48 protein-coding genes (2 of these 48 cut by a window edge) are annotated in these 57671 nt (G+C 61.6%); 17 read left to right on the top strand and 31 right to left on the bottom strand.

Going from position 1 to position 57671, the window contains the following annotated elements:
* Positions 1-368, bottom strand: the 5' end (the start) of a protein-coding gene (locus SFY93_RS14095; RefSeq protein ID WP_320447546.1) for an SDR family NAD(P)-dependent oxidoreductase. Its footprint begins 481 nt before the window's first position; 368 of the gene's 849 nt are visible here — the first part of the coding sequence; the start codon lies at positions 366-368; its stop codon lies off the left edge, out of view.
* Between the two features lie 446 nt (positions 369-814).
* Here SFY93_RS14095 and SFY93_RS14090 point away from each other — a divergent pair, with 446 nt between their 5' ends.
* Both SFY93_RS14090 and SFY93_RS14085 read left to right on the top strand, forming a co-directional pair.
* Entirely contained in the window at positions 815-1363 is a 549-nt protein-coding gene (locus tag SFY93_RS14090; protein WP_320447545.1) for a hypothetical protein, read from the top strand.
* A 53-nt stretch (positions 1364-1416) separates the two neighbouring features.
* A complete protein-coding gene (locus SFY93_RS14085; protein WP_320447544.1) occupies positions 1417-2415 on the top strand; it encodes a hypothetical protein in 999 nt (332 codons plus the stop codon).
* Positions 2416-2485: 70 nt separating this feature from the next.
* Here SFY93_RS14085 and ilvC read toward each other — a convergent pair whose 3' ends face one another.
* The 6 genes from ilvC to miaA all read right to left on the bottom strand — a co-directional run bounded on the left by ilvC (position 2486) and on the right by miaA (position 9336).
* A complete protein-coding gene (ilvC, locus tag SFY93_RS14080) occupies positions 2486-3505 on the bottom strand; it encodes a ketol-acid reductoisomerase (protein ID WP_089267877.1) in 1020 nt (339 codons plus the stop codon).
* A 154-nt stretch (positions 3506-3659) separates the two neighbouring features.
* Positions 3660-4262, bottom strand: coding sequence for a LysE family translocator (locus tag SFY93_RS14075; RefSeq protein ID WP_068738457.1), 603 nt, complete (start codon positions 4260-4262; stop codon positions 3660-3662).
* A 4-nt stretch (positions 4263-4266) separates the two neighbouring features.
* Positions 4267-5139, bottom strand: a complete 873-nt coding sequence (locus tag SFY93_RS14070) for an EamA family transporter (RefSeq protein WP_320447543.1) — start codon at positions 5137-5139, stop codon at positions 4267-4269.
* A gap of 18 nt (positions 5140-5157) precedes the next feature.
* Positions 5158-5700: an acetolactate synthase small subunit gene (ilvN, locus tag SFY93_RS14065; RefSeq protein WP_068738461.1), complete on the bottom strand. Its 543-nt coding sequence runs from the start codon at positions 5698-5700 to the stop codon at positions 5158-5160.
* 163 nt (positions 5701-5863) lie between these two features.
* Positions 5864-7642, bottom strand: a complete 1779-nt coding sequence (locus tag SFY93_RS14060) for an acetolactate synthase 3 large subunit (RefSeq protein WP_320447542.1) — start codon at positions 7640-7642, stop codon at positions 5864-5866.
* 767 nt (positions 7643-8409) lie between these two features.
* Positions 8410-9336, bottom strand: coding sequence for a tRNA (adenosine(37)-N6)-dimethylallyltransferase MiaA (gene miaA / locus SFY93_RS14055; protein ID WP_320447541.1), 927 nt, complete (start codon positions 9334-9336; stop codon positions 8410-8412).
* 3 nt (positions 9337-9339) lie between these two features.
* Here miaA and serB point away from each other — a divergent pair, with 3 nt between their 5' ends.
* On the top strand, positions 9340-10230 hold the full coding sequence (gene serB / locus SFY93_RS14050; protein ID WP_320447540.1) for a phosphoserine phosphatase SerB: 891 nt from the start codon (positions 9340-9342) through the stop codon (positions 10228-10230).
* A 963-nt stretch (positions 10231-11193) separates the two neighbouring features.
* Here serB and SFY93_RS14045 read toward each other — a convergent pair.
* From SFY93_RS14045 to SFY93_RS13995, 11 genes are all read right to left on the bottom strand, one after another.
* On the bottom strand, positions 11194-12729 hold the full coding sequence (locus SFY93_RS14045; protein WP_320447539.1) for a Do family serine endopeptidase: 1536 nt from the start codon (positions 12727-12729) through the stop codon (positions 11194-11196).
* Between the two features lie 199 nt (positions 12730-12928).
* Positions 12929-13129: a DUF2065 domain-containing protein gene (locus SFY93_RS14040; protein ID WP_068734021.1), complete on the bottom strand. Its 201-nt coding sequence runs from the start codon at positions 13127-13129 to the stop codon at positions 12929-12931.
* A gap of 168 nt (positions 13130-13297) precedes the next feature.
* Complete coding sequence (gene hflC, locus SFY93_RS14035; protein ID WP_089268264.1) at positions 13298-14191, bottom strand: protease modulator HflC; 894 nt, start codon at positions 14189-14191, stop codon at positions 13298-13300.
* Positions 14188-15342, bottom strand: coding sequence for an FtsH protease activity modulator HflK (gene hflK, locus SFY93_RS14030; RefSeq protein WP_089268263.1), 1155 nt, complete (start codon positions 15340-15342; stop codon positions 14188-14190). Before hflK ends, hflC begins: the two co-directional genes overlap by 4 nt.
* Before the next feature lie 153 nt (positions 15343-15495).
* Complete coding sequence (locus SFY93_RS14025) at positions 15496-16032, bottom strand: dihydrofolate reductase (RefSeq protein ID WP_320447538.1); 537 nt, start codon at positions 16030-16032, stop codon at positions 15496-15498.
* Complete coding sequence (locus SFY93_RS14020) at positions 16029-16823, bottom strand: thymidylate synthase (RefSeq protein ID WP_231077555.1); 795 nt, start codon at positions 16821-16823, stop codon at positions 16029-16031. The genes SFY93_RS14025 and SFY93_RS14020 overlap by 4 nt, the downstream gene beginning before the upstream one ends.
* 168 nt (positions 16824-16991) lie before the next feature.
* A complete protein-coding gene (locus tag SFY93_RS14015; protein WP_089268260.1) occupies positions 16992-17975 on the bottom strand; it encodes a tripartite tricarboxylate transporter substrate-binding protein in 984 nt (327 codons plus the stop codon).
* A 127-nt stretch (positions 17976-18102) separates the two neighbouring features.
* A complete protein-coding gene (locus tag SFY93_RS14010) occupies positions 18103-19668 on the bottom strand; it encodes a tripartite tricarboxylate transporter permease (RefSeq protein WP_320447537.1) in 1566 nt (521 codons plus the stop codon).
* A 13-nt stretch (positions 19669-19681) separates the two neighbouring features.
* Positions 19682-20182, bottom strand: coding sequence for a tripartite tricarboxylate transporter TctB family protein (locus tag SFY93_RS14005; RefSeq protein WP_320447536.1), 501 nt, complete (start codon positions 20180-20182; stop codon positions 19682-19684).
* A gap of 92 nt (positions 20183-20274) precedes the next feature.
* Complete coding sequence (locus SFY93_RS14000; protein ID WP_320447768.1) at positions 20275-20811, bottom strand: chromate transporter; 537 nt, start codon at positions 20809-20811, stop codon at positions 20275-20277.
* Positions 20808-21410, bottom strand: coding sequence for a chromate transporter (locus tag SFY93_RS13995; RefSeq protein WP_089268257.1), 603 nt, complete (start codon positions 21408-21410; stop codon positions 20808-20810). Before SFY93_RS13995 ends, SFY93_RS14000 begins: the two co-directional genes overlap by 4 nt.
* A gap of 257 nt (positions 21411-21667) precedes the next feature.
* Between SFY93_RS13995 and SFY93_RS13990 the strand changes: the two genes are divergently transcribed.
* The 4 genes from SFY93_RS13990 to SFY93_RS13975 all read left to right on the top strand — a co-directional run bounded on the left by SFY93_RS13990 (position 21668) and on the right by SFY93_RS13975 (position 24440).
* Positions 21668-22183: an SspB family protein gene (locus SFY93_RS13990; protein ID WP_089268256.1), complete on the top strand. Its 516-nt coding sequence runs from the start codon at positions 21668-21670 to the stop codon at positions 22181-22183.
* 108 nt (positions 22184-22291) lie between these two features.
* Positions 22292-23704 carry a class II fumarate hydratase gene (gene fumC / locus SFY93_RS13985; RefSeq protein ID WP_320447535.1) on the top strand — a complete coding sequence of 471 codons (1413 nt, stop codon included), beginning with the start codon at positions 22292-22294 and terminating at the stop codon, positions 23702-23704.
* 293 nt (positions 23705-23997) lie between these two features.
* On the top strand, positions 23998-24186 hold the full coding sequence (locus SFY93_RS13980; RefSeq protein ID WP_116660764.1) for a DUF4169 family protein: 189 nt from the start codon (positions 23998-24000) through the stop codon (positions 24184-24186).
* Positions 24183-24440 (top strand): ribbon-helix-helix domain-containing protein, encoded by a 258-nt coding sequence (locus SFY93_RS13975; protein WP_068734045.1) that lies wholly within the window; start codon positions 24183-24185, stop codon positions 24438-24440. Before SFY93_RS13980 ends, SFY93_RS13975 begins: the two co-directional genes overlap by 4 nt.
* Before the next feature lie 56 nt (positions 24441-24496).
* Here the strand turns inward: SFY93_RS13975 and SFY93_RS13970 are convergent, their stop codons facing one another.
* From SFY93_RS13970 to SFY93_RS13960, 3 genes are all read right to left on the bottom strand, one after another.
* Complete coding sequence (locus tag SFY93_RS13970) at positions 24497-28168, bottom strand: AsmA family protein (protein ID WP_320447534.1); 3672 nt, start codon at positions 28166-28168, stop codon at positions 24497-24499.
* Positions 28169-28393: 225 nt separating this feature from the next.
* Positions 28394-29710 (bottom strand): MFS transporter, encoded by a 1317-nt coding sequence (locus tag SFY93_RS13965; RefSeq protein WP_320447533.1) that lies wholly within the window; start codon positions 29708-29710, stop codon positions 28394-28396.
* Between the two features lie 194 nt (positions 29711-29904).
* Positions 29905-31320, bottom strand: a complete 1416-nt coding sequence (locus SFY93_RS13960; protein WP_320447532.1) for an FAD-binding oxidoreductase — start codon at positions 31318-31320, stop codon at positions 29905-29907.
* A gap of 81 nt (positions 31321-31401) precedes the next feature.
* Here SFY93_RS13960 and SFY93_RS13955 point away from each other — a divergent pair, with 81 nt between their 5' ends.
* Positions 31402-31908: a thioesterase family protein gene (locus tag SFY93_RS13955; RefSeq protein WP_320447531.1), complete on the top strand. Its 507-nt coding sequence runs from the start codon at positions 31402-31404 to the stop codon at positions 31906-31908.
* A gap of 3 nt (positions 31909-31911) precedes the next feature.
* On the opposite strand, the gene SFY93_RS13950 is transcribed toward SFY93_RS13955, so the two are convergent.
* On the bottom strand, positions 31912-32085 hold the full coding sequence (locus tag SFY93_RS13950; RefSeq protein ID WP_309946607.1) for a DUF1328 domain-containing protein: 174 nt from the start codon (positions 32083-32085) through the stop codon (positions 31912-31914).
* A gap of 271 nt (positions 32086-32356) precedes the next feature.
* On the opposite strand from SFY93_RS13950, the gene SFY93_RS13945 reads away from it, so the two are divergent.
* The 4 genes from SFY93_RS13945 to SFY93_RS13930 all read left to right on the top strand — a co-directional run bounded on the left by SFY93_RS13945 (position 32357) and on the right by SFY93_RS13930 (position 36944).
* Positions 32357-34822 (top strand): ATP-dependent helicase, encoded by a 2466-nt coding sequence (locus tag SFY93_RS13945; RefSeq protein WP_320447530.1) that lies wholly within the window; start codon positions 32357-32359, stop codon positions 34820-34822.
* 2 nt (positions 34823-34824) lie between these two features.
* Positions 34825-35106, top strand: coding sequence for a type II toxin-antitoxin system HicB family antitoxin (locus SFY93_RS13940; RefSeq protein WP_089268248.1), 282 nt, complete (start codon positions 34825-34827; stop codon positions 35104-35106).
* Positions 35107-35260: 154 nt separating this feature from the next.
* The gene (locus SFY93_RS13935) at positions 35261-36181 is read left to right on the top strand and encodes an ABC transporter ATP-binding protein (protein ID WP_089268247.1); all 921 of its coding nucleotides are present in this window, start codon (positions 35261-35263) and stop codon (positions 36179-36181) included.
* 1 nt (position 36182) lies between these two features.
* Positions 36183-36944: an ABC transporter permease gene (locus SFY93_RS13930; protein ID WP_093760486.1), complete on the top strand. Its 762-nt coding sequence runs from the start codon at positions 36183-36185 to the stop codon at positions 36942-36944.
* A 64-nt stretch (positions 36945-37008) separates the two neighbouring features.
* On the opposite strand, the gene SFY93_RS13925 is transcribed toward SFY93_RS13930, so the two are convergent.
* Positions 37009-37335 (bottom strand): hypothetical protein, encoded by a 327-nt coding sequence (locus SFY93_RS13925; RefSeq protein ID WP_089268246.1) that lies wholly within the window; start codon positions 37333-37335, stop codon positions 37009-37011.
* 278 nt (positions 37336-37613) lie between these two features.
* On the opposite strand from SFY93_RS13925, the gene SFY93_RS13920 reads away from it, so the two are divergent.
* Positions 37614-38402: a L,D-transpeptidase gene (locus SFY93_RS13920; protein ID WP_320447529.1), complete on the top strand. Its 789-nt coding sequence runs from the start codon at positions 37614-37616 to the stop codon at positions 38400-38402.
* Positions 38403-38406: 4 nt separating this feature from the next.
* Here the strand turns inward: SFY93_RS13920 and SFY93_RS13915 are convergent, their stop codons facing one another.
* Complete coding sequence (locus SFY93_RS13915; protein ID WP_320447528.1) at positions 38407-40683, bottom strand: spermidine synthase; 2277 nt, start codon at positions 40681-40683, stop codon at positions 38407-38409.
* A 249-nt stretch (positions 40684-40932) separates the two neighbouring features.
* Here SFY93_RS13915 and SFY93_RS13910 point away from each other — a divergent pair, with 249 nt between their 5' ends.
* Together SFY93_RS13910 and SFY93_RS13905 are read left to right on the top strand one after the other, a co-directional pair.
* Positions 40933-42534 (top strand): phytoene desaturase family protein, encoded by a 1602-nt coding sequence (locus tag SFY93_RS13910; protein WP_320447527.1) that lies wholly within the window; start codon positions 40933-40935, stop codon positions 42532-42534.
* Positions 42535-42750: 216 nt separating this feature from the next.
* A complete protein-coding gene (locus tag SFY93_RS13905) occupies positions 42751-43641 on the top strand; it encodes a 50S ribosomal protein L11 methyltransferase (RefSeq protein ID WP_320447526.1) in 891 nt (296 codons plus the stop codon).
* 71 nt (positions 43642-43712) lie between these two features.
* On the opposite strand, the gene SFY93_RS13900 is transcribed toward SFY93_RS13905, so the two are convergent.
* On the bottom strand, positions 43713-43931 hold the full coding sequence (locus SFY93_RS13900) for a hypothetical protein (protein ID WP_320447525.1): 219 nt from the start codon (positions 43929-43931) through the stop codon (positions 43713-43715).
* Positions 43932-44120: 189 nt separating this feature from the next.
* On the opposite strand from SFY93_RS13900, the gene SFY93_RS13895 reads away from it, so the two are divergent.
* Complete coding sequence (locus SFY93_RS13895; RefSeq protein ID WP_320447524.1) at positions 44121-45959, top strand: aminopeptidase P family protein; 1839 nt, start codon at positions 44121-44123, stop codon at positions 45957-45959.
* Positions 45960-46037: 78 nt separating this feature from the next.
* Complete coding sequence (locus SFY93_RS13890) at positions 46038-47261, top strand: multidrug effflux MFS transporter (protein WP_320447767.1); 1224 nt, start codon at positions 46038-46040, stop codon at positions 47259-47261.
* A 1065-nt stretch (positions 47262-48326) separates the two neighbouring features.
* On the opposite strand, the gene ligA is transcribed toward SFY93_RS13890, so the two are convergent.
* From ligA to ftsA, 6 genes are all read right to left on the bottom strand, one after another.
* Entirely contained in the window at positions 48327-50477 is a 2151-nt protein-coding gene (gene ligA, locus SFY93_RS13885) for an NAD-dependent DNA ligase LigA (protein ID WP_320447523.1), read from the bottom strand.
* A gap of 203 nt (positions 50478-50680) precedes the next feature.
* Entirely contained in the window at positions 50681-52354 is a 1674-nt protein-coding gene (recN, locus tag SFY93_RS13880) for a DNA repair protein RecN (RefSeq protein WP_320447522.1), read from the bottom strand.
* A 13-nt stretch (positions 52355-52367) separates the two neighbouring features.
* Positions 52368-53264, bottom strand: a complete 897-nt coding sequence (locus tag SFY93_RS13875) for an outer membrane protein assembly factor BamD (RefSeq protein WP_320447766.1) — start codon at positions 53262-53264, stop codon at positions 52368-52370.
* Between the two features lie 288 nt (positions 53265-53552).
* The gene (lpxC, locus tag SFY93_RS13870; protein ID WP_320447521.1) at positions 53553-54533 is read right to left on the bottom strand and encodes a UDP-3-O-acyl-N-acetylglucosamine deacetylase; all 981 of its coding nucleotides are present in this window, start codon (positions 54531-54533) and stop codon (positions 53553-53555) included.
* Between the two features lie 346 nt (positions 54534-54879).
* On the bottom strand, positions 54880-56649 hold the full coding sequence (ftsZ, locus tag SFY93_RS13865; protein WP_068734083.1) for a cell division protein FtsZ: 1770 nt from the start codon (positions 56647-56649) through the stop codon (positions 54880-54882).
* Positions 56650-56747: 98 nt separating this feature from the next.
* On the bottom strand, positions 56748-57671 hold the 3' portion of the coding sequence (gene ftsA, locus SFY93_RS13860; protein ID WP_068734085.1) for a cell division protein FtsA. 402 nt of this gene lie beyond the right edge of the window; the window shows 924 of its 1326 coding nt (coding positions 403-1326); its start codon lies off the right edge, out of view; its stop codon occupies positions 56748-56750.

Below are 57671 nucleotides of genomic sequence, written 5' to 3'. Positions count from 1 at the left end.
AGCAGCGGCGCGAAGGCCTTGGTGACGATCACCGGCCCCATCACATTGATCTCGATCTGCTGGCGAAACTCGTCCACCGCCAGATCGAGCAGCGCGCCGGGAACCGCAACGCCTGCATTGTTGACGAGACCCGCGAGCGTCTCGCCATTCAGCGCGGCGCGGACCTGGGCAGCGGCGGCCAACACAGCGGCCACATCGGTCACATCGAATAGCAGCGGGATGAAGTTCGCGCCGAACTCGGCTTGCAACCGCTCTGTATCAACCTGCCTACGGACACTGCCGAATACGCGAAAACCGCGCGCGAGTAGAAGCTTCGCCGTGGCGTGGCCGATGCCCGTGGAGACGCCGGTGATGACGATGGATCGCATGAAAGGTCTCCAATAAAAGCTTTTGCTTTTTACTACCTCGTTGGCCATCACGGCGATGAACTCCTTGCGCGGGCGTCAACAGATCCACGCTTACCCAACACAAAAAAGGACCGCGTTTGCCGCATTCACTTTCTTCAAACCTCGACCACTAAAAAGAGAAAGGAGCCCATAAACACCTGTGGATATATATGACAGATTAATACAATCTAATTGCGAACAGCGCTCCGCTTGCCTTCATTGATGGGAATTACAAAGGGGGCGGCATGTTTCGAGCAGGAGCAGCGTTAGTAAGCCTGGTCGTCCTGGGTGGATGTAAGAGCGCAACAGAGAGTAATTGGGTCTCAGCACCCACTCCTCAGGAAATCACCAGATACGCTGGCGAAACCGGGACAACTACGATTGCCGATGCCCGAGGTGTTCGGCAGATGTATTCTTCGGAGTACCTATTGGCCAGCATCAACTACACAAACGAAAAGTGCGATGACTTCTTCGACAAACTCGCCCGCTTTCAGCAAGATCTGTCATTTATTGACAAGGTCCTTGCAGCCTCCATTACAGCTGCAACCCCGCTCATGGCCGCATATGGAGCGGGCACGACAGCAATCGCGACGACAGCAGCGACCGTCGCATATGGACAGAACCTCAATAAGTTCGCATCTGAGATTTATGCGTTTGCTCCATATTCGACGCAGCTGAAGCGCCATGTGAAAGAGCAAATGGAAGCCTACCTGAACGGAATAAGCTCAGACTGGAGAAAGGGAAGGCTTCAAGAGGCAGCATGCACCGCGACTGGCGGCTGCTATAATGAACTGGAGCGATTAGTCGTTGTCCGCGGCAGGGCACAGCAATACGCAAACATATGCTCATTGGCGAACCTAAGGGCCATTATCGACTCTTCCCTCGCAAACACCATATCCAAGTGCTCCACTCCGAACGGAAAGCAGCTCAACGTCACCGGAGCCGAAGTAACAAATTGCAAGTCCGAAGGGACATAGACCTCCGCATTTTCACATTCATTAATTTAGCAAGCCACTGGGAGCGGAATTCGATGAGAGCCATTACTCTTTCCATCTTCGCTTTGTTTGCACTGATTGATTTTCAACACACCGCTCATGCCGCTGGATGCAAGAAGGTCGCTTCGTCCAGCGAAATCTTGGTCAGCATTAGCTCTCTGGACAACCTGAAAACGATCGGCATTACGCGCGAGCTGATTTTCGAAGCTCTGAAAGACGTATCCATTCCGGAAACTAGCGGCTGCTGGTCAGGCTACACGGGGAATTTCGACGGCCAGATCATATCGCTCGGGGTTCTTCAGTGGAACTACGGCCAATCCTCTTTACAGAGCCTTATGACTGCGTATCAAAACCAATTCGCTACAGACAAAGCCTACGACGAGGAGATCGAACGGATCATGCCGAAGCATGGCGATCTACTATTTTCAAAGGGCTGCCTCAAAGTTCCAATTACTAACGATTGCCGGAATGAGCTTCTTGCGCTTCAGCAAAACCAGACCTCGGCTGCATCGCTCAAGCAGGAACTGAACGCGCTGTTTGAATCCTCACCCATGATTCAGGTCCAGACAGACCGCTTCGTCAGGTTACTGGAGAGTGTCCGCGACGACCTGCGTCGCATGTTCGCAAACAGCGCCTCCTCCGTAAGAAGAATCAAATGGGCAATCGACACTAAAGTCCAGCAAGGAAAATTTCCTGAGAATGCGGATATCGAACGTATCCGAAATGGCTGGAAAACGCTTGATCAGGCGACACAACAGAAGAAGCTACACTCTCTGATTGCTTGGTATCAGGCTCTCGCTGGCTCGCCCGATCAAGATGGGACCTCGCGAATCTCAGACAATGCGGACGCATGGAACAAGCGGATTTCTGCGAACGCACTAACAGATGAACAGATCGATTTACTTCACTTGACCTTCCTGAAGAGCCGCACAGCTCAGGGGCAAGCGGGAAGATGGCAAGCCCTCACGTTCCAGAGACGAGCCAAGATTATATTCGGCATTGGATGTGTTGCGGGAGAATGCGCTGGCATCTAGCCAGCTAGCGGCAAGGCGAGATCATTGCCGGAGCAAATTTTGATCTTTTGCTCCGGCGATGATGTTGATTTTAGTTCTTGGTCTTGTCGACCAGCGCCTTTTCCTTGATCCACGGCATCATGTCGCGGAGCTTGGCGCCCACTTCCTCGATCGGATGCGCATTGTTGCGCTGACGGGTCGCCTTGAACGAGGCCTGGTTGACCTTGTTTTCCAGCATCCAGTCGCGCGCGAACTTGCCGGACTGAATGTCGGTCAGCACGCGCTTCATCTCGGCCTTGGTTTCCGAGGTGACGATGCGCGGGCCGGTGACGTATTCGCCGTATTCCGCGGTGTTGGAGATCGAGTAGTTCATGTTGGCGATGCCGCCTTCATAGATCAGGTCGACGATCAGCTTCAGCTCGTGCAGGCACTCGAAGTAAGCCATTTCCGGTGCGTAGCCGGCTTCCACCAGCGTCTCGAAGCCGGCGCGGATCAATTCGACCGTGCCGCCGCAAAGAACGGCCTGCTCGCCGAACAGATCGGTTTCGCACTCTTCCTTGAACGAGGTCTCGATGATTCCGGCGCGGCCGCCGCCCACTGCCGAAGCGTAGCTCAGGCCGAGGTCATGGGCGTTGCCCGAAACGTCCTTGTGAACCGCGATCAGGCAGGGCACGCCGCCGCCGCGCTGATATTCCGAACGCACGGTGTGGCCTGGACCCTTCGGTGCGATCATCAGCACGTCGAGATCTTCACGCGGATCAAGCAGGTTGAAGTGCACGTTGAGGCCGTGTGCGAAGACGAGCGCTGCGCCCTTCTTCATGTTGTCGTGCATGTGGTCGCGATAGATGTCGCCCTGCAATTCGTCGGGGGTGAGCATCATCATCAGGTCGGCCCACTTGGCGGCCTCGGCGACTTCCATCACCTTGAAGCCGGCGGCTTCCGCCTTCTTCGCGGTGGCCGAGCCCTTGCGGAGCGCGATCACGACGTCCTTGACGCCGCTGTCCTTGAGGTTCAGCGCATGGGCATGGCCCTGGCTGCCGTAGCCGACGATGCAGACCTTCTTGCCCTTGATCAGGTTCAGGTCGGCGTCGCGATCGTAATAAACTCGCATGGGTATTTCCTCTCTTCAGCAACTATATTTCAAAGCTGCCCGTTCGAACCGGTCTCAAGCCGAATGGCCGAAGACCATGAATTGCCGCCGGTTTCTAGGGCGACGGGTGCCGCGAGACAAGCCCGCGACGGTGATTTTACGCTGCGCGTCGGGCTCATAGCTCGACCAGCACCGGATACAGGGAGGCCAGCAGCAGCAGCCCCATGACGATATTGAACGCCCGGACCGCGCCAGGCGATTTTACCAGCGATTGCAGCGAGGTGCCGCACAGCACCCAGGTGACGCAGGACACGAACCCGAGCAGCAGCGACAGGGCGACCTGCAGCAGGATGTTCCAGGGATAGTTCGCAATCGCCGCATAGGCGGTGATGGTGCCGATCACCATCACCCAGCCCTTGACGTTGACCCATTGAAACAGCGCTGCGCCGAAAAACGTCATCGGCCGGCGCCGTTCGGCGTCACCCGGGTTGGGCGGACCGGACATCCCGATCGCAAAGGCGAGATAGACGAGATAAGCGGCGCCGGCATATTTCAGGATGGTGTGCAGCACCGGATAGGAGGTGAAGACCGCCCCCAATCCGAGGCCCGTAACGGCGACCATGAAAGCAAAGCCGACGGTGACGCCGAAGACATGCGGCAGCGTACGACGAAAGCCAAAATTAAGCCCCGACGCGAGCAGCATGATGTTGTTCGGGCCGGGCGTGAAGAACATCACGATGGCGAACACGATAAAGGCGAACAAGAGTTGTTGCGACATGACCTCAGACCACCTCGACAAGCGTGGGTGGGCGCTTCGACAGCAGCATCACGGCAATGCCGCAGACAACGACGATCATGCCCGCGAGCCGCAGTGATCCAAACTGTTCGCCGAACGTGACGCTCGACGCAGCCGCCCCGATAAAGGGCACCAGCAGCGCGAACGGCACGACCTGCGCCGCGGAATAGTCACGCAGCAGCCGGCCCCAGATCCAGTAACCCAGCGTGGTGCCGACCAGCGCGAGGAACAACACACAGGCGAAGGCCTTCAGCGAGGCATGCGTCAGCGATTGCCAGGTCGTGCTTGCGCCATCGACACTGAACAGCACCACCAGCAACGGCAGCAGGGCCACGAGGCTGATCCAGGCGAACAGATCGAGCATCGGCACACCTTGCGCGCGCCGCAGCAGCAGATTGGAGAATGCAAAGCTTATCGGCGCGGTCATCAGCACCATGAAGGGGAACACGCTGAAGTCATAGCCGACCGTGAAGCAGATCATCAGCAGCCCGCCCATGGCGATGGCGATACCCGCGACCTGCTGCCGGGTCGGCAATTCGCGCAGGAACAGCGCTGCGGCGCCCACCGTGAACAGCGCCTGGCTCTGCACGATCACCGAGGTCAACCCCGCCGGCACGCCATGCGCCATGCCATAGGTCTGCGCCAGGAATTGCGCTACCAGGAGCCAGCTTGTGGCGACGATCAGCAGCCATGACAGCTTCGGCTTCGGCAGGAACAGGCACGGCAGCGCCGTGATGCCGAAGCGCAGCGTGGTGAGCAGCGTCGACGACATCTCGTCGACCGCCATCCGGGTCAGCACGAAGCCGACGCCCCAGATCACGGCCACTGCGACGGCCAACGCGATGTCGAGAGGTTTCATGACTGCGATGCGCGGAGGCTACATCCCCTCCGGTCCGCGGCTGATGGCGGCGACGCCGGTGCGCGAGATCTCGACAAGGCCAAGCGGCCGCATCAGATCGATGAACTGGTTGATCTTGCCGGTATTGCCGGTGATCTCGAATACGAAGCTCTCGATGGTGGCGTCGATCACGCGGGCGCGGAATGCTTCGGCGAGGCGCAGCGCCTCGACGCGATGCTCGCCGGTGCCGCGCAGCTTGACCATGGCAAGCTCACGCTCGATGGAGCGGCCGGTCAGCGTCATGTCGACGACGCGATGCACCGGAATCATGCGATCGAGCTGATGCTTGATCTGCGTGATCACCATCGGCGTGCCGGTGGTGACAATGGTGATGCGCGAGACATGCTTGTGGCTCTCGGTCTCCGACACCGTGAGACTTTCGATGTTGTAACCGCGGCCCGAAAAAAGCCCGATGACGCGCGCGAGCACGCCGGGCTCATTGGCGACGAGCACCGTCAGCGTATGCGTCTCGTTGGGATCGTGACGCTCTTCCATGAAATAGGCGGAGGCAGGCTGTTCCATTGTCGTTCCCTGTCGAAGTCTCGTTTGGCTTTCGCCACGATGTTACATCCCTCATGGTGAGGAGCGCGGCTTCGCGCGTCTCGAACCATGAGCTTGGACACTCATCCTTCGAGACGCCGCACAAGAGTGCGGCTCCTCAGGATGAGGGCCTGTGTTATCTGCATCACACCAGCGCCTTGCCGCCGGCGAAGGCTGCCGCGGTGGCTTCATCATTCGCTTCCAGCGGCAGCAGCATTTCGTTATGCGCCTTGCCGGACGGGATCATCGGGAAGCAATTTTCCAGCGCCGCAACGCGGCAGTCGAACAGCACCGGCTTCTTCACCTTGATCATTTCCTGCAACGCGCCGTCGAGATCGCCGGGCTTGCTGCACTGGAATCCGACGCCGCCATAGGCCTCAGCAAGCTTGACGAAATCAGGCAGTGCTTCCGAGTACGAATGCGACAGCCGGTTGCCATGCAGCAGCTGCTGCCACTGGCGCACCATGCCCATATACTGGTTGTTCAGGATGAAGATCTTGATCGGCAATTCGTGCTGAACCGCCGCCGACATTTCCTGCATCGTCATCTGCACCGAGGCATCGCCGCCGATATCGATGACCAGCGAGTCCGGATGCGCAACCTGCACGCCCAGCGCCGCCGGCAGGCCGTAGCCCATGGTGCCCAGGCCGCCGGATGTCATCCAGCGATGCGGTTCCTCGAAGCCGAAGAACTGCGCCGCCCACATCTGATGCTGGCCGACTTCGGTCGTGATGTAGGTGTCGTGACCGCGCGTCGCCTCGAACAACCGCTGGATCGCGAATTGCGGCAGGATCACATCGTCGTTCTTCTTGTAGGCCAGCGAATTGCGCGCGCGCCAGGTGGCGATGGTCTTCCACCAGTCCTTGGTGTCGGGCTTCTTCGCCTCGGATTTGAACACCTGCAGGATGTCGCCGAGCACGTTTCCGCAATCGCCGATGATCGGGATATCGACGCGGATGTTCTTGTTGATCGACGACGGGTCGATGTCGATATGGATCTTCTTCGAGTTCGGCGAGAACGCATCGGTGCGGCCGGTGATGCGGTCGTCGAAGCGCGCGCCGACGCACAGCATGACGTCGCAGTCATGCATTGCCATGTTGGCTTCGTAGGTGCCGTGCATGCCCAGCATGCCCAGCCAATTCGGGCCGGACGCCGGATAGGCGCCGAGGCCCATCAGCGTCGAGGTGATCGGGAAACCGGTGACTTCGACCAGCTCGCGCAGCAGCTTCGACGCCGCGAGGCCCGAATTGATGACGCCGCCGCCGGAATAGATGATCGGCTTCTTGGCTCCCGCCAGCAACGACACCGCCTTGCGGATCGCATTGGCATCGCCCTTCACGCGCGGCGCGTAGGAGATGTGGACGTCCGACTTGCGCGGCGGATGATAGGTGCCGGTGGCGAACTGCACGTCCTTCGGCACGTCGACGACGACCGGGCCCGGACGGCCCGTTGTCGCAACATAGAAGGCTTCATGCAGCACCTTGGCGAGATCGTTGACGTCGCGGACCAGCCAGTTGTGCTTGGTGCAGGGCCGCGTGATGCCGACGGTGTCGCATTCCTGGAACGCGTCGTTACCAATGAGATGCGTCGGGACCTGGCCGGTGATGCAGACCAGCGGGATCGAATCCATCAGCGCATCGGCCAGCGGCGTCACCATATTGGTGGCGCCCGGACCCGAGGTCACCAGCACGACGCCCGGCAGGCCGGTCGAGCGCGCATAGCCCTCCGCAGCATGGCCGGCGCCCTGCTCGTGGCGGACCAGAATGTGCTCGACCTCGGACTGCTGGTAGATCTCGTCATAGATCGGCAGCACCGCACCGCCGGGATAGCCGAAGATGTGCTTGACGCCATGATCCGCAAGCGCGCGCACGATCATCGCTGCGCCGGTCATCTGATTGGGATCGTGAGGCTTGCTGTCGCTCATGGTTCGCTCCGGATGCGCTCTGCGGCGCGGCTTGGTCTGGATGGTCGCTGGGTTCGGAAAGCTTGAAGTTCAGACAATAAAAAAGGGCCCGTTCAGGACCCTGTGCACACCGCTCGGTTCGTGGGTAGCCGTCAGCTACCCCCGGCGGTGCGCCAGGGTACCACGATAATAAGGAGATTTGTAACTTTGTTGCGCACAAGATCGGTCCGACTTTTCATAACTTGCGCGGAACATAGCCAGCAAACCGGGGATGTCAAGGGAAGTTGCTGTGATCGCGCTGATTTTGGAGCCTAGCCGGGTCTTTGGCGTTCGGCGAGCGGAAAAATCGGGCGGGCTGATATGCGGTAGGAGGAAATGCACGCCTAAGTTCACCAATCCGAAAGCCCACTCTGAAATTGTAGAAAAATGCTGGTTTGGCTCATCCCTCCCCTGTTCTTTTTTCTTGTCGGAGCGACGGTTGCATTGCTTGCGACGAAACAGGCTGAGCCCCTGGTCAGATGGACTATTATCGGCATCTCGTCAGCGATACTTTTGACGTTCTTTGTCTTGGTCAAGACGAACTATGGACCGTATCGCGCGGTCAGCGATGGTTTGTACGTCTGGGCCGGCCCTCACCACGTGGGTTTGGCTTTTGCATTCGCCATTTTCTATCGGCTGATGACTGACGGGTGCGCAGCGTTACTCGTTGGATGTATCGTTGGGACGTTGAATAGCACTGTCCGCCAACGCCAATCGCTGGATCATCGCGACACCCGCAGTGGGGTGGACTAGCGAAGCGCGGTATCCTCCAAGGTGCGCATTGCCTCCTCCACCGTCATCCATTCAAACTCCGGCAGTTGATGCCGAAACCAGGTGAACTGCCGCTTTGCATAGTGCCGTGTATCCGCGCGGCCGATCTCGGCGGCTTCCTCGCGCGAGATCTCGCCGCGGACATGCCGGATCAGCGCCGGCACGCCATGGGCCTTCATCGCCGGCAGCAGCGGATCGAGGTTACGTTCTGCCAGCGCCGCGACCTCGTCCAGCGCGCCCTCCTCCAGCATCTTGCCGAAACGCGCATCGATGCGCGCATAGAGCTCGTCGCGCTCCGGCGCGAGAAACAGCGCGGTCACGCCCTCCGGCGGCAGCAGCGGTGGCAGGCCCTCGCTGTGCCAGTCCGTGAGCGATCGCCCGGTCGCCTCCACCACTTCCAGCGCGCGGGCGATGCGCGCGCGATCACGCAGATTGAGCCGTGCGGCAGAGACCGGATCGACGCGCGCGAGCTGTGCATGCAATGCCTCTGGCCCATCCGCTTCCAGCCGCGCGCGAACATCGTCGCGTATTTCGGCGGCAACCGGCGGCACCGCGGACAAACCGCGCGTCAATGCCTTGAAGTACAGCCCGGAGCCGCCGATGAAGATCGGCAGCCTGCCCTGCGCGCGGACCTCGGCAAGCACGCGTGCAGCCTCTTCCACCCACGCCCCGGCCGAAAAATTCACCGCCGCGTCAACCGTGCCGTAGAGCCGATGCGGCGCCAGCGCCTCCTCGTCGCGCGTCGGCCGCGCTGTGAGCACGCGCAGGTCACGGTAGACCTGCATGCTGTCGGTATTGATGACCACGCCGTTTTGCGCGCGCGCCACGGCCAGCGCCAGCGCCGACTTGCCGCTGGCGGTCGGCCCTGCGATAAGCAGCGCTCTGTTGTCTGGCCCGGAACTCACGTCATGTCTCTCGTTGCGACCCTGATCTGCAACCCCGCCGATCCCGCTCTCGATAGCACGGTGATCGACGGCATGCGCGCAATCTTGCCGGGCGATACCGAGGCGCACTGGCTGAGCGACGGCGTCGCTGCCGACATCCTGTTCACCAGCGACCACAACATCCTCGCGCTCGGCGATCGCCTCCGCGCAGCCCGCGGCGACATGCCGATCGATGTTGTCGTGCAGCCTGTCAGCGACAGGCGCAAGAAGCTTTTTCTCGCCGACATGGATTCCACCATGATCGGCCAGGAGTGCATCGACGAGCTCGCAGATTTCGCCGGCCTCAAGGCCCATGTCGCCGCCATCACCGAACGCGCCATGCGTGGCGAGATCGAATTCGAGCCGGCGCTGCGCGAACGCGTGGCACTGCTGAAAGACCTGAAAGTCGGCGTCGTCGACGAGGTCCTGGCCTCGCGCATCACACTGACGCCGGGCGGCCGCGAGCTGGTACAGACCATGTGCGCCAATGGCGCCTATACCTGTCTCGTTTCCGGCGGCTTCACCCTGTTCACAGCCAAGGTTGCCGAACTCGTCGGCTTTCAGGAAAACCGCGCCAACGTGTTGCATGTCGCCGATGGCAAACTCACGGGCACCGTCGCCGAGCCGATTTTGGGCAAAGCCGCCAAACTCGCGACGCTGGTCGAGCTGCGCGAGTCCTTCGATCTCGACAATCTCGACACCATGGCCGTCGGCGATGGCGCCAACGATCTCGCGATGCTTCAGGATGCCGGTCTCGGCGTCGCCTATCACGCCAAGCCGGCAGTGGCAGCTGCCGCAGCAGCCCGGATCGATCACGGCGATCTCACGGCGTTGTTGTATGCGCAGGGCTACAAGCGCAGCGAGTTTGTGAGCTGAACCGTACTCGTCATTCCGGGGCGCATGAAAGCGGCGCAGCCGCGTAGTGCGAACCCGGAATCTCGAAGTGTTCAGCGCAAAACATGTCGGGATTCAGGGTTCGCGTCCGGCAAGTGCCGGCCGCGCCCCGGAATGACAGTTTGGAGCGGCAGGCATCACCTAAACATTCTTTCCTATTTGCCGTTGACAGAATCCCTATCTTGATTATATCCCCCTCTGTCCTGCCCCACCGAGAGGGGCGATCGCGATCGTCACGTTCGCGGGGCAGGATGCGGTGGACGCCGGAGATGCGGCGTCACGCGGTTTGGGGTGACGTCTGTCTTCGGGCAGGACGGATCTGCGCCAGCACTGCCACTGGCAAGGAGACGGCCGACCTTCGGATGGAAAGACCTCTGGACAGTGTGACGGACGACCAAATCGAAACGCGTTCGGCTTACTCGCTTGAGGCTCCCTTCCCATCGCCTTGGGACTTTAATTCGCGATCGGAGCGTTCGTCGAGGCAAAGTGCAAGCAACCGAAAAAACACCGCAGGCGGAACGTCGGGCACGCGCTCGGCGCCTCCGAAAGTCCTGATGCACACTACTCTGCGGAAGACCGCATTCGCATCAGGCCCAAGGGTGCAACGGGCACCCGGCGTTCCGCACGCCCTCTCACAGGGGGCAGGGAATGCAACAGACGACGGCGCCCCCGCGCCGCAAACAATGGGGGCGATGACGCATGTCTGAAGCACCGTGGCTGTTTGACAATTGAATCTGAATAACGTGACGCGCGAACGCCCAAACCAAACGCCGTCATGCGCGGGCTTGTCCCGCGTATCCACGCTTTGGCGACATCCACAGCAAGGCGTGGATGGCCGGAACAAGTCCGGCCATGACGTGTGGAGAGAACAGGGGCCACCCTCTCCGCTCGCTACGGTCGGAGGAGGGAGAAGAAAGAGCCACCGTTACTCTTCAGCGTGCAACCTTACTGCACGCTCAGCGCCACGAACCGCAATTCGCCTTCGGCATTGGACACCAGCAGCAGCACCGACTTCTTGCCGTCCTTCTTCAAGGCATCGACGCGCTTCTTGACGTCGGCGGCGTTGGTGACCGCTTCCTGCGCGACCTCGACGATGACGTCGCCGGCGGCCAGGCGCTTCTCGGCGGCGTCGGAGCCGGCATCGACGCCGGTCACGATGACGCCCTTCACGCTGTCCTTGATCTTGTACTTGGTGCGCAGATCCTTGCTGAGACCGGTGAGGTCGAGGCCCAGCGCCTTCTGCGTCGCCGGCTTCTCGGCTTCCGGCGTGGCCTTGATCGAGGCCTGCACCGGCTTGTCATCCTCGAGACGGCCGAGGGTGACCTGCTTGGTCTCTTCCTTGCCCTTGCGAATGATCAGCACATTGACGGCCTTGCCGACGGCGGTGCCGGCAACGATGCGCGACAGGTCCTTCGGCTCCTTGACATCACGGCCGTCGAACTTGATCACCACATCGCCGGGCTCGAGGCCGGCAGGCTTGGCCGGGCCCTTGTCGTCGACGCCGGCAATCAGCGCGCCGCGCGCCGGCTTGATGTTCAGGCTCTCGGCGATCTCGTCGGTGACCGGCTGGATGCGCACGCCGAGCCAGCCGCGGCGGACTTCCTTGTATTCGCGCAGCTGCTCGATGACGCCGACCACGGTCTTCGACGGCACGGCGAAGCCGAGGCCGATGGAGCCGCCGGTGGGCGAGATGATCAGCGTGTTCACGCCAACCACTTCGCCCTCGAGGTTGAACAGCGGGCCGCCCGAATTACCGCGATTGATCGAGGCGTCGGTCTGGATGTAGCTGTCATAGGGGCTGTTATTGCTGATCTCGCGGTTACGCGCCGATACGATGCCCGCAGTGACGCTGCCGCCGAGCGAGAATGGATTGCCGATCGCGATCACCCATTCGCCAAGCCGGAGCTTTTCGCTGTCGCCAAACTTGACGGCGACCACGGGCTTTACCGGCGTGAACTTCAGCACCGCCAGATCAGTCTTCTTGTCGACGCCGACCAGCTCGGCCTTGATCTTGGTGCCGTCATTCATGATGACGGTGATCTCGTCGGCACCATCGATGACATGGTTGTTCGTGACCACGACACCCGAGGTATCGATGATGAAACCGGAGCCCAGCGAATTGGTCTTGCGCGGCTGAAGGCCGCCATTCTTGTCGCCGCCGGGGCGGCCGCCGCGGTTCTTGAAGAAGTCGTCGAAGAACTCCTCGAACGGCGAGCCTGGCGGCAGTTGCGGCATCGCCCCGCGGCCACCGCCCTCGCCCTTGTCGCTGTTCTTCGCCTCGACAGTCGAGGTGGTCGAGATATTGACCACGGAATCGATCACCTTCTCGGCGACGTCGGCGATGCCATCCGGTCCGCGGGCCGAGGCCGGCGCGGAAAACGTGACCGCGGCGCCAAAACAAAGCGCCGTCAGCAGCGGACGCAGGCCGCTATACGGTGCACGGCGCGAAACGGAGCTCAGAGAGGGATGAGCGATGGACATGTCGGAAACGTCTCCAAAAGAGAGTCGGCAAATTTGACTGAGAGTGCGCCCGAACGGCGACATCGCGCAAGCCTTCGCGCGGGCCATCCGGCTGGCCCATCTGGGACGTGGATTGCGGCGGAATGCGGACGTAAACGTGCACGATCGCGTTGATCTGGAAGAGCTTTTTCGGACGCCCCGGAGAGATCACGATCCGCCGCTAGCGCCGGATCGCCCAGATCAGGATCAGGCCGCCAACGGCCGAGACCAGACCGGCAATGCGCAGGATGTTGTCAGGGCTTTGCAGCGCGCTCTTCATCGCGCGGCGCATCCATCCGGGAAATGCCAGGAACAGGATGCCTTCGAATACGAACAGGATTCCGATGCCGATGAGGAAGTCGGCAAACGCTATGGACCTCATCCGACTTCAACTCCCGAACGTTCGCACCCTGGCCGCAGTTTCTTGGCAGTTTTCTTGGCGCTTTTCTGAAAACAAATGAGGCGCGCCACGATGGCGCGCCTCATCCTTTAGATCAGAGTGGCAGCGAACGCAAAACAGGTATCCGCGTAAGCTTAACCAGTGACGCCGCTACTGCGGCTTTGCCGCGGGGGGCTTTCCCGACGGATTGGCGAAGAAGCGGAAGAACTCCGAATCCGGCCGCAGCAGGAAGCGGGTGTCGTTGCTCTTCAATCCGTTCTCGTAGGCTGTCATCGAGCGGTAGAACGCGAAGAACTCCGGATCCTGGCCGTAGGATTCGGCGAACAGACGGTTGCGCTCGCCGTCGCCGGCACCACGCGTCTGTTCAGCCGTCGAATTCGCATCGGCGATGATCACCGTTGCTTCACGATCGGCCTTGGAGCGAATCTCCTGCGCCTTCTGGCCACCGCCCGCGCGGAATTCAGCAGCTTCCCGCTGACGCTCGGTCTGCATCCGCTGATACACAGCCTGGCTGTTCGCCTCCGGCAGATCGGCGCGGCGGATACGAACGTCCACGACGGAGATGCCGTAACCGTCGGCTTCCTTGTCGAGCTGCTCGCGGATCTTGTTCATCAGGTTCTCGCGCTCGTCGCGCACGATCTGGATGAAGGTGACCTCGCCGAGCACACGGCGCATGGCCGCGTTGAGCAGCGTGGTGAGCTGGATGTTCGCCGCCTGGATCGACCCGATGCTCTGGTAGAAGCGCAGGGCATTCTTGATCTTGTAGCGAGCGAAGGCATCGACCACCAGACGACGCTGGTCATTGGCGATGATTTCCTGAGCCGGGTTTTCCAGATCGAGGATACGCTTGTCGATCGAGATCACGCTGTCGATGAACGGGATCTTGAAGTTCAGACCGGGTTCGGTGACCACGCGAACGGGCTCGCCGAGTCGCACCACGAGGGCCTGTTCAGTCTGGCGCACCGTATAGATCGAGCCGAAGCCCACGATGACCAGCACCAGCACTACAATCAGTGCAACGATACCTGAGATGCCGGTTTTCATCGGGTGCTCCCGCTCTGCTGAGGCTGACCAGATGGCGCCGGAGGCTGACGCCGCGGCGTCAGTTCATTCAAGGGAAGATAAGGCACGACGCCTTGCGACGCGCCGGCGCCCTGGCCGCCGTCATAGACCAGCTTCTCGGCACCGCCGAAGATCCGCTCCATGGTTTCGAGATAGATACGCTGACGGGTTACGTCCGGCGCCTTCTTGTACTCGTCATACACTTTGAGGAAGCGCGCGCTCTGGCCCTTGGCTTCGGCGATCGCCTGTTCGCGATAGCCTTCGGCGACCTGCAGGATCTGCGCGGCGCGACCGCGCGCATCTGGCACAACGCGGTTGGTATAGGTCTGGGCTTCGTTCTGCAGACGCTGCGCGTCGGCCTGTGCCGCCTGCACGTCACGGAATGCATCGATCACCTGGGCAGGCGGATCGACCTTCTGCAGCTGGACCTGCTGGATCAGGACGCCGGCGCTATAGCCGTCGAGCGTCTTCTGCATCAGTTCCTGCACCTGGGTTTCGGTGGTGGTGCGTGCGCCGGTGAGGATCGGCTGAATGTTGGCGCGGCCAACGACTTCACGCATCACGCTTTCGGCGACCGCCTTCACGGTGCCTTCGGGGTTCTGGATGTTGAACAGGAAGTTGCCGACACCGTCGGGCTTGATGCGCCACAACACGGTGAAGTCGACATCGACGATGTTCTCGTCGCCGGTCAGCATCAGGCTCTCTTCCGGCACATCGCGGATGGTGCGGCCACGGCGACCGGTGTCTTCCAGGATCGACATGCCGACCGACAGCGTCGATACGCGCAGCGCCTTCGGCAACAGCACGGTCTCGATCGGATAAGGCAGATGATAGTTCAGGCCGGGCTGCACGGTGCGGACATGCTTGCCGAAGCGCAGCACGACACCGAGCTCTTCGGACTGCACGCGGAAGAAACCGGACAGACCCCAGATCACGAGCGCCACGGCAAGCACGAGCGCGATACCCATGCCGCTGACGAAGCCGCCGGGCAGCATCGACTGCAGGCGGTCCTGCCCCTTGCGCAGCAGATCCTCAAGATCAGGCGGCCTCGGTCCGGATGATTGCGGACCAGAACCCCAAGGTCCCTTCGGACCAGAGCCCCATGGGCCTCCGCCTTGATTCTTCCACGGCATTCAACACTCTCCTCTGCGCGGCCGGACATACCGGTCTCGCCACGTCTGCATGGCTTTATAGGGGACGACCCCAGCTCTTACAACGCGGGGTTCTTGATCGCTGGAGCTATGCCCGAGGCCGCGAAAGTCAATGTTAACGGGCGGAAAACGCGGTTAACGAGGCGCTCTCCGGCAATATGTCACATAGGAGAAATCGACGCTGTCCTCGCCCGCCGCCGCATTCCTGACGCGTGCCACTTCTTCCCACACAGTGAGATCGACCGGCGGCATAAAGGTATCGCCGGTCGGCTGCGCGTGAACTTCGGTCACTTCGAGACGGTCGGCGATCCCCATCCATTGGGCATAGATCTCGGCGCCGCCGATCACGGCAATCTCAGTGACCAAACGCCGCAGCGCATCGCCAGTCGCCACCGCGCGCGCATCGGCAAGCGACGTGGTGACTACAGCCCCAGCGGCCTGATAGTCGGCATTGCGCGTGATGACGATATTGGTGCGGCCCGGCAGCGGTCGCTTCGGAAACGACTCGAACGTCTTGCGCCCCATCACGATCGGCTTGCCGATGGTCAGCGCCTTGAGCCGCTGCATGTCCGACTTCAGCCGCCATGGCATGGCGTTGCCCTGCCCGATCACGCCGTTCTCGGCTACGGCGTAGATGAGGACGATCTGAGGAACGGGTGTCGCTGCGGTCAAACCGCGACCTCGGCCTTGATATGCGGATGCGGATCGTAGCCTTCGAGGGTGAAGTCCTCGTAGCGGAACGCGAAGATGTCCCTCACGTCCGGATTGATCTTCATCACCGGCAGCGTACGCGTCGGCCGCGTCAACTGCAGCCGCGCCTGCTCCAGATGGTTGGAATAGAGATGCGCATCGCCGAGCGTATGGATGAAGTCACCAGCCTTGAGACCCGTGACCTGCGCGATCATCATCGTCAGCAGTGCGTAGGACGCGATGTTGAACGGCACGCCCAAGAAAACATCTGCCGAGCGCTGATAGAGCTGGCAGGACAGCTTGCCGTTGGCGACGTAGAACTGGAACAGGCAATGGCACGGCGGCAGCGCCATCTTGTCGATCTCGGCGGGATTCCACGCCGTCACGATCAGCCGGCGCGAGTCCGGATTGCGCTTGATCATGTCGACCACATTGGCGATCTGGTCGATGCTGCGTCCGTCCGCCGTAGGCCACGAGCGCCACTGCGATCCATAGACCGGACCGAGATCACCATTGGCGTCTGCCCATTCATCCCAGATCGAGACGCCGTGGTCCTTGAGATATTTGATATTGGTATCGCCTGCCAAAAACCACAGCAGCTCGTGGATGATCGCCTTGAGCGACAGCTTCTTGGTGGTCAGGACGGGGAAGCCATCACTGAGCTTGAAGCGCATCTGATGGCCGAACACCGACAGCGTGCCTGTGCCGGTGCGGTCGTGCTTCTCGGCACCGTCGCTCAGGATTCGCTCTAGCAGGTCGTGATACTGGTTCATGGTCGATCTTGCGGGCTTGTGAGCGGGCGAACTTATCGCCTCGGCCGGTGGTCGGACACGCCGATTCCCGGATTATACCCGAAAAAGTGTGTCCCCGCCCCGCAAACGACAAGGGCCGGATCCCTTGGGGATCCGGCCCTTGAAATCAACCGGCTAGCCGGTTCCCGATCACATTGCGGGCTTGAGCACCGCCGACCACTTCTCGACTTCGCTCTTCACCAGCGAACCGAGCGCAGCCTGGGTGCGGGCTTCCGGCTTCGGAATGTCCGAACCGAGATCGAGCAAACGCTTCTTGACGTTTTCGTCGTCCAGCGCCTTGGCGGCCGCGGCGTTCAGCTTGGCAGTGATCGCGGCAGGCGTGCCCTTGGGTGCGAAGATCGCGTTCCAGGCCGAGGCCTGATACTTCGGCAGCCCGGCTTCGATGGTGGTCGGGACGTCCGGCAGCGACGGGTTACGATCGGGCGTCGCAATGGCATAGGCCTTGATGGTGCCGCCCTTGATCTGCGGCACCGCGTTGACGATCTGGTCGCACATATAATCGACCTGACCACCGACCAGCGCGTTCATCGCCGGACCGGTGCCATTGAACGGCACGCCGGTCGGCTTGATATCCAGAACCGAGCTCAGCAATTCGCAGGACGAGTACGACACCGAACCGACGCCGGCATGAGCCATGTTCAACTTGTCGCTGTTGGCCTTCACATAGGTGACGAACTCCTTGAGATCCTTTGGCGCGAAATCCTTCTTCGCCAGGATCAGAATCGGCGTGCCGGCCAGCAGCGCGACGGGCTCGAAATCCTTCTCGGGGTGATAAGCGAGCTTCGGATACAGCGGCACCGCCGCAGCATGGGTGCCCATGTGGCCGGTGATGATCGTGTAGCCGTCATTGGCCGCGCGCGCTGCACGCGTCGCGCCGGTCGTGCCACCAGCGCCGACGACGTTCTCGATGATGATCTGCTGGCCCAGCGTCTTCGACATATCGGCAGCGACGATGCGCGCGATGACGTCGGTGGGGCCACCGGCCGCGAACGGCACGATCATGGTGATGTTGCGCGTCGGGTATTCCTGCGCCTGAACAGTGGTTGCCAGTGCGCCGAAGCCGGCGACGGCCGCCAGGCCACTGATCGCAACTCTGCGATTGAACAGCTTCATTTGGTTTCCTCCGAAAATGTTTTTGCCGCGAAAATAACGACAGTCGCGGGACTGAATACAAGCAAAGGCCCGAAGTCTATTCGACTTCGGGCCGTGGCGTAACGACGCAGATGCGTTGAGAGATTCGTCAGCTCTCGGATTCGACGAAGACTTCGTCGCGCTTCTTTCGCAGTGCGGGAAGCACAGCGAGGATCAGCAGGAACGCCGAGATTGCCATCAGGGTGGCCGACAACGGACGGGTGAAAAACACAGTCGCATCGCCGCGCGAGATCAACAGCGCACGACGCAGGTTCTCTTCCATCAGCGGACCAAGCACCATGCCGAGCAGCAGCGGCGCCGGTTCGAAGTCATGCTTGATCAGCCAGTAGCCGAGCAAACCGAACACGCCTGCGAGCACCACGTCCATCGGTGCGTTGTTCACCGAATAGATACCGATGCTGCAGAACACCACGATCGAAGGGAACATCAGGCGATACGGCACACGAAGCAGCCGAACCCAGATGCCGACCATCGGCAGGTTGATGACGAGCAGCATCAGGTTGCCGACCCACATCGAGGCGATCATGCCCCAGACGAGTTCCGGCTGCTTCTGCATCACCTGCGGACCCGGCACGATGCCATGAATGGTCATCGCGCCGACCATCAGAGCCATCACCGCATTCGGCGGAATACCGAGGGTGAGCAGCGGGATGAACGAGGTTTGCGCTGCAGCGTTGTTGGCGCTTTCCGGCGCCGCAACGCCTTCGATCGCTCCACGGCCGAAACGCTTCGGATCCTTCGACAGCTTCTTCTCAAGCGTATAGGCCGCGAAGGATGCGATGACCGCGCCGCCGCCCGGCAGAATGCCGAGAATGGAGCCGAGCACCGTGCCGCGCAGAATGGCAGGCGCAGAGTCCTTCAAATCCTTCTTGGTCGGCATCAGGCCCGTGACCTTCTGCTGCACGAGTTGGCGATCTTCCTCGCCGCCCGCATCCAGGTTGCGGATGATTTCCGCAAAGCCGAACAGGCCCATGGCGACCGTGGCAAAGCCCAGGCCGTCAGCAAGTTCAGGGATGTTGAATGACATGCGCGACGCGCCAGTTTCGATGTCGGAACCAACCATGGACAGCAGCAGACCGAACACGATCATCGCGATCGCTTTCAGCACCGAGCCCTTGGCAAGCACCACGGCGAAGATCAGGCCGAGCACCATCAGCGAGAAGTATTCTGCCGGACCGAACGCAAGCGCGAGCTTGGTGAGCGGCGCGCCGAGCACAGCGATAAGGACCGTCGCAACGCAACCCGCAAAGAACGAGCCGATTGCTGCAATCGCGAGCGCCGGACCGGCACGGCCCTGCTTCGCCATCTGGAAGCCGTCGAGCGCAGTCACGACCGAACCTGCTTCACCCGGAATGTTGACCAGGATCGACGTGGTCGAACCGCCATATTGCGCGCCGTAATAGATGCCGGCGAGCATGATCAGCGCGCCGACCGGCGGCAGACCGAACGTGATCGGCAGCAACATCGCCACGGTGGCAATGGTACCGATGCCCGGCAGCACACCGACCAGCGTACCGACCAGCGCACCGATCAGACAGAGCAGAATATTGATCGGAAGCGGGATCGACATTCCGCCGAGGAACGCCGGCGTCCACTGCACGAACTGGAAGACGGTGCTGAAGCCAAGACCGAGATTCGAAAAAAGATCACCCATGACGCCCTCGTTCTTAGCGGATCAGAAATGTCGGCCACATCTGCAACGGCAGACCAAGCGCGTACGGGAACAGCAAGGCGCAGAAGCCCGTGAGGCAAGCGCCAACGATGATCGTTTCTTTCCAGCGCGTCTCGTGCGTACCGAGCGCGGCGATCAGAAAACTCGACATCGCCGCGAAAATCATGCCCATCGGACGAATGCCAACCGCGAAAACCAGAATAGCCAGCGCCACAAAAAACGGACCGCGCCAGTGGAACTTGGAGAGCCCGGGGCCTTCTGTGAAAATGCCGACGACGGTTACGGCTGCACCAAGACCCAGCAGCAGAATGCCGAACATCCGCGGCGCGGTACCTGCTCCGAACGAAAAGCCATGCATGCCCTGCAGATCGCTGGATGCCCACAGAGCAAATGCAGCAATCGCCACCAAAGCAAGGCCGCCGATAAAGTCTTGAGGGCCTTTGACCCAGCTCGGTAAGATAGATTTCTCCGGCGCATGGCTCGGCGCATCACTCATTGGTACGTTCCCCTGTCACGAGCATTTAGCCCAAACAACATCGTTCGGAGACCGCCCAACGGCTCCGTGGTCAAGCTTGCTAGCGATTTTCGTTAGAGAACGCCAGCGAAACCAAGAAGGCCCCCGGCAACTAACAACCATAGCGGGTTAAGCCGCGTGGCAAACGCCAAAACGGCGGCACTCCCCGTTACCAGAAACGCCGTCCAGGTGGTGTCGGACGCGAACAGCAGAACCAGCCCGCTCGCGCTCATGAGACCTATCGATAAGGGGACCAGCGCGGCCTGTACGATTCCCGGCCATTGCGCGTGGCCCGACCGCGCAAGCAATTGGCTGACAAAATAAGCAAACACGGCCGTCGGCCCGCACATGGCCAGTGTTGCAACCATTGCGCCGAGCATGCCGGCGACCTGATAGCCGATCAGCGTCACAATGAGAACGTTCGGCCCCGGCGACAGCTGCGAGATCGCAAACACATCCGCGAACTGCTTGTCGGACATCCAGTGATTGACATCGACCGCGAGCCGATGAATTTCGGGAATGGCCGAATTGGCGCCGCCTACGGCAAAAAGCGACATCAGCCCGAACGACCAGGCCAGCGTGACAAGCGATCCGGGAGTGGCATCGTTCATGCTGCCGCCCGCCGTCGCATCAACATGGTCAGGCCGATACTGACAGGAATCGACACCAGAAGAACGGTCGGCAATGGCCATCGCATCACGCCAACGGCGACGAAAACGGCGATCAGGAGCGCCAGGCTAACCGGCTCACGCTTCTTCAGAAGAGGCAGCATCATTCGGAAAATCACCGCGAACAGCAGTCCAACGGCAGCGCATGAGACGCCGGCCAGCGTGCGCCGCAGCGCTTCGATATCCCCAAAGCGTGCATACAGGATCGCCAGAATGGTCACGATGACCACGGGCGGACCCAGCAATCCCGCAAAGGCTGCAATAGCGCCAGGCACACCGCGAAACCGCGCCCCGAACACCACCGACAGATTGACGATATTCGGCCCCGGCAAGAAATGGCAAAGTGCGAAAGTCTCATTGAATTCCTCGGGCGTCATCCAGCCGTGCTGCTCGACGATCGCCCGGCGCGCCCAAACCAGAACGCCACCGAAACCGGCCAGGGACATCTTTGCAAAGGCGAGGAATAGCGTCAGCAGTCCCGGCGGCGATGCCGACGCGAGTTCTGCAATGGGGGCGTCAGCCTGTGGTGAACTTGGACGCATGGTCCAGAACTAGGGCCATCCGTCCATCGGGCCAATCGATTTTTGCCTGTTTCCACGCCAATCGGCGGTTGAAATGACCGCCCGGCTGTATCGCGTCCAATTTGCGTCATATATAGAAGGCGCCAGCTTTTCCGGCTGCTGACCTCGGGTCAAGACCGGGATAGAATAGATAGAACAGTATGTGACGCGAGTCGGCCTCCCGGCCTCGCCCTCACTCCATATATGGCCACGACCAAGACAAGCGACGGGACCGACCGATGGCAACCGATCATATTCGATACGATGTGCTGGCGCGCGACGCCCTTCGTGGCGTTCTGCGGCGCGTGCTGATCGACGCTGCTGAGCACGGCCTGCCGGGCGAGCACCACTTCTTTATCACCTTCGTTTCAACGGCCGACGGCGTCAAACTGTCGCCGCGCCTGCTGGCCCAGTATCCAGAGGAAATGACGGTGATCCTGCAGCATCAGTTCTGGGATCTCGTGGTCACCGAAGATCGCTTCGAGGTCGGCCTGTCCTTTAACGGCATCCCCGAGCGCCTGGTCGTGCCGTTCAACGCCATCAAGAGTTTCTACGATCCCTCGGTGCAGTTCGGCCTGCAGTTCGAAACCGAAACCGCTGTAGAGACCCCGGCTGCCGGTGCGTCGTCCGCAGCCACTGCGGCATCTGCTCTCGCCGCCCCTCCGGCTCCGCCCGCGCCTGCTTCAGAGGAAGAACCGCCAAAATCGGGCGAAGGTGCAGAAGTCGTCCGTTTAGACCGCTTCCGGAAAAAATAATCGCAAGACGTTGTAAGGTGCCGGGGCCGCGTTCGCGCGGCCCCATTCTTATGCGCCGCACCCGCCAGAAGTCTCTGCAGGGAGCGCGGCATCGCAAGGACCGTACCCATGGCCAAATCCTCGAAGACCTCCGCCACCACCCGCACCGAAACCGACAGCTTCGGTCCGATCGAGGTCGCAGCGGATCGCTATTGGGGAGCGCAAACGGAACGGTCGCGACAGAATTTCAAGATCGGTCACGATCGCATGCCGATGCCGATCATTCGCGCGCTCGGCATCGTCAAGCTGGCAGCGGCCGAAACCAATCGCGAACTCAAACTTCTCGAGCCCAAGCTTGCAAAAGCCATTGTGAGCGCAGCGCGCGAAGTCATCGATGGGAAGCTGGATGATCACTTCCCACTGGTCGTCTGGCAAACCGGCTCCGGCACGCAGACCAACATGAATCTCAACGAGGTCATTGCCAATCGTGCGAACGAGCTTCTTGGCGGTGAACGCGGCGCGAAGAAGCCAGTGCATCCCAATGACCATGTCAACATGAGTCAATCGTCCAACGATTCGTTTCCGACTGCGATGCACATTGCGGCAACGCAGGGTATTGTTGAGTACCTCATCCCCGCACTAAGCGAACTACATGCTGCGTTGCGCAAGAAGGAAAAAGCCTTCGCAAAGATCGTGAAGATCGGACGTACGCATACACAAGACGCGACGCCGCTCACGCTCGGGCAGGAGTTTTCAGGCTATGCCGCACAGATCGAAAGCGGCATCAAACGCCTACGAAGCGTCGTGAAGGATCTCTACCCGCTCGCCCAAGGTGGAACTGCAGTCGGGACCGGCCTCAACTCCAAGCCTCGTTTTGCGAAGTTGTTCGCGAAGCACGCAGCAACAATTACCAAGCTGCCTTTCATCACTGCACCGAACAAATTCGAAGCACTCGCATCAAACGACGCCTATGTGTTTGCACACGGTGCGATCAACTCAGCTGCAACTAGTCTATTTAAGATTGCAAACGACATCCGATTGCTCGGATCTGGCCCGCGTTCCGGACTTGGCGAATTGATACTTCCGGAGAACGAGCCTGGCTCATCGATCATGCCTGGAAAGGTAAATCCGACACAATGTGAAGCAATGACAATGGTATGCTGTCAGGTATTCGGTAACCACACGGCAATTTCGGTGGCCGGCAGTCAGGGTCACTTCGAGCTCAATGTCTACAAGCCGGTGATGGCCCATTGCATGATGCAGTCCATTCAATTGATGGCAGACGTTGCGCGATCCTTCACAGAGCACTGCATCAACGGCATTCGCGCCGATGAAAAACGAATTCATGAGTTGATGGAACGATCACTGATGCTCGTGACTGCACTCGCACCGAAAATCGGTTACGATAACGCGGCGAAAGTAGCTAAGGTTGCTCATGCAAACGGAACGACATTGAAGGAGGAAGCGCTGCGGCTCGGTTTTGTTAGTGCAGCAGAGTTCGATCTTCTTGTTCAGCCGGCCAAAATGATACATCCTGGGTAAGCAAGAATATTTGCTCACAGCTTGTTGAGAATAACTCCAGAAGGAAATAGTTATAATTCATATCTGCTAAATGGTTAGAATGGTCGCATATCAGACGCGTTTTTCCTTGTGATACAGCAGAAGGTGATCTGGTTACGCTTCGTAGATGACTTCATTTTTCTGCGGAGCTTGTTTGGAACTACGGAGAATATTTTAGGATGGATACCGAAACCGAATTCACCCTCGTCTCGTACAACTACTGGATGGTGAAGACGACGTTTCCCACCCCATCATTTTGAAAGACAGGAGCGATCATGGGTGACCTGATCAATCTCAATCGCTTCAAGAAGCGCACTGCACGAGAGGAATCGGCAAAGCAAGCCGATATAAACCGTGTGCGCTTCGGACGAACTAAGTCAGAACGAACATTGCAGGAGCAGCGCACAGTCCGTGCGAACAACGTGCTGGATCAGCATCACATCGATGGCGAGGACGCATCATGAAATCGCCCGTAGTTAAGAGATCGATCGTTGTTGCGGGTCACAAGACCAGCGTGAGTCTCGAAGAGGCGTTCTGGAACGGCATGAAGGAGATTTCGAATCTTCGCGACATGACGCTTTCCGAGCTGGTTGGTGAGATCGACACAAACCGTCAGCAGGGCAATTTGTCGTCCGCGATTCGGCTGTTCGTGCTCGATTACTTCCGTACACGTGCCGTTCCGCAACAGCGGATGCCGGAGCACAATCTCTCGGCGTAAACACAGCCGACCTAAAGCGAATCGCTTCGCCGTCGGTCGTGTTTGCTGAGTCATCGTCAGAACGTCGGCCGCGCTGAACTCGCGGTCGGCGGTGTTAGTACTAGCGGAGGCGCAGGCCTCGGCCTTGGTGTGCGCGCAGCACCAGGTGCCGGATGAACTTCAATGGGTGCTGGCAGCGGCGCAACCTGCTGACTTGCAACAGGCGGTGTCGCAGGACGAGGCGTAGCAGCCTTCGGTGCAAGACGGCGCGGATCGCGACCGGGAAGAAGCACATCGGAGGGCGCAGAGGCTGTCGGTGGATCGCTCGCAGGCGTCTGCGTGTCGACGGGCAGCGAGGCGGACGGCGGAGGAACGGCAACGGGCACAGCCGCCGGTGGCAACTCACCGCGTTCAAGCGAATCAAGCCGGCGCGTCTCGCGATCGATTGCGCGCACTGCGAGCCAGGATGATAACGCCGCCACATCTAGCGTGCGATCAAGCTTGTCAGGCGTTCCCACCGCGAAGATCTGAACTTCCGGTCGAACGCTCGACGTCCCCGCGCTCGTGCCGGTCAATGTCGCGCGCATATCCACCTGGTCGGCAACGATGTCGTAACCTCCTGACACGATCGCACGCCCTCCTTCGCCATCGAGCGTCGTCGCACCAACGCGCAGGCGGCTGTCCTTGATACTGAACGGGACCTGCACCGAAGTTACGGACAATGCTCCGCCGGTGATCGCGGTATCGACGATCTGACGCAGCTTGGCGTCATTCGTGGCCTGCCCGGAATCGCTGGCGCGAATGGCAATGTCGAACGCGCGTGGATCGAGGCCATTGATGCGCGCCCCGTCGATCGTCAGCAATCCACTGCCGGACAATGCGCCTTCCAGAGCCGAGGCACTGCGCCCCTGACTGGCCAGCGTCATCCGCAGCGACGTCTTGCCCGCGGGCATTGTCAGAGAGCGATAGCGCAACGCCGCTCCATCTACGCCGGAGAATTGCACACGGGCGCCAAGCGCATATCCGGTGATCGATGGCTTGAGATCGACATCAGCCGTGATTTCGCCGCCACCGACAGACCCTTTGATCGTATCGATCGTCAGGGCCTGGCCATCACTCTTCACAGTGCCACTGATGGGACGCAATTCAACACCGCCAGGCAATGTCCCGCGCAGCGCCTGAAAGGCCAACTGCCCGCGCCATCCCTGCAGCACACCATGCCCGAGCGGATCCGTGGCGTCGCGACCTCTCGTGCCCACAGCGAGACCAAAGGCCGGTCCAAGTTCGATCGCATCCATGCCGATCTGACCATCAATGGCTTTCTCGGCACCGAGCGTCAGCGCAATACGGCCGCGCACGCGTGAGCCAGCCAGTGTGCTGTCGATATCCTCCAACGTAACTTTGTCGCCGTTCAATGTGAGCCGCGATGACAGGCTGACATTCTGCGCGGCCGTATCCGACGGCTTGAGAGCGACCAGCGGCGCCAGATTGGCGCGACGTATCGCAAGCGCGAGCGATGCTTTCGGTGATCCCGCCCAAGGTTCTGCACTACCCTGAACATCGGCATCGACATCCGCGCCGGACAGTTTTGCCGTGACGCGCAGCGGCGCGCGCCACTGTCCTTTTGCCGATCCTTCGAAATTCACAACGGCGTCGCTTGCGGCGATCATGTTATTCAGACCCAGCAATGCGAGAAGCGGTCCCCCCTGCCCGGCCAATTTGGACTCGAGTGCCATATCGCTGCGCGACAGCTCATTGAGGTCGACGTCACGCATCGCCGCTACGGGAGCAAATGCGGTCAGCGTCGTCGTCCCCTTCACTTGCGGTGTATCGATATCGAATACGGCGCGCGCATTTGTGCGATCGGCGCGTTGTTGATCCTTTGCCAGATCGAGCGACAGTTTGACGCGAACCGCGCCGGGCATCGCGGTCATGGCGCTGAGCCGCGACGCGACAGACGGCGCCAGCGGCGCGAGCATATTGCTGATCAGACTCATCGATGCGGATGTGGCGTTGAGTGTCAGTCCGCCCGTGGCTTCGATGCGATCGAACGAAGCGCGGCCGTCGAGCATCAGGCCGGTGGCTTCACCGACTTTGAAGCGATCGACCGAGATCATCTTTGGGCTGTAGGCCAGTTGCGCCACGAACGGGCGCATCTCCTGCCCGGCTGATACAGCACGCGTGATATCGAGTGACACCTGCCCTGCATCCGGCCACTCGGCCTGCGGCTCACCAAGCGATCGGATCAAGGCCACTGCCGCGTCGAGATCCAGCCTGTCAGCTTTCAGGTCCGCATCAAAGCGCGAACCGCCAGCGGCTGAGGGATACGAATATGCAGCACGGCCTTCGACCGTACCGCCGTCGATCTCCGCCTTGAGTGCCTCGATGGCCAAGCGATTGGACACCGAAGTGACATTGCCGCGAATGCGTAGCGGCTTCTGATTGCGCAAGCCAATGTCTGTTCGGCCCTTGAGCCACGCAGCAAGCATATCCGGATCGGACGATTCGACCGCGATGGCCCCCTTGAAGCCACCTGATGCACCTGGCTGTGCTGCTCCGCCGCTCAACGTGACGCGGGTCGCGCCTGGCGCACGAAACTCAAGACGATCGATCGTCCATGTCGCTGGATCACCGCGCAGATCCGCACCGATATTCTGCACAGGCTTTCCGCCGAGCATGATCTGCTCCACGCCGATCTCGATCTGTGTCGCCAAAGGCGCAGAAGGAATGCTCGCCAGCAGCCTGCGTAACACCGGCAACGGTGTGACGGCATCGTTGGTCGCTTGATCCCTGGAGAGCAGGCGATCGGCATCGAGCTGCTTGGCCGACAGCACTGCATGCAGCAGTGGCGATGTGCCAAAGCGCATGTCAGCAAGACCAGCGAACCTGAAAGCGGTCTCTTCCGCGCCATAGCTGGCTTCAAGCGCTTCCATATGCGCAGCCGCCGGGTCGGCCTTGACCTTGGCGAAGACGCGCCACGGCGTCGGCAGTTGATCGCTCACGCCATTCGCCTTCAGACCGGCCGGGCTTGCGAGAGTCAGTGCGCCATCGAAGCGTGGCGTGCGATTGTCGAAGTTGAGCACGCCATCGAGATCGACGGACAAGGGCTTCTCGCCGGGGTCCACAGTAAAACGAACGCGCGTGCCGTTGCCGTCGCCGGTCGGCCCGGAGGACAAACGGAACGGATAGCGCGCGCCCGACAACAGGAAATTGCCATCACCGCGCATGGCGCCGGCCGCCAATGAGCGAACATCGCCGCTGAAGGCGACGTCGTAGAGTTCGAGCGTGCTCTTGCTCGCCGCATCATGGAGCGCGACGCGACCGGTGATATTCAGCCGATCAATCGCGAGCGCGCCAAGATTGAATGGCCCGGTGGAAGCCGGAAGTTCGATACGCCCCTGCGCGTTGAGGCCGAGATCGACCGCAGCGCCGCCGATGGTGAGTTCTGTCGCGCGCCATTCGCCGCGCATCAACGAACTGAGGCTGAATTCCACATCGAGATTGTCTGCACGGATTCTGCCGAGATCATTGGGGCTTCCCACCGTGATCGATTGCAGCCGCAGCGAGGGCGCCGGTAGCAACCGCGCCTCCAGCCCGCCGCTGACGCGAACGGGCGCACCGACCACGCGCGTGGCTTCAGCCTCGAATTGCGGGCGGAACTGATTCCAGTCGACGAAATAGGGCCCGACCAGAGCAGCAACCAGCGCCAGGATAAATGCAATTGCCAGGCCGAGCAGTGTCGTCTGCACCGAATCTCCCCTCAAGCGCTCCGGCAGAATGTCCGCCTGCCTGCCAGGCAAAGTGCATTGCAGCACGTCACTGGGCAATACGCCTTACAGACGTTGCAGGGCCACGCAGAAATACGCGGGAACGCATCTATTTATAGAGCCAACTGTGGCGAAGTCACAGCACGCAATACATGGCCAGATCAGCCATCCCTCGCCATCCGCTTGCGGCAAATCGCCCGGCTTCGATCAAGTCGAAGCACCCTGCTCCAGCGGTTTTGCGACGCCATGGGCGCGGTGCAAACGTCCGGCCACCGCCCTCACCTTGCCCGGCGATGCCATCCAGACCGCGAAGGTCGCGAGGAAGCTGACTGCGATTCCAAGGGCAAATGCGGGCGTATAGGTACCAAAATGGTCGTGCAGGATACCCGTCACCAAGGGACCGGCGGCGCCGCCGGCCAGCGCAGCCAGCATGAGTGTGCCGAAAATGCTGCCGAAATGCTCGCCCTGGAAAATCTCGGAAACCACGGCGCCCATGATGGATGTCACGCCGTAGCCCAGCAGGCCCTGCGAGATCACCATGACATAGACGAGCGCCAGACTCGGCACGGATTCCAGTGCAATCAGGGACGCAAAGCAGATTGCGAAACCGACACCGCTGACGGTCCAGATCCATTCGCGGCCGATGCGATCGGACAGATGACCGAGAAATATCTGGCCGGGCACACCGAACAGACTGACCATACCGAGCGCCCAGGCGGCGACACCCGGCGTGAAGCCGATGTCGAGCAGATACTTGGTTTGATGAACCTGGACGGCATACCAGGCATACAGCCCACCGAACAGGCCGAGCGCCAGCCACCAGAACCGCGCCGTTCGTATGGCGCGTGCCAGCGTCCAGTCGATACTGGCCCAAACCGGGTCAACCACGTTGGATACATGCTTCGCCGACGAGGTCGGCGCCTGATCGCCATCCGGCAAGAGCCCCATGTCCTGCGGGCGTTTGCGCAGCAGCAGATTGATCGGCACGAGGACCACCAGCACCACCAGCCCGACGGCTGTGCAGGCGGTGCGCCAACCGGTCTGCTCGATCATCACCTGCACCCAGGGAAGCACGCTCACAGACCCGATGCCGACGCCGGCGAATGCGAGGCCGACCGCGAGGCCACGCTTGCGGCTGAACCAGTTCGGCAGAAACAGCGATTGTCCGGAATAGCCGAGGCAGACGCTACCTGCGCCGACCAGAACGCCGATGGTCATGTACAAATGCCACGGCTGCGTCGTCAGCGGCGCCAGCAACAAGCCGGCTGCCATCAGCACGGTGCCAAGTTCCATGACGGCTCGCGGGCCGCCGCGGTCCATCAGTCTGCCCATCAGCGGGCTCATGATCGCGGAAATCAGGAAGCCGAATGAAAAGGCACCGGCGGTGACGCCACGGTCCCAGCCGAACTCCTGGAGAATTGGCGGGAAGAACAGCGAGAACGATGTCCGCGCATTGACCCCGATGGCCATGGAAACGAACGTGACGGCGACGATGACCCAACCATAGAAAAACGGTAGCCGCATCGGATGATGCCTTTTTTATTGGACGCATTCTGCGTCAAAGCTTTTTGATTGCACCTTCCGTAACCGAAAAGCGCAATCCATGCTGGTATATAATTATATCTACAACTTTAAACTTTTTAAGAATAGTTAAGCATCGCCGCTGCTGCCGAATTTTCCCGTCCGCATTCGGCCTGACCGGACGCGGCAATCTGGCGTCACGCCGGCGGCAGGATTTTCCCGGGATTGAAGATATTGTCAGGATCAAGCGCCTTCTTGAGCGCCCGCATGGCGTCGAGCGCCTCACTGCCCAGTTCGGCCTGCATATACTTTTGCTTGCCTTGCCCGATGCCATGTTCACCTGTGCAGGTGCCCCCCATCGCCTGCGCCCGTTGAACGAGGCGGTGCATGAAGTCCTCCGCGCGGGCGACCTCATTGGCGTCATTGCGATCGCAGACCATCGAGCAATGAAAGTTGCCATCGCCGACGTGGCCGACGATGGGCGCCAACAGGCCGAGGCGTGCGAGATCCTCTTCGGTCGCAGCGACACATTCCGCGAGTTTGGAAATCGGTACGCAAACGTCGGTGGCCGCGACATCGGAGCCCGGTCGCATGCTCTTCACCGACCAATAGGCATCGTGACGGGCCTGCCAGAGCTTGGTGCGATCCTCCGGATTCGTCGTCCATGAGAAATCGCCACCGCCACATTCCAGTGCGATCTCGTGAAAATTTCGCGACTGCTCGGCCACTTCGGCCTCGCTGCCATGGAATTCCAGCAGCAGCAGCGGCGTTTCCGGCAGCGTCAGCTTGGAATAGGAATTACAGGCACGAACCTGCGCCTCATTCAGCAGCTCAATCCTTGCAACGGGAATGCCGGTCTGAATCGCGAGAATCGTCGCCTGACAGGCACCTGCCACCGTGGCGAACGAACATGACGCGGCAGCCATGGTTTCAGGAATGCCACGCAGCTTGACGGTCAGCTCGCTGATGATGCCCAGCGTGCCTTCGGCGCCAACGAACAGATGCGTCAGGTCATAGCCGGCAGAAGATTTCTTCGCGCGGGTGCCGGTCTTGATGATCTCACCATCGGCGCGCACGACTTTGAGCGCGAGCACGTTGTCGCGCATCGTCCCGTAACGCACCGCGTTAGTGCCGGAGGCGCGCGTCGACGCCATGCCGCCAAGCGACGCATCGGCACCGGGATCGATCGGGAAGAACAGGCCTTGATCGCGCAGATTTTCGTTGAGCGCCTTGCGCGTGACGCCCGGCTGGATCACGCAGTCGAGGTCTTCGCTGTGCACTTCCAAAATCTGGTTCATGTCGCGCATGTCGATGCAAATGCCGCCTGCCGGCGCATTGACCTGACCTTCCAGCGACGTGCCGGTGCCGAATGCGATCACCGGAACTTTGTTCGCTGCACAAATCCGGACTACGTCCTGGATATCCGCGGTTTCCTGCGCAAACACGACGCCATCCGGCGGCTGGTTGGCAAGCCATGTCGTGGTATGGCCATGCTGCTCGCGAACCGCCTGCGACGTCACCAGCCGATTGCCAAAACGCGCCGTCAGCGCTTCAAGCGCCGTGGCCAAGGCCTTCGGCTCCGGTCGTTTCAAATTGTTCGCAATGCTAGCCACAGCAGTCCCTCCGACGCGGCGGGACCGTGGCAAAGGTTGTATAACGGGTCAAGAGACGTGAGAGCGGGACAGGAATTACCGATGACTGAGCCAACCGACGATCTGCTGCAACCCGTCCCTTTCCGGGCGCATGTCATGCAGATCGAACCGCAATGGATCGACTATAATGGCCATCTCAACATGGCCTATTACAACGTGCTGTTCGACCGGGCGATCGACGACCTTTGGCTCAAGATCGGGATCGGTCCCGAATATATGAGGGGGCGCAACAACTCGACTTTCACGGCCGAATGCCATGTTCGCTATGTCAGGGAAATCCACCTCGGTGATCCCGCTCAGGTGTCGATCCTGGTTGTCGCTGCGGACGACAAGCGCATTCACACCTTCAAGGAGTTGCGCCACGCCACCGAGGGATGGCTGTCGGCGACGTCGGAAAACATGACGCTCCACATGGACATGACGGCCCGGAAGGTTGCGCCGTTTCCGCCTGATATCAGCGCCCGCGTGCAGGCGCTGGCCAATGCGCACCGATCCGTAGATCGCCCCGAGGGCATCGGCCGATCGATCGGGATGCCCTCGAAGAAATAACCGTCAGACGCGCGTGCGGCCGCGGACGAGGCCCACAACGGCCGAAATCAGGAACAGGACGATGGCGATGAAGAAGATCGCCTTGGCGATTTCGATGGAGGCGCCGGCGACACCGCCAAAGCCGAGAATGCCGGCAATGAGAGCAATGACGAGGAAGGTAACGACCCAGCTGAACATGGCACAAACCTCAGTTTTTGGTTTTTGACGCGGCATTCGCCGTCGCGCTTGATGCTGAAACAAGCCGGAGCGAAAACGAAAGTTCCCGACCCACGTACCGGCCAACATCACTGAAACGAGAGCGCTCCTGCGTGCCAACGGGCGTCAGATGAGCCCCATGCGGGGATAAGTCTGTCGCCAGAAGCCTCTCGCTCCTATATGCCCTCCTATCCTGCTAAGAAGGCTCCCCTTTAAGGCCCCACGGTGCCAACGTGGGCGGAATACGATTCGCATGAGTGACGCACGCAAAATGCCCGCCAACGATCTCCCTGCCTACCAACCGGCGGCGGGCGGCATTGGCGCGCGTGCGCGCGCTGCTGCGGCGCCAGCGGCACAGTATCTGAGCGGGCTCAATCCGGAGCAGCGCGACGCCGTCGAGACGCTCGACGGCCCTGTCCTCGTGCTCGCGGGTGCCGGCACCGGCAAGACCAAGGTTTTGACCTCGCGGATCGCCCATATCCTCAGCATGGGCCGTGCGCGGCCCGGTGAAATCCTGTCGGTGACCTTCACCAACAAGGCCGCGCGGGAGATGAAGCACCGGCTCGGCATCATGCTCGGCCAGGCGGTCGAGGGCATGCCGTGGCTTGGCACCTTCCACTCGATCGGTGGCCGCATCCTGCGCACCCATGCCGAACTGGTGCAGTTGAAATCCAATTTCACGGTGCTCGACACCGACGACCAGATCCGACTGCTCAAGCAGCTCCTGCAGGCTGACAATATCGACGACAAGCGCTGGCCGGCGCGAATGCTGGCCAACCTGATCGACGGTTGGAAGAACCGCGGACTAACGCCATCGCAGGTGCCGTCAGGCGAAGCCGCCGTGTTCGGCAATGGCAAGGGCGGCAAGCTCTATGCCGCCTATCAGGACCGGTTAAAGACACTCAACGCTGCGGATTTCGGCGACCTCCTGCTGGAATGTATCCGGCTGTTCCGCGAGCATCCGGATGTGCTGAAGCAGTATCAGCAACGCTTCAAATATATCCTCGTCGACGAATATCAGGACACCAACGTCGCGCAGTATCTGTGGCTGCGGCTGCTGTCGCAGGCGCCCGGTCAGCGCTTGCTGCCGGAAGCGGACGCCCCATCGGCAGACAGCAAACCGGCCGTGCCGCTCAAGAACATCTGCTGCGTCGGCGACGACGACCAGTCGATCTACGGCTGGCGCGGCGCCGAGGTCGACAACATCCTGCGCTTCGAACATGATTTTCCCGGCGCCAAGGTCGTCCGGTTGGAGCGCAACTACCGCTCAACCGGCCATATCCTTGCTGCGGCCTCGCATCTGATCGCACACAACGAGGGACGTCTCGGCAAGACGCTGCGCACCGAGGACGTCGATGGCGAGAAGGTCACCGTCACCGGTTCGTGGGATTCAGAAGAAGAAGCCCGTGCCATCGGCGAAGAGATCGAGCAGTTGCAGCGCGAAGGCAATAAGCTCAACGACATCGCCATTTTGGTGCGCGCCTCGTTCCAGATGCGCGAATTTGAAGACCGCTTCGTCACGCTCGGCCTGCCCTATCGGGTCATCGGCGGCCCGCGCTTCTATGAGCGCGCGGAAATCCGCGATGCACTGGCCTATCTGCGCGTGATCAATTCGCCGGCCGACGATCTCGCCTTCGAGCGCATCGTCAATGTGCCCAAGCGCGGCCTCGGCGATGCCACGGTGCAGATGCTGCACGATCATGCCCGCCGGCGTCGCATTCCGCTGTCGGAGGCTGCACGTCAGGTTGTCGAGACTGACGAGATGAAGCCGAAGGCGCGCGGCAGCCTGCGCGACCTGATGATGAGCTTCGAACGCTGGCGCAAGCAAAGCGAAGTGATGCCGCATACCGAACTCGCCGAAGTCGTGCTCGACGAGAGTGGCTACACCGACATGTGGCAGAAGGATCGCTCCGCCGATGCTGCCGGCCGCCTTGAGAACCTCAAGGAACTGGTGCGCTCGATGGAGGAATTCGAGAACCTGCAGGGATTCCTCGAACACATCTCGCTGGTGATGGACCGCGAGGGCGGTGCAGACGAGGATGCCGTGTCGGTGATGACGCTGCATTCCGCCAAAGGCCTCGAATTCGACAATGTATTTTTACCCGGCTGGGAAGAAGGCCTGTTTCCGCATCAGCGCGCGCTCGACGATCAGGGCCGCGCAGGATTAGAAGAAGAGCGCCGCCTCGCCCATGTCGGCATCACCCGCGCACGCCGCCGCGCCAAACTCTATTTCGCCACCAACCGGCGCATTCACGGCACCTGGAACACGACGATGCCGTCGCGTTTCCTCGATGAATTGCCGGCGGCCAATGTCGAGATCACGGAATCAAAGGGCGGTTCGGGCTGGGGCGGCGCAGGCGGCTACGGCGCATCACGCTTCGACAACGTGGAATCGTTCGGATCGAGCTATTCGACACCGGGCTGGCAGCGCGCGCAGGCCAACCGCTCGCGCGGCGGACAGGGCGGCAGCGGCTTCAGCGAAGGCCAGTCGCCTTTCGGCGGCTCTTCTTCATCGCGAAACAAGCGGCCGATGACTATCGAGGGCGAGTTGATCGCGAAGTCCACCGGCACGGAGTCCGACTTCACGCTGCAGGATCGCGTCTTCCACCAGAAGTTCGGCTACGGCAATGTGACCAAGATCGACGGCAACAAGCTCACCATCGTCTTCGAGAAGGCGGGGGAGAAGAAGGTCGTCGACAGTTTCGTGGAACGTGTCTGACAATGCCGGTCTATATTGCGCTCATTCAGAAGGACGCCAGCGGCACCTTCAACGTTTCCTTTCCCGACCTGCCCGGCATCGTGACCGCCGGAGACACCCTCGATGAAGCCATCGAGGAAGCCGAGGAAACGCTCGAATACGCGGCCGGAGACTGGCGCAATCCGGACGGCTCGAGCGGCCTTCCGACGCCGCGCACCATCGAGCAATTAACCAGCGACCCTGCATTTGCCGATGCGGCCGACGGTGGCACGATTGTCGAGATCGACTACGAAGCCGCAGAATAGCCCTAAAATCGCCTGTTCCGCGATTGCGCCGGCGCATCTGCATTCCTATGTACGCACCCCGCGCCCGACAAAGCCGTTTCGGCTGCGCCGTTCGTGCGTCCCGGTATGACCGCCCGGTCCTCTGCCTTCCCCTTTTCGAACGATCATATCGCCGATGTCACCCATCATTTCCGTCTCCAATCTGACCAAGAGCTATGCCTCGGGCTTTACGGCCCTGAAGGGTATCGACCTCGATATTAACCGCGGCGAGATCTTCGCGCTGCTGGGGCCGAACGGCGCTGGCAAGACGACGATGATCAGCATCATCTGTGGCATCGCCAATGCCACCTCCGGCAAGGTCATGGTCGATGGTCACGACATCGCCCGGGACTATCGCGCCGCGCGGTCGCTGATCGGGCTGGTGCCGCAGGAACTGCACACCGACGCCTTCGAATCGGTTTGGGCCACGGTCAGTTTCAGCCGCGGCCTGTTCGGCAAACCGAAGAACCCGGCGCTGATCGAGAAAATCCTGAAAGACCTCTCGCTGTGGGACAAGAAGGATAACAAGATTATCACGCTGTCCGGCGGCATGAAGCGCCGCGTGATGATCGCCAAGGCGCTGTCGCACGAGCCGCAAATCCTGTTCCTCGACGAGCCCACCGCCGGCGTCGACGTCGAATTGCGCAAGGGCATGTGGGAAGTCGTGCGCACGCTGCGCGCTGCCGGCGTCACGGTCATCCTCACCACGCATTACATTGAAGAAGCCGAGGAGATGGCCGACCGCATCGGCGTCATCAACAAAGGCGAGATCATCCTGATCGAGGAAAAGACCAAGCTGATGGAGCAGCTCGGCAAGAAGCAGCTCAAGCTGTATCTGCAAGGCAAGGTTACGGAAATTCCAGCCAGCCTGGCTCACTACAACCTCGAACTGGCAGCGGACGGCCATCAGTTGATCTACAGCTACGACACCAAGAGCGAGCGCACCGGGATCACCAGCCTGCTCGGCGATCTCCGCGAATCCGGCATCCGCTTCTCCGATCTCGACACCACACAGAGCTCGCTCGAAGACATCTTCGTCAGCCTGGTGAGGAAGTAACATGAACTTCAGAGCTGTCCGCGCCATCTATCTGTTCGAAATGGCGCGCACCTGGCGCACCGTGCTGCAGAGCATCGTTTCGCCGGTGATTTCCACCTCGCTGTATTTCGTGGTGTTTGGCGCCGCGATCGGCTCGCGCATCACCTCCATCGAGGGCGTCAGCTACGGCACCTTCATCGTGCCTGGTCTCGTGATGCTGTCGGTACTCACGCAGAGCATTTCCAACGCCTCGTTCGGCATCTACTTCCCCAAATTCACCGGTACGATCTATGAATTGCTGTCGGCGCCGGTGTCTTACGTCGAAGTCGTGCTCGGCTATGTCGGTGCTGCTGCGACCAAGTCGATCCTGCTGGGCCTGATCATTCTGGCCACCGCCGGACTGTTCGTGCCGCTGCACATCCTGCATCCGTGGTGGATGCTGACCTTCCTGGTGCTGACGGCAGTGACGTTCAGCCTGTTCGGCTTCATCATCGGCATCTGGGCTGACGGTTTCGAGAAACTGCAGGCGATCCCGCTGCTGGTGGTGACGCCGCTAACCTTCCTGGGCGGTAGCTTCTACTCCGTCAGCATGCTGCCGTCGGGTTGGCGGACCGTCACGCTGCTCAATCCGGTCGTGTATCTGATCAGCGGCTTCCGCTGGAGCTTCTATGAGATCTCCGACGTCAGCGTCGGCTGGAGCATCGGCGTAACCTGCATGTTCCTGGTGATCTGCATGTTGGTCGTCTGGTGGATTTTCAAGACCGGCTACAAACTGAAAAACTGAAATCGCTGATAACAAAAATGGCCCGGTTTGAACCGGGCCATTTTCATTTCAAATCAATATCCGCTTAGCGATAGCAGCGGAATTTGCCATGGCGGTTGTAATAGCCGCGGCACTGTGTCCGTCGACCTTCTGGAATTCCAAGTACACCCTTCACGCCGCCCACGGCCGCGCCGACGCCAAGGCCAACTGCGCCACCGACCACACCGCCGACCGGTCCGGCGGCGCGATTGCCGTCACGGTAACCTTGATTGGCCCCCTGCTCACCACCCCGAAATACGCCCTGCGCCTGCGCAAAATGCGGCATGGCGACCAGAGCCAGCACGCCCGCGGCGAATGCCAGGCGGGTCTTCATCGACGAACTGATCGGCAACACAGCGGTCTTAACGGTCATCTGGAGCTTCCCTCTGAGCGACGAGAATTCGCCGCTTGCGATTGTGGGACGGCAACGCGCGACCTAGGAACCGGTTCCATCTGCCTTCATGAGAAGCTTCCTATCGCGCATCCTCGGGTCGGGCCGAGCCCTCTTTCGGCCCGGTCGCCGCCTTGGTGCCGCCTAGCCCAACATTAAGGATGCACGAAACTGTCACTGGCACCCGGGCCGCCCCATATGCATATTGGAGGCGGGACGGTAGGCGGTACAACAGGTTACGGCCCGGAGGCCAAGGTAAGATGCGTTCGTTTTATATGACCCTTGCAGGTCTCGCTGTTTTCGCCGCTACCAGCACTGCGCAGGCCAAGATCGCCATTACCGTCGACAAGGATGCCCAGCAGCTGACCGTCGTTCAGGACGGCGTCGAGAAATATCGCTGGCCGGCCTCGTCAGGCATTCCGTCCTACGAGACCCCGAATGGCAGCTTCCAGACATTCCGCATGGAGGAGGATCACTTCTCCAAGGAATTCGACGATGCGCCAATGCCCCATGCCATCTTCTTCACCAAAAAGGGCCACGCCATCCACGGCACTGATTCCGTGAACCGCCTGGGCTCGCCGGCCTCCCACGGCTGCGTGCGACTGTCGCGCGAGAACGCCGCAACATTGTTTGCCATGGTCAAGGCTGACGGGGTGCTCAACACCACCGTCACGCTGACGGGCTCCTCACAGGTCGCCCTCGCCCGCAACCCGCGCCCGGCGAAGCCGTCTGCCGTCGCCCGCCGCGATATCGCTCCTGCTTCACCGTCGTATGACGCCGCCGGCAATCCCATGGATCTCACGCCGCAGGCCGTGGCACCGAACCGCCGCGTCGCACGTCAGGTACAGCCGACGGATGACGATCGTTACATCTATCCGGCCGATGGCAATGACGGTCAGCGTTATCCGGCCCCTCCCGGCTATCGCCGCATGACGGAAGCCGAGACCCAGCAGTATTACGCCAATCGCGGCTATTATAGCCGGCAATACCCGCCGCAGGCCTCCGCGCCGCGGCCGTATCAGCCGCGTGGCTTCTTCGGCGACTACTGAGGGGTTAGTTGTCCCCGTCCCGTAGCCGGCGCCACACGGCGCCGAGCACGTTGGAATAATCGTCGGTCCAGACCCGCTGATCGTCGTTCGCCTCGGTCAGGGCCCATTGCGATGACGTCGCGATCGAGCCGACATCGGCGGCGTCATGGGCCGAGATGACCACGTTGGTCGAGAAGATATATTCGTTGTCGCGGCCGGAATCCTCCGAATACACCCAGCTCTTCATGTCATTGGCGTCGGCGATGCCGACCACGACGCTGGCGAGTTCGAGATGCCGGTTCGACACATGCATGACGACGGCGCCCTGCGGGGCGAGCTTTTCCTTGTAGATCTCCATCGCCTCCTCGGTCGCCAGATGGATCGGGATCGCGTCCGACGAATAGGCATCGACGATGATGAGATCGTAGACGCCGTCAGGCTCCTTCGCGAAGGTCAGCCGCGCATCGCCGATCACCGGCTTGACGTCCGGCTCGCACTTCTGGATGTAGCTGAAATATTTCGGATCCCTGGCGGTATCGACCATCGACTGATCGATCTCGAAGAATTTCCAGTCCTCGCCCGGCGCTGATGCACAGGTCAGTGACCCCGAACCAAGTCCGATCACTGCCACGCGAAGCGGTGCCCCCTTGCGGGCCCGTACCGCCGTGATCGCCTGCCCGATGCCGCCGTCCTTGTAATAATAGGAGATCGGCTCCGGCCGGCCGGTCACCGGCGTGCCATCGTCATTAAGATATTTCTCGGCGCCATGGATCGTCGTGCCATGCATCAGCACGTGATACTGGTTGTTCGGCGTCACCACGATCTTGTGCACGCCGAAGAAACTACGCACGGTTTCGACCCGACCATCGTCCGCCGGGTAGAAACGGATCAGCGCCAGTGCGAGGACCGTGATGGCCACGAGCTTGAGCCGGTCGGCGCGTAGCAGGATCGCAACGATCATGCCGACGACAGCAACGGTGCTAACGACATAGACGCGCTGGGTATCGATCCACGTGAACAGCTTGCCGGTCGTGTAGCTCGGCACGATCAATGCGACGGCGGCAACCACGAGCGCGATCCAGTACCAGCGCGCCCAGCCGGAATAGCGCTCCGGCAAAGACGGCCGACACAGCACGGCAAATGCAATCAGGATCGGATATTCTGCGATCCATGAGAATGTGAACGGCGCGATGAGGCCGGCAAACAGACCGCCAACCATACCGCCAAACGACAATGCGACATAGTAGCCCGTGAGATAGCGGGCTGCAGGACGCTGCCGAGCCAATTCACCATGGCACGCCATGGCGATGATGAAGAAGGCCAGCAGATGGCCGCCGAGCGTCAGCAGCAGATTCTGTTCGCCGCCAACCGCGAGCAACACGATGACGCCGGCAATCGCCAGCGGCTGCAGCATGAGAATCCACGTATGCGGCAGCAGCGGCCGCGACTGGAACACCAGCACCCAGGTCAGCAGATAAAGCGACAGCGGCAGCACCCAGAGCAACGGCGCGGCGGCAACGTCGGTCGAGATATGCGCAGTGACGGCGATCAGCAGGCCGGACGGGACAGCCGCGAGGAATATCCAGCGGGCACGCAGCGCCCAGCTCGGCGCCGGCGCGTCGATGGCATCAGCCCCCGGTTCAATGACCGCAATCGGCGGCGACTTCAGTAGCAAGACGCCGCAGCCGGCGATCAGCAGGATCAGTAGGCCATAGCCGGACGTCCAGATCAGGTTCTGCGTGCGCAGCGAAAACATCGGCTCCAGCAGCACCGGATAGGTCAGCAGCGCGAGAAAGCTCCCGATATTCGACGACGCATAGAGGAAATACGGATCGTGACCGTTGGGATGACCGGTGCGTACGAACCAAGCCTGCAGCAGTGGATTATTCGCAGCAAGCGCAAAGAACGGCAGACCGATCGACACCGCGAACAGGCCGAGCAGCCAGAACGCATAGCCACTCTCCGGCGGCGTGCCCCAGCCCGATGCGATGGACAGCGGCAGCGTCAGCAGCGCAACAACCAGCAACAGGAGATGAACGACGATCGGCACCAGCCGGCTTCGCAATTGCATCAGGTAGTGGGCGTAGGCGTAGCCGCCGAGCAGCAGCGACTGGAAGAACACCATCGCCACCGACCACACCGCCGGCGACCCGCCGAGCCGCGGCAACACCATCTTGGTGAACAGGGGCTGCACCGAGAATAACAGCAGCGCACTGGTGAAGATCGCCGCGGTGTAAACCACCAGAAGAAGCCGATTGCGGGAGGCCGAGTTTGGGGCGGCGACGGGCTGCGACGAACTCATGAAGGCTCCAGCGTATTGCGCGGCAGAAAGGCGAGAATCCGGCCGGCGACCGGCGGGCGGGAATGGAGCATATGGCACCGTTTCGGGCAATGCGCGCTAACTATGGAACCACAATCGTGACGGGCGGCCTTGTGCCGCGCGCGCGCCTCTTCGATAAAGAGGGCCCTATTTTCGTTTGACGCGTTTTCTTCATGCGAACCGGTCGCCGCTTCGCGCGAAAACGCTCTAGCAGGCTTTGTTGAAGCGGACATGTCAGACACCGACGTTTTGATCATCGGCGCCGGCCATAACGGCCTCACTTGTGCGGCCTATCTCGCCATGAGCGGGTTGCGCGTGAAGGTGGTCGAACGACGTTCCGTGGTTGGCGGCGCCGCGGTGACGCAGGAGTTTCACCCCGGCTTCCGCAATTCGGTCGCGGCCTACACTGTCAGCCTGCTCAACCCGCAGATCGCCTCTGATCTGAAGCTCGCTGAACACGGCCTGCGGATCGTCGAGCGCAAGGCGCAGAATTTCATTCCCGCGCCGGACGGCAGCTATCTCCTCACAGGCGAAGGCCGCACGCAACAGTCGGTTGCCAAGCTCAACGCGCGCGATGCCGAGCGGATCGGCGCGTTCTCGCATGAGCTCGAAATCATCGCCGATGTGTTGCGCGCCTTCGTGCTGCGCGCGCCGCCGAATGTGGTGCAGGGTATTGGCTTGGGCACCATCAGCGAGGCCATCAATGCTCTGGGCACTGCCAAGATTCTGAACGCCCTGAGCATCGAGCAACAACGCGTCTTGCTCGATCTGTTCACATGCTCCGCCGGCGAGATGCTCGACGACGTTTTCGAGCATGATCTGGTCAAGGCATTGTTCGGCTTCGATGCCGTCGTCGGCAACTATGCCAGCCCCTATGCCGCCGGTTCGGCCTATGTGATGCTGCATCACGCTTTTGGCGAAGTGAACGGCAAGAAGGGTGTCTGGGGTCACGCCATCGGCGGCATGGGCGCGATCACGCAGGCCATGGCCGCTGCCGCACGCTCGCACGGCGTGCAGATCGAACTCGACAACGGCGTGCGCGAAGTCCTCGTGGAGAACGACAAGGTCGTCGGCGTCATCCTCGACAATGGCGAGAGTATCCGCGCGAAATATGTCGCCTCCAACGTCAATCCGAAGCTGCTGTATACACGGCTGATGCCGGCGGATGCGCTGCCCAAGCCGTTCCTCGATCGCATCCGCAACTGGCGCAATGGCTCCGGCACGTTCCGGATGAATGTCGCGCTGAACGCGCTGCCCTCATTCACCGCACTGCCCGGCAACGGCGATCATCTCTCGGCCGGCATTATCATCGCGCCGAGTCTCGACTACATGGATCGCGCCTGGTTGGATGCGAAGCAACGTGGTTGGAGCCGCCAGCCGATTGTCGAAGTACTGATCCCCTCCACTCTGGATGACAGCCTCAGCCCGCCGGGCCAGCACGTCGCCAGTCTCTTTTGCCAGCATGTTGCGCCGACACTCCCGAACGGCGCATCGTGGGATGACCATCGGAACGAAGTCGCGGACCTGATGATCAAGACCGTCGATGACTATGCACCGGGCTTTGCCGCCAGCGTGATCGGCCGGCAGGCGCTGTCACCGCTCGATCTGGAGCGCGACTTCGGCCTGCTCGGGGGTGACATCTTCCATGGCGCGCTCTCGCTGAACCAGCTGTTCTCGGCCCGCCCGATGCTCGGCCATGCGGATTATCGCGGGCCGCTGAAGGGGCTCTATCACTGCGGCTCCGGCGCGCATCCCGGCGGCGGCGTGACGGGCGCGCCTGGCCACAATGCGGCCAAGGCGATCCTCAGGGACCACCGGGCGCTGTTCGGCTGAGGACATCCTGTGGATAAGCCTGTGGATAAGCCTGTGCATAGGCAGTGGATGGGTCCTGAACAAGCCTGTGCGGAAGCTCGGGAGTACAGCGGTATAATCGGCTCATAACCCTGTGTGCGGCCGGTGTATCGACCCTGTATCCCCGCGGGGATAAACCCTGTACGAAGCGCGCCTAAGCTGTGCAGACCCTGTTCACGACGCCGATCCGGACCCGCGATGACCGCACCTCAAGGAACCAGCCGCGCCACCTTTGCCGTCGGCGACGAATTCAGTGCCAAGCGAATCGTCGATCTCCTCACCGAGAGTTTCGAGGAAGGCCAGGCCGCGATTGCTGCATTCGAGAGCCCCGAGGGCCGCTGGGATGTCACCGTGCATTTCGCCGATCCGCCGGACGAGGCCTCGATCCGCGACCTCGTCAGCCTCGCCTCGGACGACACCGTGGCGGCGAGCATCGTGTTCGACAGCATCGAGGCCAAGGACTGGGTCAAGGAGAGCCTCAAGGGTCTGGTGCCAGTGCGCGCCGGCCGCTTCATCGTCCATGGCCAGCATGACCGGGACCAAGTACGGCCCAATCAACTCGGGATCGAGATCGAAGCCGCACTCGCTTTCGGCACCGGCCATCACGGCACCACGCGCGGCTGCCTCATCTATCTCGATTATGTGCTGCGTGCGAAAGCGCCGAAACGGATGCTCGATCTGGGTACCGGCACAGGTGTGCTGGCCATCGCTGCTGCCAAGGCCACGAAACGCCGCGTGCTGGCGACCGATATCGACCCGATGTCTGTGAGGGTGGCACGCGAGAATATGCGGCTCAACGGCGTCGGTAATCTCGTCGATACTGTTTGCGCAACGGGCTTTTCCTCGCCGGCTTTCGGCGATCGCGCGCCGTTTGACCTGATCCTCGCAAACATCCTCGCCAATCCGCTGCGGGCGATGTCCACAGATATGACACGACACCTCACCCGCAATGGCATGGTGATCCTGTCCGGGCTGTTGCCACATCAGGCGATGAGCGTGATCGCCGCGTATCGCGCCCGCGGTCTTGTGCTCCGCAAGCATCAGATCATCGAAGGCTGGAGCAGCCTGTTGATGCAACGCGCAGGCTGACACGCCTTTCGCCATTTTCCGAACTCCGGAATAACGACGGGCTATCTGGCTAAAGCTGACGGCTGATTTTGCTACTTCGGGGGAGGCACGTCGCGGCGACGAAGCGTTGCATTTTCCAGCCGCTCGGCGCGCGTCACGCGGGCTTCGACGAAACGGCCCAGAATCTGGACGATGCCGCTACGTTGATTTGGCTGATTGGGCTGGGTTTGGGTGGACTGAATCTGCTGGGTGGGCTGGGAATGGCCAGGCGAGGCGGGCGGCGAAATCTTCTCGAACGTAAAAGCAGGCATTGTGTATCCCCTCTTCGTTGAGTTGAGACACTCTGGATGGCCAAGCATCGCCCCGACAACACAAGTCGGGGGACATTGTTCCATCCGGTTGAACGCAACTGCCAAATTTCAAGCATAACTTGTGCCAAATCTGCGCAACCCTGCCCCTCGATTGCAGGCCTGACAGCGCACCCATAGGATGATCGCGCGATGTTCGAAGCCCATTTCCAGACGTTTGAAGAGCCCGAAAGCGGCGTGGCGCTGACTGCGCGGCTGGCTGCATTTCGCGAGGAATTGCTGCGCCGGAAACTGACAGGCTTCGTGATTCCCCGCGCCGATCAGCAGCAGAACGAATATGTGCCGCCCTCCGACGAGCGGCTCGCCTGGCTTACCGGCTTCACCGGATCGGCCGGCATGGCGATCGTGCTGCTGCAGGAGGCCGCCGTGTTCGTCGACGGCCGCTATACGCTGCAGGCGGCCAAACAAGTTGATGTGAATGCGTGGAGCATCCAGTCGCTGGTCGAGCCGCCGCCGGAGAGCTGGCTCACGGATCACCTCAAGCCCGAAGATCGCCTCGGATTTGATCCGTGGCTGCACACTTCTGCGGCAGCAGAGCGGCTAGCTACCGCCTGCGCCAAGGCCGGCGCCGAACTCGTCGCGGTCGACAGCAATCCGCTCGATTCGGTGTGGGCCGAGCGCCCGGCGCCGCCGCTCGGCGCGGTATCGATTCACCCGCTCAACCATGCCGGCGTTTCCGAAGCCGACAAGCTCGCCCAGATCCGCGGCGAGATGGAGCGCCTGCGCGTCGATGCGCTGGTGCTTTCGGATTCCCACGCGGTGGCCTGGACCTTCAACATCCGCGGCGCGGACGTCTCCCATACGCCGCTGCCGCTGTCCTATGCGCTGGTACCGAAACACGGCCGGCCGCAGATTTTCATCGACCACCGCAAGCTCTCCAACAGCACGCGCAACCATCTGGAAGTCTCGGCCGATGTGCAGGAGCCGGATGCGCTGACATCGGCGCTCACAGAGCTCGCTGCCTCCGGCGCGTCCATTGCGCTCGACAATGCGACCGCCGCCGATGCACTGAGCCGCTTGATCACAGGCGCGGGCGGCAAGCCCGTGCGCGGCAATGATCCCATCGCTCTGCTCAAGGCAGTGAAGAATCCCGTCGAGATCAAGGGCACACAGACCGCGCATCGCCGCGATGCTGTGGCGCTGGCGCGCTTTCTCGCCTGGATCGACCGCGAGGCGCCGAAGGGCAAGCTCACCGAGATTGACACCGTCGAGGCGCTGGAGACATTCCGCCGCCAGACCGGCGCGCTGAAGGATGTCTCGTTTCCGACCATTGCCGGCACCGGGCCGAACGGCGCCATCGTGCATTACCGCGTCACCCGCAAGACCAATCGCCGTATTGCGCTCGGCGATCTGTTGCTAATCGATTCCGGCGCGCAATATGAGGACGGCACCACCGACGTCACCCGCACCATTGCGATTGGCGAGCCGACTGACGAGATGCGCGACCGCTTCACCCGCGTGCTACGCGGCCATATCGCCATTGCGCGCGCGGCGTTTCCCGATGGCACCACCGGCGCACAACTCGATACGCTGGCGCGCCAGTTCCTCTGGCATGCCGGCCTCGACTTCGCCCATGGCACCGGCCACGGCGTCGGCAGCTATCTCTCGGTCCACGAAGGCCCTGCGCGGATCTCCAAGCTTGGCACCACGCCGCTCAAGCGCGGCATGATCCTCTCCAATGAGCCCGGCTACTACAAGACCGACGCTTTCGGCATTCGCATCGAGAATCTCGAACTGGTGGTCGAGGCCCATATCGAGGGCGCCGAGCACCCGATGAATGAATTCGAAACGCTGACGCTGGCGCCGATCGACCGCCGGCTGATCAATGCGCATCGCATCAGCAAGCGCGAACTGAAATGGATCAACGACTATCACGCCCGCGTTCGCCGCGAGGTGATGCCGCTGCTCGACGATGAAGCGACGCGCGTCTGGCTCGAAGCGGCGACCGAGCCGCTGACACAGCCGCAATAGCGAGAGAACAGCCACCACGTGAATTACAACCGGCCTTTTCCAAAAGTCGACGCCGTCGACCTCTCCAAATCGCGGGTGATGCTGCTGTTGCTGGTGGTGATGACCGGCATCGCGCCGATCTCACTCTATATGCTGGTGCCGGCGCTGCCCGAACTCGCGCGCACCTTCGAAGCCGATATCTCCATCGCGCAGATGACGGTGTCGCTCTACATGGTCGGGCTCGCCTTCTCGCAGCTCATCATGGGGCCATTGTCCGATAAATTCGGCCGGCGCCCGGTGCTGCTTGCCGGTCTCGGCCTGATGGTGATCGCCGGCATCGGCAGTAGCTTTGCGCTCACATTGCCGCAGCTGATCGCCGCACGGTTCTTTCAGGCGCTCGGCGGCGCAACGGGCATGGTGATGAGCCGCGCCATCATCAGGGATCTCTATCCGCGCGAGCGCGTCGGCGCGATGATCAGCCTCGTCATCGCCGTGATGATGATCGCGCAGATGCTGAGCCCACTGGCCGGCGGCCTGCTCGAAACCGGCTTCGGCTGGCGCGCGATCTTCTATGTCGTCACCGCTTCGTCTGTTGTCGTGACACTGGCCATCGCTTTTTTTCTGCCGGAGACAAGACGGCGCGCTACCAGCGACGCGGCCGGCGGCGGCCTCATCGCCGACTCCCGCGTCCTGCTGCGCAGCCGGACCTTCATCGGCTATCTCCTCTGTTATGTCGTCGCCTCCTGGATCATCTTCACCTTTGCCGGCGGCGGCCCTTATGTGGTGGTCACGCAGATGGGCCGGACATCGGCCGAATATGGCGCCTGGTTCGCGACCTCCGGCCTCGCTTACCTCGTCGGCAATCTGTGTTGCGTTCGCTTCGCGCCGCGTCGGACCATCGAACAACTGATCTGGTTTGGCCTCGCGCTGCAGTTCGGCGGCGCCATGCTCAATGTGGTCTGGGGCCTCACCGGGCTGAACCAGAATCCGGCCTGGCTGTTCCTCACCCATATGATCGTGATGTTCGGCAATGCCTTCGTGATGTCGAACGGCGCTGCTGGCGCGCTCAGCATTCGCCCGCAGGCCGCGGGCACGGCATCCGGCATGATGGGCTTCCTGCAGATGGGATTGGGCTCGCTGTGTTCGCAATTCGGCGCGTGGCTCGGCGGCCATTTCGCAACACCGGTGCCGCTCAACATCGCGCTCGTGGTGCTGTCCTGCGGCTGCGCAGCCGCGATGATCTTTCTGGTCCCCCGCCGTAAGACCGTGGTGACAGAAGAACTGATCGAACAGGCCGAAGGCGAAGAAACGGGATTGTTGTGATCGCGTAGGATGGGTAGAGCGTCTTCGCGAAACCCATCGCTTTCCTGGCTTGCAATTGATGGGTTTCGCTTCGGCGCAAACGCGCCTGCGCTCTACCCATCCTACGTATCACTCTCTCGTTCGTCATGGCCGGACTTGTTCCGGCCATCCACGTCTTCTTTTGTGGCCAAGGCGTGGATACCCGGCATGCGCCGGGCATGACGGCGTTTGGTTTTGGCGTTCGCGCGTCACGCTAGTTCAGATTCAACTGTCAAACAGCCACTGCTCTGCAGGCATGCGTCATCGCCCCCATTGTTTGCGGCGCGGGGGCGCCGTCGTCTCCTGCATTCCCACCCTCTTGTGAGAGGGCGTGCGGAACGCCGGGTGCCCGTTGCACCCTTGGGCCTGATGCGATGCGGTCTTCCGCAAGGATAATGCATCAGGACTTTCGGAGGCGCCGAGCAAGTGCCCGGCGTTCCGCCTGCGGTGTTTTTTCGGTTGCTTGCACTTTGCCTCGACGAACGCTCCGATCGCGAATTAAAGTCCCAAGGCGATGGGAAGGGAGCCTCAAGCGACTGGGCCGAACGCGTTTTGACTTGGTCGTCCGTCACACTGTCCAGGGGTCTGTCCATCCGAAGATCGGCCGTCTCCTTGCCAGTGGCAGTGCTGGCGCAGATCCGTCCTGCCCGAAGACAGACGTCACCCCCAAACCGCGTAACGCCGCATGACGCCGCATCTCCGGCGTCCACCGCATCCTGCCCCGCGAACGTGACGATCGCGCTCGCCCCTCTCGGTGGGGCAGGACGGAAGGGAATATAAACCTGATGGGGATGGAGTCAATGATTGATAGGAAAAAATGTTTATGGGCTTTGCGCCCGCCCACCACTCGTCATTCCGGGGCGGCTGCGCGCCTTCGCGCAGGCGAACCCGGAATCTCGACATGTTCAGCAAAACACTTCGGGATTCCGGGTTCGCATTGCAGCGGCTCCGCCGCTTTCATGCGCCCCGGAATGACGAGTGTGGATCGAGGTTCGTGCTCTGCCGGCTTTGCCGGCGGCGCACGCCCCGGAATGACCGTGCGGGTCTTTACCCCCCGATTAGCGCCAGCCACTCGTCTTCCGTGAGCACCGCCACGCCGAGATCGCGTGCCTTGGTGAGCTTCGAACCGGCGTCCTCACCCGCGACGACATAGTCCGTCTTCTTCGACACCGAGCCTGCGACCTTGGCGCCGAGGCGCTCGGCACCGGCTTTGGCTTCATCACGCGTGAACCTGGTCAGCGAGCCCGTGAACACCACGGTCTTGCCCGCGACCGGCGTATCGGTCTTCGCCCGTGCGACATCGAGCACCTCGATCTCGCCGAGCAATTCGTCGAGCGCCTTGACGTTACGTTTCTCGGCGAAGAACTCGACCACCGCGTCCGCGACGATTTCACCGACGCCGTCGATGGCGTTGAGATCGGCATAGGCTTCCGACGTATTGCCTTCCGCACCCTGCCCCGCAGCAGCCGCGAGCATCGCATCGCGGAACGCGGTGAATGATCCATAGTGGCGCGCGAGCAGCTTGGCATTGCCTTCGCCGATATGGCGGATGCCGAGCGCAAAGATCAGGCGATTGAGCTCGATCTTGCGGCGGTCATCGATGGCGGCGAACAGGTTGCGCACCGAGGTCTCGCCATAACCTTCGCGGTCGCGCAATTTCTTGGTGTTGCGTTCGTCGCGTTTGGCCAGCGTGAAGATATCGACGGGATGCATGATGATGCCCTCGTCGTAGAATTCCTGGATCTGCTTGTCGCCGAGCCCGTCGATGTCGAAGGCGAGGCGCGAGACGAAATGCTTGAGCTTCTCGACCGCCTGCGCCGGACATACCAGCGCGCCGGTGCAGCGTGTGACGACTTCGTCATTCTCGCGGATCGCATGGCTGCCGCAGACCGGACACTTGGTGGGAAATTCATACGGCTTTGCGCTCTTCGGGCGCTTGTCGAGGACGACATTGACGACCTGCGGGATGACGTCGCCGGCGCGTTGCACGATGACGGTGTCGCCTTCGCGGATATCGACGCCGTCGCGCAGCGGCTGGCCGTCATTGCCGATGCCTTTGATGTAATCGGCATTGTGCAGCGTCGCATTCGACACCACGACGCCGCCGACGGTGATCGGCGTCAGCCGCGCCACCGGCGTCAGCGCGCCGGTGCGGCCGACCTGGATGTCGATCTTTTCCAGCACCGTGGTCGCCTGCTCAGCCGCGAATTTATGCGCGATCGCCCAGCGCGGCGCGCGGCCGGCAAAACCCAATCGCGCCTGCCAGTCGATGCGGTCGACCTTGTAGACGACACCGTCGATGTCGTAGCCGAGCTTGGCCCTGATCTCGCCGATGCGGCGATAGAAGGCGAGCGCCTCGTCGACGCTCTTGCACGAGGTGATCTCGGGATTGACGGTGAAGCCGACCTTGTGAAGCCAGTCGATCATCGCATGCTGGGTCGGCTGATCCATCGGATAGTCCGACATCTCTCCCCAGGCATAGGCGAAGAATTTCAGCGGACGTGACGCCGTGATCGCCACGTCCTTCTGGCGCAGCGAGCCGGCCGCAGAATTTCTGGGATTGGCAAAGACCGTGTCGCCAGCCTCTTCCTGCTTCTTGTTGAGTGCGAGGAAGTCGCTCTTCAGCATATAGACCTCGCCGCGCAGCTCGCAGGCGGCAGGGATGTGCTTGCCTTTCAGCGTCGTTGGAATGTCCTTGATGGTGCGGACATTGGCGGTGACGTCCTCGCCGGTGAAACCGTCGCCCCGCGTGGCGGCGCGGATCAACTCACCATTCTCGTAGCGCAGCGACAGCGACAGACCGTCGATCTTCGGCTCGGCGACAATGGCGGGGATTTCATCGAGCTTGAGGAAGCGCTGGATGCGCTCCACGAACTCGGTCACTTCCTCATCGCTGAACGCATTGCCCAGCGACAGCATCGGCACCACATGCTGCACCTTGGCAAAGCCGCGCGCGGGCGCTGCGCCGACCGTCTGTGTCGGTGACGCGCCGGTGACGAGATCGGGGAATTTGGCTTCGATCGCCTCGACCCGGCGACGCAGCGCGTCGTAGTCCGCATCCGACACCGTCGGCGCGTCGTCCTGATAGTAGCGCTTGTTGTGCGCCTCCATCTCCAGCGACAGCCGCATCAGCTCGATCTTCGCTTTGGGCTTCGTGAACGTGGAGATGTCAGGGGTAGTTTTTGCGGGTTTTGCCATACGCGGTCACCGATGTTCGTCATGGCCGGGCTTGTCCCGGCCATCCACGCCTTGAAGCGCTGTTGTAAAGACGTGGATGCCCGGCACAAGGCCGGGCATGACGGAGTACAATGGTGAAACAAGGTGCACGTCGCGGTTCCGGGTTCGCTCGCCAAGAGGCGAGCGCCCCGGAATGACAGTGTGAGGCCCAACTGCGCGCGTTTTTACGCCGCGCCCTTGAGCAGCCGCTCCGCCGCGGCCCGCGCTTCGGCGGTGATCTCCGCGCCCGCCAGCATACGCGCGATTTCCTCGCGGCGGTGATCCTCCGCCAGCGTGTTGACGCGCGTCGCCACGCGTTTGCCCTTATCGAGGGCGTCCTTGGAGATCAGCAGATGCTGGTCGGCCCTCGCCGCCACCTGCGGGGCGTGGGTGACGGCCATCACCTGGACCTTGCCGGCGAGTCGCGCCAGGCGGGCGCCGATGGCGTCGGCCACCGCGCCGCCGACACCGGTGTCGATTTCGTCGAACACCAAAGTCGGCGCGGAGCCCTTGTCGGAGAGCACAACTTTGAGCGCCAGCAGGAAGCGCGAGAGTTCGCCGCCGGAGGCGACCTTCATCATCGGGCCGGGGCGGGTGCCGGGATTGGTCTGAACCCAGAATTCGACACGGTCGATGCCGTGCGGGCCCGGCGTCGCCGCATCGCTGTCGACCTGGGTGATGAATTTCGCACGTTCGAGCTTGAGCGGGCCGAGCTCGGCGATCACGGCCTTGTTGAGCTTCTCGGCGGACTTGATGCGCGCGGCCGAAAGCTTGGTCGCCGCAGCGCTATACTTCTTGTCGGCGTCAGAGGCCGCGGTCTCCAGACCCTTGAGCTGGCCGGCGCCGGCATCGATGGTGGCGACATCAGCAAAATATTTTGCGGCCAGCGCGGCGAGCCCGTCGACCGGTGTCGAATATTTCCGCGCGGCGCCGCGCAGCGCGAACAGCCGTTCCTCGATGCGCTCGAGTTCCGCAGGATCGAAATCGGCGGCGATGAGCGCGGCGGCAAGATGCTGGTCGGCTTCTTCCAGCGCGTTGATGGCGACGTCGATCGCCTTCACCGCGGGCTCGACCAGCGACGGCGATGAACCGGCGCGGCGCTCCAGCCGGCGCACGGCGGCGGCCAGCGACGAGATCGGCGAATGATGGCCGGACACGGCCTCCTGCGCCTCGCGCAGGTCGGCCGCGATCTTCTCGCCCTGCATCATGCCGGTGCGGCGCTCCGCAAGCTTGCTCTCCTCGCCGTCCTTCGGGTTGAGCTTCTTCAGCTCATCGGCGGCGTGGCGCAGATAATCGGCATCGCGCGCGGCACGCTCCATATTGGCGCGATGGCTTTCAAGGGCCGCATAAGCGGACTTGCGGGCGTCCCAGAGCGTCTCCAGCGCAGTGACGTCCTTCTCCAGCCCGGCGAAGGCGTCGAGCAGCCGGCGATGGGTGGCGGCGTCCACAAGGGCGCGCTCGTCGTGCTGGCCGTGGATCTCGACCAGCGCCGCGCCGACCGCCTTCATGGTCTGCACCGAGATCGCCTGATCGTTGATGAAGGCACGGGTGCGGCCGTCAGCCAGCTGCACGCGGCGCAGAATCATCTCGCCGGAATCGTCGTCGAAACCGTTGTCTTTGAGAATCGCCAGTGCCGGGTGGCCTTTGGCAAGATCGAACACGGCCGTGACCTGGCCCTGTTCGACGCCGTGGCGCACGAGGCCGGCATCGCCGCGGCCGCCGAGGGCCAGCGCAAACGCATCGAGAAGAATGGATTTGCCGGCGCCGGTTTCACCGGTCAGCACTGCAAGACCGCGGGAAAACTCGATATCGAGCCGCTCGATCAGGACAATGTCACGGATCGACAGACGGGCCAGCATGGGAGGTCAGTTCCTAACCGAGGCCAAATCTCTTGAAGGCCTTGCTCAGGTAAGACCCCTTGTTCTCGCTCGGCTCGAGACCGCCGGACTTTACAAGATTGTAGGCGTCTTTGTACCACTTGCTGTCAGGAAAGTTGTGGCCAAGCACGGCCGCGGCGGTCTGCGCCTCGCCGACCACGCCGATCGCCATATAGGCCTCGGTCAGGCGCATCAGCGCCTCCTCGACGTGACGCGTGGTCTGATACTGCGTCACCACCGTCTTGAAGCGATTGATGGCGCCGGTGTAATTGCGCTTGTCGAGATTGTAGCGGCCGATTTCCATTTCCTTGCCGGCAATCTGGTCGCGTGCGCCTTCCAGCTTCTTCTTGGCCGAGGTCGCATATTCCGAGGTCGGATATTTGCGGACCACTTCCTCGAGCGCAGCCATCGCCTTTTCGGTGCGGCCCTGGTCGCGCGAGATGTCCGGGATCTGGTCGTAGTGCGATGCGGCGATCAGATACTGCGCATAGGCCGCATCCGGGCTGCCGGGATGCAGCGTGACGTAGCGCGTGGCCGAGCCGATGCAGGTGTCGTAGTCGGCGGATTCGTAGGCCGCATAGGCCGACATCAGCAGCGACTTGCGCGCCCACTCCGAATACGGATGCTGACGATCGACTTCCTCGAATTTCTTCGCGGCGGCCTTCGGATCCTTGTTCTGGTTCATGAGGTACAAGCCCTCATTGTAGAGCTTGTCGGCGGGCTCCTCGACGAAGGTGTCGTCCTTGGTGCCGAACTTGTCCCAGATCGCGCCGGTGCCGCAGCCGCTCAGCGGCACGGCGAGCACGACGAGGCCCGCGGCCAATCGCGCCTGGCGGCCGAAACGGGTGAACAGGGAATCGCTGGATTCGAGCGTAATGCGCTGTGCCGACATATATCTGAGACCTGACGCCTTCATGCGGTGTCTGCGCGGTACGCGCACAATCACGGACCAACCGGATACGCGCCCGCAGCTTCGCTTGACCGCGTGCTCTATCTACCCGAATGACATCCGTTAACCAACCGGATACGGAGCCATTTCGCCCGGATTAAGGCGAAGGATGTGGAGATACAGGGAGTTATGGTTACCGGGGATGTCCCGGTGCCCGCAAAGGTCCGCGCCCGCGCAAAAGCGCAACGCACAATACCGGCAGCGGGTGAAACAGGCCAGAAAAGCCCGATCTTAGGAAACGTCCGGGCCGAAAGCCGGGGCGATCATGCCGCCAAGCATGCCCGAGGTGACATCGGCGCTGGCGCGGCCGCGGCGGGCCGGAGCATTTTGAACGTGTGCTGTGTCGGCTTCGACGATCTTCCAGGCCGAACGATCGGCCATCAGGGCGCAGAGCACGGCATTGTTGAGCTTGTGGCCACCGCGCACCGAGCGGTAGGCGCCGAGGATCGGTAGACCGGCCAGCGCGAGGTCGCCGACGGCGTCGAGTACCTTGTGGCGGGCGCATTCATCGCTGTAGCGCAGGCCTTCGGTGTTGAGCAGCTTGTCATCGTCGAACACGACGGAATTCTCGAAGGACGCGCCGAGCGCAAAACCGGCGCTCCAAAGGCGGGCCACGTCGTTCATGCAACCGAAGGTGCGGGCACGGGCAATATCGCGGCGGAAGGATTGGGGATTGAGATCGAGCACGTAGCTCTGGCGGCCAATCACCGGATTGGCGAAATTGATTTCGACTTCGGCGCGGAAGCCCGCAGCATGGGGGCGGATTTCGCCGAACGAGTCACCGATGGCAACCTGCACCGGTTTGAGAACCTGAATGAAGCGGCGACGCGCGCCCTGCTCCACGATGCCGGCCTGATCGATGGCGGCGACGAAGGCGGCTGCGGAGCCGTCCATGATCGGCACTTCCGGCCCATCGACTTCGATGGTGGCGTTGTCGATGCCCATGCCGCGCAGCGCAGCGAGAACATGTTCGGCGGTGGAAACGATTGGGCCTTCACGATCGCCGAGCACGGTAGCAAACTCGGTGGCGATAACGGATTTGGCGTCGGCCTGGATTTCGCGATCGGCACCTTCAAGACCGGTGCGTACAAAAACATAACCTGCATCGACGGGCGCAGGTCCAAGCGTGAGACTGACAGGCTTTCCGGAATGGACGCCGACACCGGTAACGGTGGCTTGCGATCCAAGCGTGGTCTGTCGGCTGAAAGTCATAAGGTACCCACCCAAGTAGCCTCTCATCATGAGAGGGACTCTCTCAGTCGAACCTTGCGGCCTCCTGAGTCCCCGAGTCGCAGTCACATTAACCCCTGCCACAAAGTGCGCCAACTCACGCTTTTTTACCGATTGTTACCCCACCTTTGCCGCAATCAGGCCAGGGGTTAACCAAAATTTCTGCCGGTTCCACGGCCGTTTCGAGCCTTGGCAGAGCGCGACGGTAAAGATTAATGACTTACTATCAATAGGTTAAGAAATCCTACCGCTTTTGGGCGCCCGTCGCAAACGAAAGCCCCGGCTGATCCAGCCGGGGCTTCTGTCGTCGTCACGATTGTAACAAAGGTCAGCTGGTCTGGCGGCGCAGGAAGGCCGGGATATCCAGATGATCGTCGCCCTGTGGCGCCGGCGCAACAGGTGCCGGGCGGCCATGAGAATCAAGACCCTGCGGCGCCGGACGGCGGGCGTATTCGGACACCGGCGGCTCGTTGCCCATCTGCTGAGCGACGCTGCGCTGTGGCTTACGCTCGGGCAGCGGCGGCATCGGAGCCATCGGCGGGGCCGACGGACGACCGGAGACCGGCGCTTCCGTTTCCTCATCGCGGCGGCCGAGACCGACATTGGCCAGACGCTGCAGCAGCGACAGGCGAGCCTTCTGCGGTTCCTCTTCCGATTCGCCACGTGCCTGACGGATCTCATTCTGGGCCGGCATCGGCAGTTCTTCGAATTTCGGCATCCGCGGAGCGCGCAGCGGAGCACGTTCGGCCGATGGCGGAATGAACTGTTCGGGGATCGGCGCTTCGACAGGAGCTTCCTGGCGCGGCGCTTCCGGGAACAGCGAGGGCTTCTGCGCAATCGGACGTACCATCACGTCGCCATACTGCTGCGGCGCAGCGGCTTCCGGAGCCACGGCAGCGGCGATGGCGGCGAGCGCGGCACGCTCATGGCTGGTCGCCGGGGCGCGGGGCGCGGCAGCGGGCGCCGGAGCGCCAGCAGACTTGGCAGCCGCTGCGGCAGCGAGACGCTGGTTGTCAGCGCGGAGACGCGCGGTCAGATCGGCCAGGCGGGCATCCGGAGCGCCGTTGCCGGCAGGAGCAGCAACGGCCGAGGTCACGGTGGTGACCGGGGCCGAGGAATTGCGGGCCAGCATGGCCTGCTCGATGCCGGTGGCGACGACCGACACGCGGATCACGCCGTCGAGGCTCTCGTCGAAGGTGGCGCCGACGATGATGTTGGCGTCGGCATCGACTTCTTCGCGAATGCGGGTCGCAGCTTCGTCGACTTCGAACAGGGTCAGATCCTTGCCGCCGGTGATCGAGATCAGCAGGCCGCGGGCGCCCTTCATCGAGCTATCGTCGATCAGCGGGTTGGCGATCGCAGCTTCCGCTGCGGTCAGCGCGCGCTTCTCACCGGTGGCTTCGCCGGTGCCCATCATCGCCTTGCCCATCTCCTTCATGACTGCGCGCACGTCGGCGAAGTCGAGGTTGATGAGGCCTTCCTTGACCATCAGGTCGGTGATGCAGGCAACGCCCGAGTAGAGAACCTGGTCGGCCATCGCGAAAGCGTCGGCGAAGGTGGTCTTCTCGTTGGCGACCCGGAACAGGTTCTGGTTCGGGATGATCAACAGCGTGTCGACCACCTTGTGGAGCTCGGCAATGCCGGCTTCGGCCGTGCGCATGCGGCGCTGGCCTTCGAAGTGGAACGGCTTGGTGATCACGCCGACGGTGAGGATGCCCATGTCGCGCGCGGTCTTGGCGATGACGGGCGCTGCACCGGTGCCGGTGCCGCCGCCCATGCCGGCGGTGACGAACACCATATTGGCGCCGGTCAGGTGATCACGGATTTCATCGATGACTTCCTGCGCGGCGGCAGCGCCAACGTCGGGCTGCGAACCAGCGCCGAGGCCCTGGGTGACCTGCGTGCCCATCTGCACGATGCGCTGGGCCTTCGACATGGTCAGCGCCTGCGCATCGGTGTTGGCGACGACGAAATCGACGCCCTGCAGACCGGCGGTGATCATGTTGTTGACGGCGTTGCCGCCAGCGCCACCGACACCGAACACGGTAATGCGGGGCTTCAGCTCGCTGATATCAGGAACGTTGAGATTGATGGTCATGAGGTTGCCTCTCGATTACGCGCGCGTTGTGTGGTCATGCCATTGGCCGGTGGCCGATGGCGTCGGAGATGGAAAAAACACTGGTCGGAAAAATTTCATCAGAAGCCCTCTCGAAGCCATCGTCCGACCTTTCCGAAATAACCGTCACTGGTCCCTGTCTTGAGCTGCCGCGTATGCCGCGGTTCGACATGTTCAAGATGAGCGAATTGCGGATAGACCAAGAGTCCCGACGGCACCGCGAACGAAGCGCTCTTGGCTTCATTGGGCAGCCGGCCGAAGCCGAGTGGTCGTGCAATGCGAACGGACCGTCCGAGAATCTGGCTGCCGAGTTCGGCAAGGCCCGTGAGCTGCGACGCGCCGCCTGACAGCACCACGCGTGCGCGCGGTTCTGCAGCGAAGGGCGAATCCGCCAACCGGTCCCTGACCATTTCAAAAATCTCCTCGGCACGCTGACGCACGATGTTCGCGATCGTGGCGCGGGATACGACCTGCGGAAAATCGCGATCGTTATCACCAGCCGTCGGCACGTTCATGAGTTCGCGCGCATCGGAGCCACCCGTCAGCACCGTGCCATATAACGTCTTGATTCGCTCGGCATCCGCGATGCAAGCACCGAGTCCGCGCGCGAGATCCATGGTGATGTGTTGCCCGCCGACCGCAAATCCCGACGCGTGCACGAAGCGTCCGCCGGAATAGGTCGCGATCGTTGTCGTACCTGCGCCCATCTCGACGACCGCAGCGCCGAGATCGGTCTCGTCATCGGTGAGAACAGAGAGACCTGCGACATAGGGCGCCGCAGCCATGGCTTCGACATTGAGATGGCAGCGCTCGACGACCAGCATCAGGTTACGTGCGACTGTCGCGTCCGCGGTGACGACATTCATATCGACGCCGAACTGCGAGGCGACCATGCCCTTGGGATCGCGAATGCCCTTCACGCCATCGAGTGAATAGCCGACCGGCAATGCATGGAGCACTGTGCGGCCCGGCGGCGTCGCGTGGCGCATGCCGGTCGAGGTGAC

Source organism: Tardiphaga sp. 42S5 (genome assembly GCF_034044155.1).
Lineage (GTDB): Bacteria > Pseudomonadota > Alphaproteobacteria > Rhizobiales > Xanthobacteraceae > Tardiphaga > Tardiphaga robiniae.
Note: the sequence above shows the minus strand (reverse complement) of the source record. Positions and strands in the feature narration are given on the sequence as shown.

Excerpts from the sequence above, each read along its gene's own strand:
- SFY93_RS14015 (WP_089268260.1), bottom strand. The coding sequence starts at position 17,975 with ATGAAGCTGTTCAATCGCAGAGTTGCGATCAGTGGCCTGGCGGCCGTC.
- SFY93_RS13875 (WP_320447766.1), bottom strand. The coding sequence starts at position 53,264 with ATGTCGGCACAGCGCATTACGCTCGAATCCAGCGATTCCCTGTTCACC.
- SFY93_RS13905 (WP_320447526.1), top strand. The coding sequence starts at position 42,751 with ATGACCGCACCTCAAGGAACCAGCCGCGCCACCTTTGCCGTCGGCGAC.
- SFY93_RS13945 (WP_320447530.1), top strand. The coding sequence starts at position 32,357 with ATGAGTGACGCACGCAAAATGCCCGCCAACGATCTCCCTGCCTACCAA.
- ligA (WP_320447523.1), bottom strand. The coding sequence starts at position 50,477 with ATGGCAAAACCCGCAAAAACTACCCCTGACATCTCCACGTTCACGAAG.
- SFY93_RS14020 (WP_231077555.1), bottom strand. The coding sequence starts at position 16,823 with ATGAACCAGTATCACGACCTGCTAGAGCGAATCCTGAGCGACGGTGCC.
- SFY93_RS13930 (WP_093760486.1), top strand. The coding sequence starts at position 36,183 with ATGAACTTCAGAGCTGTCCGCGCCATCTATCTGTTCGAAATGGCGCGC.
- SFY93_RS14070 (WP_320447543.1), bottom strand. The coding sequence starts at position 5,139 with ATGAAACCTCTCGACATCGCGTTGGCCGTCGCAGTGGCCGTGATCTGG.
- SFY93_RS14005 (WP_320447536.1), bottom strand. The coding sequence starts at position 20,182 with ATGAGTGATGCGCCGAGCCATGCGCCGGAGAAATCTATCTTACCGAGC.
- recN (WP_320447522.1), bottom strand. The coding sequence starts at position 52,354 with ATGCTGGCCCGTCTGTCGATCCGTGACATTGTCCTGATCGAGCGGCTC.
- SFY93_RS14040 (WP_068734021.1), bottom strand. The coding sequence starts at position 13,129 with ATGAGGTCCATAGCGTTTGCCGACTTCCTCATCGGCATCGGAATCCTG.
- SFY93_RS13965 (WP_320447533.1), bottom strand. The coding sequence starts at position 29,710 with ATGCGGCTACCGTTTTTCTATGGTTGGGTCATCGTCGCCGTCACGTTC.
- SFY93_RS13995 (WP_089268257.1), bottom strand. The coding sequence starts at position 21,410 with ATGCGTCCAAGTTCACCACAGGCTGACGCCCCCATTGCAGAACTCGCG.
- SFY93_RS13910 (WP_320447527.1), top strand. The coding sequence starts at position 40,933 with ATGTCAGACACCGACGTTTTGATCATCGGCGCCGGCCATAACGGCCTC.
- SFY93_RS13975 (WP_068734045.1), top strand. The coding sequence starts at position 24,183 with ATGAAATCGCCCGTAGTTAAGAGATCGATCGTTGTTGCGGGTCACAAG.
- lpxC (WP_320447521.1), bottom strand. The coding sequence starts at position 54,533 with ATGACTTTCAGCCGACAGACCACGCTTGGATCGCAAGCCACCGTTACC.
- SFY93_RS13900 (WP_320447525.1), bottom strand. The coding sequence starts at position 43,931 with ATGCCTGCTTTTACGTTCGAGAAGATTTCGCCGCCCGCCTCGCCTGGC.
- SFY93_RS13925 (WP_089268246.1), bottom strand. The coding sequence starts at position 37,335 with ATGACCGTTAAGACCGCTGTGTTGCCGATCAGTTCGTCGATGAAGACC.
- hflC (WP_089268264.1), bottom strand. The coding sequence starts at position 14,191 with ATGAAAACCGGCATCTCAGGTATCGTTGCACTGATTGTAGTGCTGGTG.
- SFY93_RS13955 (WP_320447531.1), top strand. The coding sequence starts at position 31,402 with ATGACTGAGCCAACCGACGATCTGCTGCAACCCGTCCCTTTCCGGGCG.
- SFY93_RS14075 (WP_068738457.1), bottom strand. The coding sequence starts at position 4,262 with ATGTCGCAACAACTCTTGTTCGCCTTTATCGTGTTCGCCATCGTGATG.
- SFY93_RS13890 (WP_320447767.1), top strand. The coding sequence starts at position 46,038 with ATGCTGCTGTTGCTGGTGGTGATGACCGGCATCGCGCCGATCTCACTC.
- SFY93_RS14085 (WP_320447544.1), top strand. The coding sequence starts at position 1,417 with ATGAGAGCCATTACTCTTTCCATCTTCGCTTTGTTTGCACTGATTGAT.
- SFY93_RS13915 (WP_320447528.1), bottom strand. The coding sequence starts at position 40,683 with ATGAGTTCGTCGCAGCCCGTCGCCGCCCCAAACTCGGCCTCCCGCAAT.
- SFY93_RS14045 (WP_320447539.1), bottom strand. The coding sequence starts at position 12,729 with ATGTCCATCGCTCATCCCTCTCTGAGCTCCGTTTCGCGCCGTGCACCG.
- hflK (WP_089268263.1), bottom strand. The coding sequence starts at position 15,342 with ATGCCGTGGAAGAATCAAGGCGGAGGCCCATGGGGCTCTGGTCCGAAG.
- ilvN (WP_068738461.1), bottom strand. The coding sequence starts at position 5,700 with ATGGAACAGCCTGCCTCCGCCTATTTCATGGAAGAGCGTCACGATCCC.
- SFY93_RS13950 (WP_309946607.1), bottom strand. The coding sequence starts at position 32,085 with ATGTTCAGCTGGGTCGTTACCTTCCTCGTCATTGCTCTCATTGCCGGC.
- SFY93_RS14010 (WP_320447537.1), bottom strand. The coding sequence starts at position 19,668 with ATGGGTGATCTTTTTTCGAATCTCGGTCTTGGCTTCAGCACCGTCTTC.
- SFY93_RS13990 (WP_089268256.1), top strand. The coding sequence starts at position 21,668 with ATGGCAACCGATCATATTCGATACGATGTGCTGGCGCGCGACGCCCTT.
- serB (WP_320447540.1), top strand. The coding sequence starts at position 9,340 with ATGTCTCTCGTTGCGACCCTGATCTGCAACCCCGCCGATCCCGCTCTC.
- ilvC (WP_089267877.1), bottom strand. The coding sequence starts at position 3,505 with ATGCGAGTTTATTACGATCGCGACGCCGACCTGAACCTGATCAAGGGC.
- SFY93_RS13895 (WP_320447524.1), top strand. The coding sequence starts at position 44,121 with ATGTTCGAAGCCCATTTCCAGACGTTTGAAGAGCCCGAAAGCGGCGTG.
- SFY93_RS13980 (WP_116660764.1), top strand. The coding sequence starts at position 23,998 with ATGGGTGACCTGATCAATCTCAATCGCTTCAAGAAGCGCACTGCACGA.
- SFY93_RS14060 (WP_320447542.1), bottom strand. The coding sequence starts at position 7,642 with ATGAGCGACAGCAAGCCTCACGATCCCAATCAGATGACCGGCGCAGCG.
- SFY93_RS13935 (WP_089268247.1), top strand. The coding sequence starts at position 35,261 with ATGTCACCCATCATTTCCGTCTCCAATCTGACCAAGAGCTATGCCTCG.
- SFY93_RS13920 (WP_320447529.1), top strand. The coding sequence starts at position 37,614 with ATGCGTTCGTTTTATATGACCCTTGCAGGTCTCGCTGTTTTCGCCGCT.
- SFY93_RS14000 (WP_320447768.1), bottom strand. The coding sequence starts at position 20,811 with ATGAACGATGCCACTCCCGGATCGCTTGTCACGCTGGCCTGGTCGTTC.
- ftsZ (WP_068734083.1), bottom strand. The coding sequence starts at position 56,649 with ATGACCATCAATCTCAACGTTCCTGATATCAGCGAGCTGAAGCCCCGC.
- SFY93_RS13940 (WP_089268248.1), top strand. The coding sequence starts at position 34,825 with ATGCCGGTCTATATTGCGCTCATTCAGAAGGACGCCAGCGGCACCTTC.
- fumC (WP_320447535.1), top strand. The coding sequence starts at position 22,292 with ATGGCCAAATCCTCGAAGACCTCCGCCACCACCCGCACCGAAACCGAC.